A 42,009-nucleotide genomic window follows, 5' to 3' on the forward strand; every position below is an offset into this window, starting at 1 on the left:
GGCTACTTCCCCCTCGCCGCGATTAAAACGCTTTTATCTCGAACAAAATTTAACCACGAAAGGTCAACACGCCCTGATCAGTGCCAAATAAGAAGCACAAGGAAGCAAAGATGGAGACAAACACATCCCATGAGCGAGTAGTAGACGCACAAGCTTATCAGCAGCTTGAAGCGATACTGGCTCAAAAAATAGAAACGGAACGCATTGTCACGCAAGAGGCAAAGCGATTGGCCTACGGCACCGATGCGAGTTTTTATCGCTTGGTGCCGAAAATGGTTCTAAGGCTTAAAAACTTAGACGAAGTGATATTCACCATTCAAAGCTGTCGCGAACTCGGCATTCACTTTACCTTCCGCGCCGCAGGCACCAGCCTGTCAGGACAAGCGGTTTCAGACTCGGTACTCATCACACTGACCGATGACTGGCGTGGCCACGAAATTGTCGATAACGGCAATCAGATCATCCTACAACCCGGTGTGATTGGCGCGGATGCCAACAAATACCTTGCCCCTTTCCAACGTAAAATCGGCCCAGACCCTGCTTCCATCAACACCTGTAAAATTGGCGGTATTGCCGCGAACAACGCCAGCGGCATGTGTTGTGGTACCGCGCAAAACTCCTACCGCACTGTCGAAAGCATGAAAGTCGTGTTGAGCGATGGCACCCTGCTCGATACCGCAGACAGTGCTAGCGTTGAGGCATTCAAGCAATCACACAAAGCTCTGTTTGAAGGCATTGTTGATTTACACAAACAGACTAGCTCGAACCAAGAACTCGCAGACAGAATCCGCCACAAGTACCGCCTTAAAAACACCACTGGCTACGCGCTCAATGCACTGGTCGATTACCACGATCCAATCGAAATCATCAAACACTTGATGATCGGCTCCGAAGGCACACTAGGCTTCATCGCCGAAATCACCTACAACACTGTGATTGAACACCCAAACAAAGCTTCGGCTCTGCTGGTATTTGCCGACATCGAACAAGCAAGTAAAGCCGTTACCACCCTATCAAAAACGCCAGTTGCTGCTGTTGAGTTAATGGACGGCAGAGCGCTACGTTCTGTCGCGGATAAACCGGGTATGCCTGCGTTTATGCCGACCTTAGATTTAGAAGCAGCGGCTATTTTGGTTGAATCACACGCCAGCTCCCAGCAGGACTTAGATTTACAATGTAAATCAATTTTGGGCGCATTGACTGAATACACGATTGTAGAATCGGTTCCTTTCACTTCTGATCCAAAGACAGTCGCAACACTATGGGGCATTCGAAAAGGCATGTTCCCTGCGGTTGGCGCAGTACGTGAAGTGGGTACGACGGTCATCATTGAAGATGTTGCTTTCCCAGTAGAGAACCTTGCGAACGGTATTCGAGAGCTGCAAGAGCTGTTCGATAAATACGACTACAGCGAGGCGATCATTTTCGGCCACGCCCTAGAAGGAAACCTACACTTTGTGTTTACCCAAGGCTTTGATAGCCAAGAAGAGATCGACCGTTACGGTGGGTTCATGGATGACGTAGCCGAGCTTGTCGCCGTGAAATATCAAGGTTCTCTGAAAGCGGAACACGGCACGGGCCGTAACATGGCACCTTACGTGGAGTTGGAATGGGGCAAAGACGGTTATGCCTTAATGCAACAAATCAAAGCGCTGTTCGACCCAAAAAGGCTGCTCAACCCCGGCGTTATTATCAACGACAATCCAAATTCCCACATCACCGACCTAAAACCAATGCCCGCTGCCGACGACCTTGTTGACCGCTGTATTGAGTGTGGATTCTGTGAGCCTGTTTGCCCGTCTCGTACCTTAACCCTTTCGCCACGCCAGCGTATTGTGCTGTACCGCGAGCTACAACGCCGCCGCGCTGCGGGTGAAGAGATCGAAGCCAGTGAACTAGAGAAAACCTTCGAATACCAAGGCATTGATACCTGTGCAGCGACGGGCTTGTGTGCTGAGCGTTGCCCGGTTGGTATTAATACTGGCGACTTGGTGAAGAAGCTTCGTATCGCCAAGTATCAGAAATTCACGCCAATCGCTAAGTGGACAGCGGATCATTTCTCGACCACCACTAAGCTGACCAAAGCAGGCCTCAAAACCAACCAAATCGCGAGCAAAGTACTAGGCGCAAACACGGTCGGTAAGCTTACCAATGGCCTGCGCTCAATGACCAAAGGCGCGACACCCGTTTGGATGCCAGAGATGCCGCAATCCAACAGCCATACACTGACCTCCTCCCCAATGACGGTAGAAAACTCAAGCAATCATAAAAAGGTGGTTTACCTGCCTTCGTGTGCCAGTCGCACCATGGGACAACAGAGTGATGCGGGCGACCAACGTCCTCTTACTGAAGTGACCATGTCTCTGCTCAACAAAGCTGGTTTTGAAGTAATCCTGCCGAAGAAACTAGACGACCAATGTTGCGGCATGCCTTACGACAGCAAAGGAATGACCGACCTAGCTCAATCGAAAGCACAACAACTCGAAGAAGTCTTATGGCAAGCCAGTCGTCAGGGCGAATACCCGGTACTGATGGACACCAGTCCGTGCGCCAAACGCAGTATTGAGCAGTTCACCAAGCCACTAGAGGTGCTAGAGCCAACAGGGTTTGTGAACCAGTACTTGCTTGAACACCTGACGCTTGAGCCACTGAAAGAAACCGTAATGCTGCATGTCACTTGTAGCTCTCGCCGAATGGGCTTAGAAAGTGCGATGCTAAACCTCGCTAAAGCCTGTACCGAAGAAGTGATTGTTCCAGAGCATATTCAATGTTGTGGCTGGGCGGGTGACAAAGGCTTCACTACGCCAGAACTAAATGAAGCGGCAGTCCACCCACTTAAAGAACAAGTACCGAGCAACTGTACTCGTGGTTTCAGTAACAGCCGAACCTGTGAGATCGGTTTGTCGCACCACAGTGGCATTCCGTATCAATCAATCTTGTACTTGGTGGACGAAGTGGCGCAGTAGCTTCACTCATACTGCGAGCAATGTGCTCTAGTTTAAAACGAAAAATGGCAGCCCAATCAGGCTGCCATTTCTTTATTCGGCTGAAATATATTATTGAAATAAATGCTATTAAGCGAGAGCTACAGAGCCTTATGTTATTGAGCTAAGCGCATCAACTCTTCTGGCGAGTAGTGTTCTGCCTCTGCACCTTTGGCGATCAGGTCAATCACTTGGAACTCGCTCATATCCCCAAACTCTTTGGTCAAGTAATCACGAAACGCTTTCTCATTCGGCCATTTGCCTCGCACGATATAGCCCTCTTCTTTGTCAAAATCTTCCGTTTCAAAGAATGAAAAGTCAGTCATACCAATATTGTGGCAATACAAAACGAGATACATAATTTTTCCTCAAAAATGGGGTTACTAATAAAAACTCACAGGGAGGTAGAAATCAAGCTCAAACACTTCATCACTATTGAGAAAATGGTTCCGATGATAATGCACATAGGCAGGAGTCGAGCGCTGTTTGAAACCAGAGGCCGGTAACCATTTTTCTAATACCATACTGATCTGTGGTAGCAGCTCACCATAACGACCATTAAGTCGAAACACGGCGTGTAACCCGCCCGGAATCACCATCTGATTGACGACACTTCGATACTTAATCGGTTCATCAATCGCGATGCACGCTACATAGCGACACTGATCCATTTCAACCCAAGCGGGATTGGAGTGATGCAAGCCAAATTGACTCGAAAAATCACGCTGTTCAGAGTTCGCCCACGCTTTCAATATCAACCACGCATTACGAATAGATCGGTTATAGCCAGTATGTCGAACATAGGCTGCCATTCGGTCTGACACTTCAACAATTTTAGGTTCCGGCAATTCCCGCTGCGCGACATTTTGATAGCCCGCCGCCACTTCGGGATCTTTCAGGTAAGGTTTTTCTGCAACTTGTAAATCATGCTTACGCCACTCTCCGGGTGACATGTTAAAGGTCGCTTTAAATGCTCGGCTAAACGAAGACACCGAACCGAAGCCGCATTTATGAGCGATTTCAACCACAGACGAGCTGGTATCGAACATCAATTGATTGGCCGCATACTCCATTCGGGTTCGTCGAATATATTGATGCAGAGACTCTCCCACCACGCTTTTAAAGGTGCGATGAAAGTGTTGTTCTGAATAGGCCGCTATCTCAGATAACTCTTTGGCAGACAATGTCTGACTGATGTCTTGGTGAATATGGAACAGAACATCATTGATTCGGGATATATGTTGACGTGACATCGTTTAAATAGCATAAATGGACATGTTTAAGAGCATAAACGGACACACCAGTTTTTACAATTGCCGTGTAATATCAAGCGATAGAATAAAAACGATAAACGACGAGACACAACACATGGAAATCGCACAGTCATTACAACAGATTCAATCTTCATACATTCGAGAGATCCTCGCGGCCGCAAGCGATCCAAATGTTATTTCATTGGCCGGTGGTTTACCCGATGCGAAAACATTCCCTATCGATTTAATGAAACCTACGCTAGAAAACCTAGCGAACATGCCTGAAGTTTTCCAATACGGTTCGACCGCAGGTTATGGCCCGTTGCTTGATCACCTAACACAAAGCTACCAATTGCCAGAATCTCATACAGCGATGATCTGTACCGGTTCTCAGCAAGGTTTGGATTTGATTGCTCGTGCCTATGTTGATCCAGGTGATGTAGTTGTGATGGAAGCGCCAAGCTATCTAGGTGCGATGCAGGTGTTTGGCCTCGTTCAAGCAAACATTGCGACCGTGTCTCAAACTGAATTTGGCCCGAACCTAGATGAGCTGGAAACGTGCTTTGCAGAGCAAGCGCCAAAAATGTTCTATGCTGTGCCTGATTTCCACAACCCAACAGGTGTGTGCTGGACAACAGAAACTCGTCAAAAAGTAGCTGAGCTGTGTATCAAATACAACGTGGCCTTCATTGAAGATGCGCCTTACCGTGAGCTACGTTTCACTGGTACAGAACTGCCGCTGGTTTCTTCATTCTGCCCTGATAACTCTATCGTTCTTCGTTCATTCTCTAAGATTGCATCACCAGGTCTACGTATTGGTGCGGTAACAGGCAAACGCAGCTACCTTGAGCCACTGATCAAAGTGAAACAAGGCGCGGACTTACACTCAAGTGTACCAATGCAAGCGCTGCTTGTCGGTCTTCTAAAACATGAAGATTTCAACCTGCATATGGAAAACATTCGCACACTGTACAAATCTCGTTATGAAGTGCTGTTTTCAGAACTAGAAAAACAACTGCCTGCAGATTGCGTGTTAAAAGCCGTAGATGGCGGGATGTTCATTTGGGTTGAAATTCCAGAGTGCGACACCTTCGAACTGGCTAAAACTCTACTTTCGAATGGTGTAGCGGTTGTACCAAGCCCAGTTTTCTATCCAAAGGCCGACGAAGCCAAAGCCGCCCTGCGCTTAAACTTCACCAACGCCAATCCAGAAGAACTAACCGAAGCGGTGAAACGCTTAGCGGAAGTACTTAACCAAGCGTAATCGCTGCTTAAGTAACACAGACTAGATACCAAAGCCCTGCTGTATTATTACAGCAGGGCTTTTTTGTGTAATGTCGCCTCCAAGAAAGATGGTGAAATAACTCGGTTTCTTAAATAGTAAATCCACATAACATTTGTTGATAAATAGCCCTACTTTTGGTTGGTTTTTGTCCATCCTTGGCTTGGTTATACTGCGGCGGATTTTAATAAGCCAATATGAGCAAACCTGAGTGAATTAAACTCAGTCTGCATCATAAAAGGCAACCGCTCTGGATTTACGTTCCAGCTCGCAGAAAGGAAAAACCATGTCTCAATATGTTGTATGTGCTCTGTATAAATTCGTAGCACTTGATGATTACCAAGAAATTCGCCAGCCACTCACTGACGTGTTAGAAGCCAACCAAATCCGCGGTACTTTGCTACTTGCGAGTGAAGGTATCAACGGTACCGTTGCAGGTAAGCGCGAATCTATCGACGCTCTTCTTAAATGGTTCAAACAAGATTCTCGTTTGGCTGATGTTGTTTACAAAGAGTCGTTCAACGAAGAACAACCATTCAACCGCACCAAGGTTAAGCTTAAGAAAGAGATCGTAACCATGGGCGTTGAGGGTATCGACCCACGCCACGTTGTTGGCACTTACGTGAAACCAACCGAGTGGAACGCTCTGATTTCTGATCCAGATGTGATCTTGGTGGATACTCGTAACGACTACGAAGTAGATATCGGCACATTCAAAAATGCTGTAAACCCAAACACAGAAACCTTCCGTGAGTTCCCTCAGTACGTTGAAGAAAACCTCGACCCTAAGAAACACAAGAAGGTCGCGATGTTCTGTACTGGCGGTATTCGTTGTGAAAAATCAACAGCCTACATGAAAGAGCAAGGCTTTGATGAGGTTTATCACCTTGAAGGCGGCATTCTTAAGTACCTAGAAGAAGTACCAGAAGAAGAGAGCATGTGGGAAGGCGACTGCTACGTATTTGATGGTCGTGTTGCAGTAAACCACCAGTTAGAAAAGAGCGGTTACGATGTGTGTAACGCCTGTCGCCTGCCAATCACAGACGAAGACAAAGCGTCTGAACACTTTGAGAAAGGCGTAAGCTGCCCTAAGTGTATTGATAAGCACAGTGACGAGCAGAAAGCGCGTTTCCGTGAACGTGAAAAGCAAGTTCAACTGTCAAATGCTCGTGGCGAAACCCACGTAGGCGGTGATGCTGCTCACCTTATCGAGCAACGAAAGAAAGAAAAGCTAGCATATAAAGAAGAGCAACGCTCGGGTAAAAAAGCGAAGTAAGCTTTCTGCTTTCAATACGCATGTTTCCAAACATATAACTATAAATAGTTAGCTATATACATACAAAAGGGCACAAGTTCGAAGATGATTCCTCGACTTTGAGCCCTTTTTTGATCGCTTTACGGCTTTGTGTTTTGAACCACATTTCTTTCGATAAATTGCTTCTATACTGTTAAAAATTCGACTAGAGAGGAAGTGCCAATGCTCAATGAAAACCATGCCTTTATCTTAGATTTCCCAGATCTTAAATTAGACATTGTTCAGCTCAACCACGACGACGAAAAATTCAAAGCAGACATGCAGAAATACCATCAACTCGACTACGACATCCGTCAGCTAGAAATCTCTGGCAGCCCTATCGATGACGACAGCATGCACAACCTCAAAGTAGAACGCATGGAGCTAAAAGACTCACTACACAAACAGCTCACACGACATCACGCGCTTAAGATCGTATAACAACTCATATGCTAGTGTGGCTAACTTAGCCACACTACTCTCCTTCTCAATGGGTTCATTTTTTGTAATCGAAACTACCTGCTACCCAACCTAATTATCTACTGAGAAATCTAAGTAAGTACTGAATTGAAGCCCATCATCTTGAGTTTCAAAACTCCAACCCATTCGCTCACAAATTCGTTGCACAATCACTAGGCCACAACCATAGCCAGCATTGTAAGTCTCGTTGCCATCATGACGGTTAGTGATCACTAATTGAGAACCTGTCACCACAATTCCAACATCGCCAATACTGTAGCTAAACGCATTTTTAATTAAGTTATTCAATACAATAGTAATAAAGCTCTCTGGCGCATACACAGTGACAGTCTCTTTGACGTCCAGATCATAACTCACATCCTGCTTGGCAAACAAAGGCGCCATTTCAAGCAACTGATTCTGAACTTCGACTGCCAAGTCATAGTGACCGAAATAATGCTCATCGATACTCTCTTTACCAAGCAGCAAAAACATCTCAGTCAGCACTCGCATCTGTTCACTCGCTTCTTGCAAGCGATTAATCGCTTTTAACACAACAGGAGGTTGATTGGGTACTTTAGTTAGCAGCTCTGCCGACCCTTTTATCACCATTATCGGGGTTCTAAGTTCATGAGAAGCAAATTGATTGAACTCTTCTTCCCGCTGAAAAAAACCTGAAATATGATTCTTCGAATCTAAAAGTGTTTGCTCAATATGTCGTGTTTCAGCGTAAGATGTCTCAACTTCAAAACTTGGCTGCTCAGGGTGCATTTGCCCTATTTTCTTTTCTATTTGATTAAGTGGCCTCGACAGCGAGCGTACAACATAGATCCCATACAGAACCATGAAGATGGAGGTTAAGCCACCTAGTATGAGGGTGTAGTTGTGGAGGCTCCTTTCATACTCGTCGAGGTAGTCGTCGGCGTCATCTTGAAACAAGATATACATCAGCCCTTTGCCTGACGGGTGTTCGAATACGTAAAAATGTTTATCTTCTGTACCTAACAGATGTTCATAGAAGCCGGGCTCTTTGTATCGAGCTAACCAATTGGGCAGTTCACTTTCGCTCCAATAGGTTGAAAACTCATTTTCATTCGGCAACAACGCATCTTCGCCAAGCGACTGATATTCAGACGTATAACGGTTAGCTTCAGTGTCTAGCCAGTGATGGAGGCTGATCACTTCCATCTGGTTTTCAGCGATATAAATAACTGTCCAGAAAAGACTGAACATGACCAAGGTCATCAAGCCAAAGCTACGACGGATTTTTCGGTAGATGCTTGGGTAATCGGCGTGGCTTAAGCCGCTATGCTTTGAGTCGGTAACCTTGTCCATGAATAGTCTCTAATCGTGAATGTTCAAACCCTTTATCGAGCGCGTTGCGCAGGCCATAAATATGGCTTCGAAGCGCATCACTGCTTGGCGATTCATCACCCCAAACGGAATCAATCACTTCAATTCTTGAAACAATTGCTGGCGCATGGCGCATAAGGACTTTTAGTATTTTTAACTGGATTCGACTCAACTTAATAAGCCTACCTTCTCGGTATACCTCGTCGGTCTGCGAGTTGAGAGTAATATCGGCAAAACTCTGCTTTCCAATACCTTGACGTGGTCCTCGGCTTGCCAATGCGTTCAGCCTTAAACTGAGCTCTTGCATAGCGAAAGGCTTAACCAAGTAATCATCTCCGCCCGCTTGAAAGGCAGCGATTTTGTCATCCAACCTATCTTTAGCGGTTAAAAATAGAATTGGCGTAGGGCACTGCACCTCTTCTCTTAACTTTCTAACAGCAGAAATGCCGTCCAATTTAGGCATCATGATGTCCATAATAATCACGTCATAATAATTCTCAGACGCTAACTTCAATGCCGCTTCACCATGATAAGCACAATCAATCACCATCCCTTCCAACTCTAAGTAATCGGCAATGGTTTCTGCAACATTGTGGCTGTCATCAACGATCAAAACTTTCATCGATTTATTTCACCTTTCTTCACGAGTGCTTCACGTTTGAGTTTATAAGATACACCCTCAATAAACTAAATAAAGAGTATATAGATGAAAAAGTTAGCGCTGATTTCGGTTGTCGGTTTAATTCTAACTGGCTGTGGCGGTAGTGACAGCAATAGCAATGGAAGCAACGATAACAACACGCAAGCTCCATCAGCAATTCAAGGTACCATTGACTCTGTTTCTGGCAACACCATCGTTGTGAATGGTTATAGCTATCAAGTAGACAGTGCGAACTATGCAGGCGAAGATGTGGCAATTGCAGACCTAGAAAAGAACATGATGGTTTCCATTTCATCTAATGCTCGTAGCGCTTCAGCTCACACTAACGGAGCTCAAGTTGGTCTTGAACCGACCATCGTTGGTCTTATTTCAGACGCCAACCATAATAATGGCACATTTAAAGTCAATGGCATCGCATTGACCTTTACAGATCTGTCACGTGAAATTGAAAATGGCGATTGGGTTATGGTCTCTTCTTTACCAACCGCAAATGCTGGCTACAAAGTACTTTCTGTTGTTAAGTTTGAACACTCGAACTTAACAGAGTCGGTTGAAGTTGAGGGTTTGATCAGCGATTTAGATAGCAATGCGAAAACATTCAAACTAGGTGCAAGTCTAAATGTCGACTATTCAAATGCCCAAATCGATAACGACGACAGCACCTATGACTTATCTAATGGTCTTTGGGTTGAAGTGACTGGCTCAATTGCTGACTCTGTATTAAAAGCAGATGAAGTGGAAGTCGAAGATTTTGATGAGATCGATAATGATACAGAAATCGAAGGCATTATTACTTGGGTAGCTAACGACAAATCATCATTTGATTTAAGCTACAAAGGTCGCTTTCTTGTCAATGACAATACTCGTTACGAAGACGGCAACAAGTCAAACTTGACCGTAGGTACAGAAGTCGAAGTAACAACGAAACAAACTAATGGCGAAAATATTGCTACCGAAATCGAATTTGAACACGACGATGATTCACAAGATTGGAATGACAATGACATCGATTTTGAAGGTGTGGTTCAGAGTATCGACGAGCAAGCATTAAACTTTGTGATTAAGACAGCCTCAGGCAGTCAAACCGTATACGTTAACCAAAACACTCGCTATGAAGATGGTCTAAGTTTCCATACTTTACATGGTCAACGTATTGAGGCTGAAGCTTACAAGGTCAACAGCCAGTACATCGCAAGCGAAATCGAAGCAGAAGACAACGACTAACGCATAAAACATCCTTGTTATTGAGTTCAGAAGCCATGCACTACGCATGGCTTTTTTGCATCAAAATAATCCAAACGACAGATAAAAACTACCTTTTTAATTATGTTACTGTTTGCTTATTCAAAGGTGTTTGATAAGGATGTAAACAGAGTGGTAATAGAAGAAGAGAAGATACAATTCCAGCTCGTTTCAAATTCTGAATTCGAAGAACTGTTTGCGTTTGTTAAGCAGGGGCTTTTCATACACGTAGATAACGTTTTCGGCTGGGAGGACGACTTCCAACGTAAGCGACTTTTAAACGATTACCATCCCTCTTGGTTTCATTGGATATACCATAAAAACGAAAGAGTCGGACTCGTCTGCTTTAAGCCTTACGGAAACACCTATCATATTCATCTGCTGATCATTTCCCCTCAATACCAAGGTCAGTCTCTTGGTAAAAAAGCCATGTTACTCATCCACAACAAAGCCCATCAAGAACAACGAAACCAAGTCACTCTGTCGAGCTTTAGAAGTAACACTCGCGCCATCAGTTTTTATCAGGCACTTGGCTATCAAATTGTTGATGACAGTGATGCTCACTTTATCACCTTAGCTGCAAAAGTTTATAAAATACAACTAGATATATAATAATTACAATTGATAAGTATGTAAATTACAAGTACCAAACATTCACCATAGATATCACTCGCATATATAACTCCACTAGTTAGATATGTCTCTAGAATAAATACTCCGGCTATTTCCACCACATTCCGCTTTGATACATTTCTCATCAATGGCATTCAATTTATAAATAGTCATATTTATCAATGACATTCTGCCAATTGATTCCAGAGTAGTAAATTTTTATCAATAACTTAATAGGAGAACTAACATGAATGGTCAACGTTCACTGTTAGCAGTGGCAATAGCCCTAGGGATAGCAGGATGTGGTAGCGACAGTTCAAATAGCTCCACAACTGATACTGGCGGTTCAACAGCAACTTCAGCGTCTTTAACAGCAAAGGCCGCTGATGGCTATTTGGTAGGAGCCAATGCGTGTTTGGATCTAAACAGTAATAAAGTTTGTGATAAGGATGAGCCAAGTGCCGTAACGGGTGACGATGGTTCGTTTACAATTGATAATCTAACTCAAGAACAACTTGAACAAGGTACTCTGTTGATCGAAGTGGTTGCTGGACAAACCATCGATACCGATAACCCAGGTGTCGTTCTAAGCAAGAGCTATCGCTTAACTGCACCACCAAAATCCGCATTTATTAGCCCATTAACGACTCTGATTCAAAATGAAATAGAGAGTGGTTCTTCGTTAGAAGAAGCTAAAACAGCTATTCAAGAGAAGTTGGGGACAACTCTCGATTTAACGCAAGATTATATCGAAGCCAAAAACAATAACGACTTAGCCGATGCACAAAAAGCGGCTTTTGAAAACCTACACCGCGTTGCTCAAGTTACCGCTTCAGTCATGGCAGAGAACACGGATGCGCTATCAGAAACAGCAGCGGGCGCCGGTATTTCTGTCGAAGCACTCACCGCATTAATTAATGAAGAAGTCACTCGAGTCCTCGAGGAAGTCGTAAAAAATATTGAAGCAGCTGGAGATAACTTCAACCCAAGCGATATTGCTGGCAGTATTAATCGCGATCACATCGCCGTTGATGACTCTAATCTCGAAGATAAAATTAAAGAAAATGAGGCAAATAAAGGCTCTAAGCAAGCCGACCTCGCGAAGCTTATCAAAACAGACGGTATCAATTGGTTTGGCGGCGATAATGACACTGGCAAAGATTTAGTAGTTGCCTATGGAACATTGAAGTCTGATGCAGATAACTCAGTTACCGATACCAGTTATATTTATGATTACTTTGCTGAGCAATTTGTTGAGTTTGAATATACCCCTGACACAAATAGCATGGTGTTAGGACAAAACGGTTGGGAAGCGAGCGATGATACCTTAACCAGCATTAAGCCGAACGAAGACGGCAGCTTAACTCTAGAATCTAGAAGCTCGATTTTTAGTGAAGTTGCTAGCGCCAAGCAATTAGATATCAGTGGGCTCAATGTTCGTTCAATCATGGATCAAACGGATGATGAGAACGTTTGGTCTAACATTATGCCAGTAGGTTTAAAATTCCCTGACAACACAACCGCATATAAATTGTCTGTAGAAGACATCAGCGACAACATTTATACCTTTTACAAAGGTGATTGGTGTGCCGAGCACACTCCGGATCGCTATGAAGCGCTCAATAACATGTGTAACGGCATTAGCGCCTTTAAGAATGGCAGCGATACATGGCTTGCCACTTTGGCATCGACCATTGCTGAAGATGAATCAGACCGTCATGACACAGCGTCTAACAATCATGCAGATTTAATTCCAATGGCAGGCATGGAAAATGCTGAAATATTTGCACAGCTGCTCTCTAACGGCACCGTAGTTTATTATACAAGAGCATGGAATTTAGATTCTACATTCTCCAAATTGTCAGAACTCGGTTCGTGGAAAGATGAATCCGTAAATGGCGAGGTATTACGTCAAGTTACGATCCCTGAATCTATCCACTCGCAAGCTACATGGTCTAACTACCAAAAAGAAGATAACTCCGCTTACTTGTCTGTAGTCGAAGGCTTTGTACGTATTACCTTCAAAGAGATCGAAGAAGCTAGTAGTGAGGCTTATATCTTTGACGAAGCAACTAAACAGTTCATTTTGGATAACGCATTAACGCCACAGCCTCTGCATCCTCTGAACCTACAAGCTTGTCTCGACTCACTGCCGGATGCTCAGTTCATCGCTACAGCTAATGACGTTACGGTTTACGATGTGCAACGCACACCTATGTGGGAGCCGGAAGCAGTAACACAGAACCTAACTTATGAGTTTACCTACTTGGGTGACACTTTCTCTTGGCTGAATGATGTTACGTTAGTCACCGGACTTCCAAGTTGGATTTCTAACTTAGCAGGTAGCCTAGAAAAGACGCGTATCGATATAAAAGATTCGCAAGGTGTTTTAATGGGGTATGAGTATTCATATAGCTCTGAAGATCACTATCTAGGTCAAGAGGGCTTTAACTCTGATGACTCACTAGGCTGGGGTTCGGCTAAGGCTGTGTTGCCACTGGCAATTGCTGATAATCAAAAGATTATCAATCAAGTGGTAGATTTCGATACCTCAACCAATGCACCGCTAACATCACAATATGACTATGAGTATGACGAAGTCAGTGGTGAATTCATTGGGATTGAGTCTCCTGGATTAAGGACTGTATCTGTAGAAACGTCATTAGATGAAATTATCAACGGACGACCTTACTTTCTACCCACCTTCAACTACCAAGAAACATACTTAGGTAAAGAAGAAGTCACTGTACCTGCTGGTACCTTTGATGCATGTAAAGTAGAAAGTGAAACACAATTTGAAAATGACGGACCTCGTGACACTCAAACTGCTTGGCTTACAAACCGAGGATCTATTAAGTCCATTCGAGAGGAACAATCTTGGAGTATGTCGATTAATATGGAAGCAACAAGCTTGCCGACTATTAAGTAATCGATAGGCAACATGAACAAGCCAATATGAATTTGGCTTGTTCTTTTTCGTATTAGCTCTTTAAGCCAACACCCCCATTCACAAAACTTGATAGCATTTCCAGCTGACCACTCCCTTAATTAAACGCCCTAGCAACTCGTCCTTCACTACTCAATTCGTAATGACCAATATAGGCTGGAACAAACACTGATTGCCCTTTGGTGAGTGTTAAGCACTCGCCTTTCTGACTCATTAGCGTTAAATCATCATCGATTGCCATTAAAATTTCAGCGCCGCTTGTGATGATTTCTTCTTGCTTGGGGCTATGAAAGATATTGAAATCAAAGTCACTAACTGGGATATCATAGCGATCACATTGACCCAGTTTTGAGGGCGCTAACAACAAGCGTTCGAACGGGATTGGGGTGAACTCTGTGCAGGCAACCAACTCAGCGACATCAATGTGTTTTGGCGTTAAACCGGCACGTAACACGTTGTCTGAATTGGCCATAATCTCGAGTCCAGTTCCCTTAATGTAAGCATGCGGAGTGTTTGCATTCAAATACATCGCTTCACCTGGCTTCAGAGTGATCAAGTTAAGCAGCAAAACACAAAACAGACCGATATCGTTCGGGTATTGCTGGCTAAGATCAGTAATCAAAGCAAACTCAGCTTGGTCTTGGTGTGCGACTACGTAAGTCAGAAGTTGCTCTAATGCTCGGTGTTTACGTTGGTCATCTAGAGTTAGCAGATCACGGAAAAACACTTCTAAGCCAAGAGAATCAATATTGTTACCAAACTCTTCAACCAAGCCAGCCAGCTCGCTCGAATCCAATTTTCTGAACAGACCTAATATTTCATCGAACTCTCGAAAGCCATTCATCGCTTGATATTCAGTGATCGCGTAAACCAATTCAGGTTTGTGGTTCGAGTCTTTGTAATTGCGATGCCCTGCGTTTAGGGGAATTCTTGCTTGCTCTTCTCTCGCAAAGCCAATTTCAGCTTGGCGCTTGTTTGGGTGCACCTGAACCGACAGCGCTTTTTCTGCTGCCAAGATCTTAAACAAGAACGGTAGCTCACCGAACTCCTGCGCAATATCAGTAGATAGATAAGCGGGTTTATTCTTGTTAATCAGCTCAGATAGAGGTACCAAATGTTGGTCAAGCTTGACCATTGAGCAGCCCTTCGGATGCGCTCCCATCCAGACTTCCGCTTGCGGCTCTTGTGACTCATTCTTAAAGCCAAACAGCTCACGTATCGAAGAAATACTCCCCCATGCATAATTTTGGATGGTGTTTTCCATTGGGAAAAATGAGTGTTCTGAGAAGTGGCTGAGTGACATGGCGTTTTCCATAGTGAGCCCTTTGAACATAATTCAGAGAGCTGATTTCTAATAACGTAAATAATTAGAAAGACTACAGAGAGCAGCTAGGACCCACATGAGATGAGGTCTTAGACGCAATAGGAAAAATTCTTAGAAACAGGTGAGATCGATGAAAAGCGTGAAAAGAGTCACATTTGAATATCACGAGTAGAAAGCGCTGGATCAGATAGCTGCTTGTATCGCACTGGTTACAGCAGCGATACAAGCAACAATACAAACACCAGCGACTATCTTGTTATCGAGAAGGCTCCTTAAAAGCCAGAGCGAACCTCTGCACTTTTCTGAGGTGATTGAGCTTGTAGAAAAGGGAGTAGCAGTAAACCGATGACCGCAGCACAAGTAGAGATGGTAATGAAGAATCCACTCCAGCCATAAGTTTCTAGAACGAGCGCTAATGGATAACCCGAGAGTGCTGCACCCATGTAAGCAAACAAGCCAACAAAGCCTGTCGCCGCCCCAGCAGAGTCTTTGTGCGAGCATTCTGCCGCCGCCATGCCAATAAGCATTTGAGGACCAAAAACAAAAAAGCCAACGCAAAATAGCCCAGCTGCTTGAAACACAAAGTTGGTTAAAGGCATAAGCCATAAAGCGGATACCGAGAGGAAGATACCAATCGCAAACAGGATGTTCATTGGACCGCGGTTGCCACCAAACAGCCTATCCGATCCCCACCCAGCAACAAGTGACCCAACAAAGCCACCAATCTCAAACAGAGACAAAGCTGCGTTCGCATTGATCAAACTGTAATCGTGCTCTTCGGTTAAGTATAAATTACCCCAGTCGTTAACCGCCGTTCTTACGATGTAAACCAACACATAACTAAAGGCGAGCAACCAAATATACTTGTTGCTGAACACGTAGGTTTTCAGGATTTCTCGATAGCTTAACCCTTGCCCGTGGCTCTCTTGTGCCAACTCTAGATGGTCATTGCGCCACTTTCCTACCGTCGGAAGTCCCATGGTGGTGGGCTTATCACGCAAACGCCAACAAACAATCAGACCAATAAAAACGCCAATCACACCCGGCCAAATAAACCCCGCTCGCCAACTGAATTGCAGCGTCAGATAACCCACAAGAATAGGAATTAGCGCCCCACCCACGTTGTGTGCTGTATTCCAGATTGCCCAGCGAAAGCCTCTTTCGGAGCGAGAATACCAAGTCGTCAATAACTTAGAACACGATGGCCAGCCCCAACCTTGGAACCATGCATTGAGCACCCAAAGCAAGATAAAAGCCGCCAAAGAACTAGAAAAGCCAAACGCTATATTGATCAAGCCTGTCGCGATTAAGCCAAGCCCCATGAAGTAGCGCGGGTTTGAGCGATCCGATATCGTGCCTGAAATAAATTTCGATAAACCATAAGAAAGATAAAAGAGCGTGCCAATTAAGCCAATATCTCCTTTGTCCAAACCAAGATCGGTGATCATTGCGGGCGCGGCATAATTAAAGGTTTTACGAGTGAAGTAAAAACCCGCATAGCCGACATACATTCCTATCATGATGTGGAGACGCCAGTAGCGATAACTCTGGTTGACTTCATCATCTGTTAGAGCATGAGTATTTGACGTAGCTGAGCGCAGAAATCCAAACATATTCGTTCTCACACTTTAGGTAATGTAACGCTGATATTGGTACCCGAAGATGAGCCATTAGCGTTGATTGTCATCTTGCCGCCGAGCGCCTGAACACGCTCTTGCATACCGCGAACCCCCATTCCTTTAAGAAGATCTTGCGCTGTAAAACCAACGCCATTGTCTGTGATTTGAAGGTAAGCCTGCTCATCTAAAATCAGTTCAATTCTAATTTCGCTCGCTTGAGCATATTTATGGGCGTTATTTAATGACTCTTGACAGAGTCGGAAGAGAGTGACCTTGAGCGTGTCACTCAAACATGAATAATCACCTTGCCAATTTAACTGGATATCAACGCCATGGTCCGAAAACTCCATCTCCCGAATAAGCTGTTCCACGGAATCTTTTAGATCAAGATCGTCCAACATTTTAGGTCTTAGTTTTGTAAGTAGACGTTTGGTGGTGTCATAAACATTCAAAGACAATGACTCAATCGTACCTGCACAGCGAACACTCATCTCAGCGGCATCGACGCGTTTAATAATGCTTGCCTGTGTACGGATTGCCGTAATGTTTTGGCCTATTTCATCATGCAGCTCACGAGCTATATCACGACGAACCGACTCTTCTGCCGTCACTAGCTGGCGTGAAAGATTTTGATTCCTGGAAAGTTCACTTCGCAATTTCAAGTTGAGATCTTTCTGCTTTTGAACCGCTAAACCAAGTAATATACCGGTGATGGTTTGAGCAGACAGAGACAAGAGCAAGTCGGTAATTTCGAGTTTGGATGTTCCGCTGTGGGCTGCAATCAACGCGACACTATTTAACATTGTTGCAAGCAGAGCGCCTTGCCACCCGTAACGAACCGCGAGCAAGATAATAGGGATCGCCATACAGAACGGGGCGAAGCGCCTTAGTTCATCAGGCAAACTGGTTTGTATCAAAATACTGGCGACCAACAAGACGCTATATAAAGCGATGTGACGGATTTTGAACTCAACGACATTATTGATTAAGTAAGAGCTCAGTGGCGCCCACTTGTTTTGGAATAGGTAGTTCCAGACTAGATAACACATCGGTACCAGCATCAATCCGCCAGTGATACTCACCAACCACACCATGTAAACAGCCGGAACATGAGAACCCACCACGGCAACGTTAATGAATGCTGTGACCATGATTAAGCTCGCCATCACTAACAAGTGACGATTCTGGTCACCAGAATAATAACGCTTGGCAATTAGCGTAGCAGGAATACTCAATCCACTGGCGATGAGTATCGTCAGCCATTGAGGTTCATCAAGCAGTAGAGCTAAAGCAATCGCGAGCCCCCACTCTGCAATATAGATGGCAGGCCAATAGTGGGTGTGAGTGTGCAGCGTCATTCCCAGTCGAAGTGAAAACGGGAAAAGCAGAATCGCTAACTCAGGGTCATTAATGAAATAGAAGGCAATAACCCATAAACAGAACCATGCACAGCCAGCCATAAAAAACCCACACAGGGAGGTGGCTAGGTAAGAACGCATTAGTACTGGTCTTGTGTAAACAGTTTCGCTAACTCGACGTTATTCTTAACATTGAGTTTGTCCATCGCATTGGCACGGTGTACATGCACCGTTTTATGGCTAACCCCTAGCTCTACGGCGATAGATTTTACATCGAGCCCTGTTGCCAATAACTGGCACACTTCACTTTCTCTGCGGGTGAGCTGATTTAAAGAGGCTTTATTCTTCATGGGTGTCGCAAGCTTTATGGCGATATCAGGCGTGAGATAACAGCCACCATTTGCGCTCGTGTGTACGGCTTGGATTAACTCATCAGGGCTACAGCGCTTGCTGAGATAACCTTTGGCTCCTAACTCTAATGACTTCTCAACCATCGCCGGAGAGTCATGAACGCTCAACATGATGCTGGCAATGCCAGATGGAATCTCTTCCAATAAGCTCAGGCCACTTTCGTCCTGCATTGAGATATCCAAGATCACGACATCAGGGTGACAGCTTGGCAATCCTAGGCGCGCTTCTGCCGCAGAGTTGAATTCACCCACGACCGTAATATCAGCTTCAAGACTGAGTAATTGAGCAAAGCCAGATCGAACAATGACGTGGTCATCAACAAGCGCAACATTAATCATGATATTAACCAAAATTAAGAGTAAGAAAGAAAAATAGCCCCAACAGGAGCTATCTAAAATTAAGTTTATTGATAGAGATGATACTGAATCGAACTAACGATTGGTATGATCTCACGTGCTTTAAACCAATAAATCACGTGAGACTATCTACCCGAAACTCTCTTTGCGACCACAAATGCGCGAGAGCAAATACACAAGAACAGGCTCACCAAACTCGCTACGCGTTTTGAGCCGCTAAATGCATTTTCTTAGCGTGGCGAATCTTCTTCTCTTCGGCAACCGCAACGAATAGCAGCAATACGATACAAATAGCCGCTGAAGTATCGAGTGCAGCAAACGTTCCTTTCCAACCCGTTAAGCCGAAAATAGGCGTTCCATCCGCAATCATACCTAGGCCAAGTTTGGCAAAGCTATCACCAATTAAGTAAGCAAATGTGCCTTTCACGCCATCCGCAACACTGATTGCTTTCTTCGGCACGAAACCTACCGCAGCAACACCAATCAGCAACTGAGGACCAAATACTAGGAAACCAAGCACAAACAGTGACGCTAGGTACATGAACTCACTCGTTGCATGCTGGTAGAACTCTAGCGAAACGATAATCAGGCCAAGCGATACACAAGCAACTAAAGCACGGCGTCCATTCGCAAGGTCTGATAAATAACCCCACATTAGCGTGCCGACCAGTGCGCCAACTTCAAACAGTGTGAAACCTGAAATCGCGGTTTCTTTTGATAGACCTAGCTCTTGATACGCATAAACGGTAGACCATTGATCGATACCGATACGAACAATGTACAAAAAGATATTCGCGAAGCAGAGCAACCAGATCACCTTGTTTTTAAGAACATACTCAACAAAGATCTCTTTCTTGGTCATTTGATTTTCTTCAGCGGCTGTATCTTCTTCGCTGATTTCTTCACCAAACAACTCTTCAACTTTACCTAGGCCGTAGGCTTCTGGAGAGTCATTACCAAAGCGCATACCAATAAAGCCAACCACAATCGCGATGATAGATGGGAAAACGAACATACCAATCACATTGCCATCAAATAGGTAGTTAGCGCCAAACAGAGCAACACCAGCTGCACCCGCACCACCCACGTTATGTGACATATTCCAAAGACCTAAATATGAACCACGCTTGTTACGAGGCGTCCATTTAGTGATGGTTGAGTAACTTGAAGGGCCACCTGTACTTTGGAAAAAACCACTTAATGCGTAGAAGGCCACCATCATGAATAAGCTAGCGCTGCCACCACCCATACTGAAGCTGAAGCCCAACATGGCAATACCAGACAGGACAAGCATGAATGGCAGGAACTGCTTGGTGTTTTTACCATCGGCGTAATAGGAAACGACGGTTTTACCAATACCATAAGTAATTGAGAAACCAAGACCGATAAGACCTAGATCCGTCATTGATAATCCATAAGTAGAAATCATGTCGTTTTGCGCGACATTGAAGTTCTTACGGATCAAATACATGGTTAGGTAACCAATGAACACGACAAGGTAAGATTGTAGGAATGGTTTAAACCACATTTTTCTTCTAGTTTCGACCGGAAGATCCAGCGTCGGTTTTCTAACCTGATCTAGGAACTTTAACATTGTGAACTCTCTTATTTTTTCATGAGGTCTGCACGGCATAATTGCGACCATGCATTTTGTTAGTTGACCGTGAAATAATAAGGAGTCTAAAAATCGACCGCATGAGAGAGGGTCTTAGAATAACTAGGAAAAATTCTTAGTTCAGAATTGGGAGTGAAGAAAGCGTGAACAGTATCACTTTGTTTACGTTCTGTTATGTATTGATATTACGATAACAAAAATCACTCATTTCAAGGCTGACGAACCTTGTAAACAAACAGAAACAAACTAAACACTTCGCAACAAACAAAGCGCCAGTATCGGTTCATCACCGTCAATTTCCATGATATGACCGATACTGGCTCAACATTCATTCTTATTAAAATAGATGCAATAGGCTTGTTACGCTTCGAGCAAATCGTACTACAGTCGCTTACCGCTGCCGTCTTCCCACATCACTTCGCATTCATCCTTGATGGCGGCTTTTAATAATTCAACCAGTGGGAACGCTCGGCTACCGATATTAACAGACGCTTCAACAGCCTCTTCTTCATTGTCGTCACCAACATTCTCTTGCTCTACCTGCTTGCTCTGCTCAGAGGCAATCGCAACACGTAAGTTATTTAACGCTTGAGGAACCTCTGAAGCATCAATAGCACCTGGAATGGTACCGCTGTGCCCAAGCATCTTGATAAACTGAAGGCCGACTTCACCAAACATCGTGACGCTAGCATGGGCTTTACAACTAAAGGTGATTAACATAATGAGCCTCTCTTAATTTTGGTAGTTTACAAACTATGTTGAGTAACGCACTGGAAAGCAAGTAGATAATCACCAAATCGCTTCTTCTAAATCGAACCTTAAGTTACTCGTTACTAGGCAGTTTTGCACCTCCAACGACACGCATCACCGATAATTATAGGTTAACCATGTTTAATCCAAAACATTGATAACAGTCACACTAAAAAGACGACTAGCACTCCGCAACGGCTATTATTTAATCTACTATTAACTCCATTATCAAAATCTTTGGCATAAATCACATGAAAAGGCTCGTCGGCAGACACCTAGAAGAAATGGCGGACATACGATCCACTCGCAAACAAAAAATTGTTTACTCCTTTTCACTGACTGCCGCTGTGTTATTCATTTTCTACACTTGGGCTTATTTCCAAGGTCAGCATTACACACTGTCGATTTTCGAACTGTGTTTTGCACTTATCGCTATCTCCAATGCATTTTACGTAAAAAAAGTTATTAATCCTGAATATTCAGAATTGATCCTGAGCGGAGTCCTTCTAGTTCAAGGCCTCATCCTATTTTTGTACAGTTATGCTATTCCCGACCGGATACTTTGGCTCTACCCGATTCTGGCGGCAGTCATTTTCATTAACGATTTCAGAATTGGCATTATTTTGAGCACCTCATTTTGTGTGTTTATCAGCACCTTGATTACCGCTATGCCTAACAACTTTTCTTTACCCTTTAACAGTACCCATCGATTTATTCTTAGTTTATTTACCATGAGCTTGGTGTGTCATACATCTGCCTATTACTACACAAAAGCCGTCAGTTATATTCAACGTCTGTATAAAGAAGGCATCGAAGATCTTGCCTACAGAGACCAACTTACCGGCTTGGCAAACCGCTGGAGCTTTGAGCGCTGGGCGGCTGAAAAACTTGCGACAGTCGATAGTGAGCGATCACTTACGGCACTGGTCTTTTTGGATATTGATGACTTTAAAGGCATTAATGACAGCTACGGGCACGACGTCGGAGACAGTGTCTTGCAGCATTTTGCCAATCGCTTGAGCAACAACATTCGAACCAGAGACAGAAAAAACCATGAATACGATTATTCCATCGCGCGCTTTGCTGGAGACGAGTTTGTTTTAATGCTCTACGATGTGCCAACTCGTAAAGATTTAGACGGCATTCTAGATAGGATTTGCGGGCTGTTCGAAAGCGGTTGCCAAACAAACGAGAGAATCAAGGAATTGACGCTAAGTGTTGGGGTTTCTTTATACCCACAAGACGCTCAAGAATTACATGAACTGACTAGGTGTGCTGATAAAGCGATGTATGTTGCCAAGCATTCAGGCAAGAGCCGATACGCTTATTATCACGATAATCCAGTATCGTCCTTGATTGAAGAACTACCGACGAACCTAGCCGGCTTAGAATCTGATTCATCTGAACTTAAAGATTGTCTTGAAGCGCAGGTCGAAGGGAACAATGTGACGCGATTAAAAATGCGTCAACGCTAACCAGTACTATAACTCATCGGTGCTGCTAACCTGCAAGGTACATAAGCCAAAGGCTCACTAACCCAAGCATAATAATCCATATGACTTGCCGTGTTCGGTTTGGGTTATTACCTTTAGGTCGCCTCACCACTGTTTTAAAAGCGGCTTGCTTAGCCGACTGAATAAACGGCGCCTCAATCTCACGTTTTTTCACGCGGCGTTTAACCGCGCTGTTTGCAACCTCTGTAAAACGCTGACCTTGCTCCGTTGTAAAGTCGTTATCAAAACCCATCCGACCATGCCTTTCGCCATGTTTTTGCTGAACTGCCATAGCGGCCTCCTTGGCGGTCTACTCTCTACTCAAGTATAGACATAATTTCATCTTGTTACCTGTTCAAGATTTTCGAATAAGTCACTCAACGCTATGCCATCTTCTTTTTCAATCAAATTACATAAACTACAGCTATTCAAGTTTATGAGGGTTTTAAAATGACGAATGTAAGAGTAGTAGATCATGTGATTGCAGCACATGCCACCTCCGATGGTGATGGCGTCAAAATCCAAAGACTCGCTGGCTTCAATAACACGCGTTTCTCTCCATTTTTGATGATTGATGAACTTAAGTCGGATGAAAGCAAAGACTATGTTGGAGGCTTTCCTCCGCACCCTCATCGTGGTATAGAAACGCTCACTTACATGCTCCAAGGTCACTTTCAACACAAAGACCACATGGGGAATGTTGGAGAGCTACGCAGCGGTGGCGCACAGTGGATGGCCGCGGGTCGTGGTGTTATTCACAGCGAAATGCCAATGATGGAAGAAGGCGCACTGCATGGCTTTCAGATTTGGATAAATCAGCCTGCGTCACACAAAATGCTGCCCGCGCAATATCACGACTTCCAGAGTGAAAGCATTACAGAACACCAAAGTGAACAACGTGGTTTATTGAGAGTGATAGCCGGTGGGTTTGAACTGCATAACCAAACTGACGATGATTCAGAGGCTTTACGAGCGCAGGGTCCATTACAGAAAACAGGTGTGCCATTAAGCGTTGCGGATTGGCGCTCTCATGCTGGGCAAAAAGTGACGTTAGGGACTAATGTTAATCACAATGCCATGACTTATGTGTACCGAGGCAGCATTAAGATCGGCGACAAAGTCATCAAGCAAGGTCAGCTTGCCCTGCTCACCAAAGCTGAATGGCTTTCTTTAGACAGCTTAGAAGATTCAGGTGTACTGGTTTTTTCTGGTGAACCGATTAATGAACCTGTTGTGCACTATGGTCCGTTCGTCATGAATTCAATGGAAGAGATTGAACAGACTATTCAGGATTACAACAACGGCGTATTTGAGACTTACTGATTTACAGATGTCTGTCTTTGAGCTTTTAGCTTTGAATTGAAGTTGAAGATTGAAGATTGAAGATTGAAGATTGAAGATTGAAGATATTTTGCAACGAACAACGATTTGGTCATCCATTTGATGACTGCAAAAACAAGTGACACTATCCACTGCCGGTTACTATCACTTATTTAACCACGCTCTTAGAGCGTGGTTTTTTTTCTATTAAATCAGAGATAAACGATGCCCTGATTAAACGAATTTAGAGCGAGTTACAGATATTCACACAGGTAAGCTGTCGCTTCTTTTACCTGTAAGTCGAATGAAGAATCACCCGCAACGTCAAAAGACTCACCAGATTGGTATGTCGTCCAGTCATCATCGCCAACACGCTTTACAATTAAAGCACCTTTAACAACGGTCATCTTTTCTGGAGCCGCAGTACCGAACGTGTATTCGCCAGCCTCCATCACACCAACACTCACATCAGCACCAGCTTGGTTAAACGCTAACGACTTAACGCCACCTTCAAAGTATGTGTTTTCTTTAATCATTGTACTTCCTTGTTATCTCAAAATTGCAATTATTGGACTCAACGAATGAGCCTATGCGTAAATCTAGGTGATAATTGTTTTAACCAATTCGAGACTGTCCTACAAGAAATAAATACGCATAGCTTAGGCATTTCTTGAATTCGCTTTCATTGATAACGTAAATACCAAGGAATCAGGCAAAAAATCGCCAACGCAACCAAATTTATTGGAACATTCGATCCTGCTTCTAACTCTTATAACAATTTTTGCAAACTAAGGTTTTAGTTAATAGAATCTAAAATAATATCAGTGGGAAAATGAAGAAATAATGGCAAAAAAGTCGGTCAAAAGCAGAGATTTATTTGCCAACTCGTTACTCTACAGCTTCCTATTAGCTGGCTTTATGATTGCCCTCACCGCGGGCTATTTTGCTTACCAAGCCCACCAACAATCTGTCAGCCCAAGCAATGTCTATGGCACATGGATAGAGATTGCGGCACCACCTTACAATACTGATACCCTGACACTTTCAGATAATGGTGTAATGATGAATCATCGCCTCATTGCTACCTCGTTTGATTTTGATGGCAAGATTGTCACGATTAGCACAGGCTCTGGAACCACCGTCTACACCATCAGTGGTACTTACGATTCTCCTCGCTTGAAACGACTAGAGCCAAGCGTACCATCTCAGCAATTTATTAAAGAAGGCTACGAGGATACTGCAGCTGGTGATACCCACAGTGTGATGCAACAAAGACGCGCTTCCTTAGCCGAGCAATTCAAAAGATAATCCCCTTCTCAGTCTTCTTCAGTCATCTAAATAACAGTCATCTAAATAATAGTCTTCTCCGTAAAAAGTATTCTCCGCATCACTACTTTCATATTTACCTACCGATCTGCGCCGCTCACCCAACACACTTCGCTTTGTGATACTGCTTCAACTTGCGATATTTTCTTATCGTTTGTCGCATCTTTTCATAACTTCATGTCGTGGATTTTCACTTATGAGATTTTACTTCTGAAGGGTGTTTTATTTTATAAAACATGGACTCAGCCTCTCACTCATTAAGCAACAGAATTGTAACGAAATACTATTTTTTAGTTGTCCATCGAAAACGGATTTATTTTCAGTTATAAAATTAAAACTCTCTCGAATACTGACTGGGAAGCTCCTTCAAAACTGACTGGAGCCGTTTATGGGGCCATTTGGTTCTCGTAACCTTCAAGGAATGAGAGAAAAAGTATGATTCGTATTAATACCTGTGCGGCAAGCATTGCTCTAGCGCTATCTGGTACAGCATTAGCTGCTCCAACAGCACCTAGCATCGACATGTACGGTTCCAACAACCTGCAGTTTTCTAAAATTGAACTCGCGATGGAAACCACTTCTGGCTACAACCAGATGGTTAAATATCACGACAAAGCAAAGGTCGACGTCAAGTTCAACCAATGGAGCGGAACGTCAGGAAACACGTACAACATCTACTTCGATGGCGTTAAAGTGGCCACTGGCCCTATTACTGGTAGCCAAACTACAGCTTCATTCGAATACGGCCAAGGCGGCTTATTTCAGATGGAAATCGAGGCGTGTGACGAAACAGGCTGCGCCAAAAGTGCTCCCGTTCAGATCACGATTGCAGATACCGATGGTTCACACTTAGCGCCACTTGCAATGAATGTTGATCCGAACAACAAGTCATACAATACGGACCCAAACACGGTAGTAGGCACTTACTTTGTTGAGTGGGGTATTTATGGTCGTGATTACACGGTTGATAACCTACCCGCTGACAACTTGACCCATATCCTTTATGGCTTCATCCCAATTTGTGGTCCTAATGAATCAGTAAAATCGGTAGGCGGCAACAGCTACAACGCACTCATGACAGCCTGTCAGGGTGTAAACGATTACGAAGTGGTGATTCATGACCCATGGGCCGCTTTCCAGAAAAGTTTCCCTCAAGCGGGCCACGAATACAGCTCACCGATCAAGGGTAACTACGCGATGATGATGGCACTCAAACAGCGTAATCCTGATTTGAAAATCATACCATCGATTGGTGGTTGGACACTGTCAGACCCATTCTTCGATTTCACAACCAAAGCGAACCGAGACACCTTTGTGGCATCGGTTAAAAAATTCCTAAACACATGGAAATTCTATGACGGTGTAGATATTGACTGGGAATTCCCTGGTGGTGGTGGTGCTGCGCCAGATCTTGGTGACCCAGTAAATGATGGCCCAGCATACATCGCATTGATGGCAGAGCTGCGCGCAATGCTCGATGAGCTAGAAGCAGAAAATGGCCGTACTTATGAACTAACCTCAGCGATCGGTGTTGGTCACGATAAGATTGAAGACGTGAACTACGGCGATGCTATCCAGTACATGGATTACATCTTTGCAATGACTTATGACTTCTACGGTGGTTGGAACAACGTGTTGGGTCACCAAACGGCACTAAACTGCGGTAACTTCATGCGTCCTGGCCAGTGTGATGGCTCAGGTGTTGATGAGAATGGCGAACCATACACAGGCCCAGCTTACACCACTGACAACGGTATCCAATTGCTGCTTGAGCAAGGCGTTCCAGCTAACAAGCTAGTCGTTGGTACAGCAATGTACGGTCGTGGTTGGGAAGGTGTATTACCATCAACACTTTCTGATCCTAGCGACCCTATGACAGGTGTTGGTAACGGCAAACTGAAAGGTAGCTCTGCGCAAGGTGTATGGGAAGATGGCGTTATTGATTACAAAGGCATTAAAGCGAACATGCTTGGCGCGAATAACCAAGGCATCAACGGCTTTGAATATGGTTACGACGAAATGGCAGAAGCGCCTTACGTTTGGAACCGTACTTCAGGTCAGCTAATCACATTTGATGATGACCGCTCGGTAAAAGCAAAAGGCGCGTACGTTCGTAGCCTTGGCCTTGCGGGTCTATTCTCTTGGGAAATTGATGCGGACAACGGCGATATCTTAAACGCAATGCATGAAGGTCTTGCTGGCGGTACAACAGATCCTGTCAACCGCAAACCTACGGCAGCTGCAGGTGCAGACCAAGCGGTTGAAGGCCCAGCTTCTGTATCTCTAGACGGCAGCGCTTCAAAAGACAGCGACGGCACGATTGCGAGCTACGTGTGGTCGCAAGTAAGCGGAACAGCCGTAACGCTGGCGAATGCCAATGCCGCGGTTGCAAGCTTCGATGTTGTTGAGGTTGCTCAACAAGAGACACTGACCTTTAGTCTAACCGTAACAGACAACGAAGGCGCAACGTCAACAGACACCGTTGTTGTAACGGTAAACCCTAAAGATACAGGCCCGGTTAACACAGCACCAGTTGCAGTAGTTACAGCTCCGGCAGAAGTCAATGCGGGTGATGTAGTCGTGGTTGATGCTTCGGCTTCGAGCGATGCTGACCAAGACACATTGACCTTCACATGGGATGTGCCTGCTGGTATTGATGCGACTGTTCAAGGTTCTTCAGTGAGCTTTGTCGCGGCGGAATACACGCAAGATACAACGCTGAACTTCTCTGTAACGGTCAGCGATGGCACAGAGACATCAGTAGCGGCTACTTCAGTGAACGTTCTTAAGAAAACCACAGGCGGCGGTACGTGTACTAACGCTTGGGATTCAGGTGCGGTTTACACTGGCGGCGACCAAGTGACTCAAGGCGGTAAGGTTTGGGAAGCGAAATGGTGGACAACTGGTGAAGATCCAACAACGACAGGCCAATGGGGCGTGTGGAAAGAGATCGGCCCAGCAAGCTGTGCTAACTAAGAACAAGATTAGCTAAAGCCAACTAAAAGCAAAGGCCAACCAGAGAATGTCTGGTTGGCCTTTTTCGTGTTTGTTTTCTTAACCCACGTTCTACTTATTTGATTAGTTAACCTTAACCAATCAGGTTATCAAAGCTCTCGAATACTTGCGGGCACTTCATTACTCGCCCGTGACCTTGACCTTGAGTAGCAATCAAAGTAACGCGTTCCATTTCATTCGCAGCACGCTGAGACACATCAAACTTAGTAAACTTGTCTTGCTCATCATGAACGATGATCGTCTGAGACTCTCGAAGCGCTAGCTTTCCATAGGGATCAACAGACTGAATTGGGTAGTTAAACTGCTCTTCGACTTCTCCAACTACCGCCTCGAACAGTTTCATTGAGTAGCCAGAACGCGCAACGCTGCCAAATAGGTTTTCTAGATAATCCAGTACAGGTGCAATCAGCAATAGTGGCTTATTTTCCAATTTGACGTGCTTACATTCCAACGCAGAAGCCGTCCCCATACTATGACCGACCAAACCAGCTACCTCACCCACCGAATCTAGAATCGCTTCAAGACCGTTCACAAACGCAGGAATATGACCATGTACACCATCGCTGCCACCATGAGCAGGATGATCGTAAGCCAGAGCCGTAAAACCTTTGGCTGCGATATGTTCCATAAGAGGAAAGAACTGACTCGCCGTACCAGACCAACCATGAGTCAGCACCCAAACTGGACCTGTACCCAGAGAGTACGTTTTTAGCACGCCATCACGGCCTTTGATTTCACTCTTAATCAACCCTTGTGGATCAGCGTTTTTCTGCTCAGTTCGCATTGGCGTGAGCAACATTTTTCGCGCAGTTTTCTTCGCATGGCTCGGCGCGAGAATGTAATGCAGGTTAGTTGTTGCACCAATAAAGCTGCGCTTGAAGCTGAATTTGTTCGATGTATTAAAATAGATTTTGTCACTCATGACCGTTCCTTGTATCGCCATCATCATTGGCGGATCGAGCTCGGCCCGAAAAATCGAACGACCGTGCTATTTATTAATATAAAAAATGGCGATAGCGCTTTTTATGACTGCTTGCCGCCACTTCTCTTAAAATTGTTAGACCTTACATCAGCAAAGCTCACATGCTTTTCTAACTCTATGATTTGCGAACTAAGTGTTTTACGAACTAAACGGCTTACTCGTTAAACCGCTTTCCAGCTGGCAATTAAGCGCTCTACACCACTCCAAAAATGGGTGTGACTCGCTTGTTGGCCTCGCAACGAATAGAACAAGTTCGCACTCAAGTAGAGACCGTATAACTCGAAGGTTGCCTGTTTTGGGTCTAGTTCGGCTCTAAATTGCTTGCTCTCCACCGCTTTTGCTACCTGAATCGTCAAGTAATCAATCCAAACCGAAATGGTTTTCTGCAGCGCTTTCTGAATCACAGACGTTTCACTGCCCGAATCTTTCCACGCATCAATAAACATACAGCTGCCTTGGAATGAATGATTCCAACCCAACCAGTTATCAAGCAGTTGTTTAAGCTTGGCTTCAATATCACCGTCGCCCAACTCTCTCGCAGGAATGATGACTCTTTCAGTGAATATGGCGTTGGAATATTCGAGTACAGAGAGCTGCAGGTTCTCTTTAGAGTTGAAGTGTGCAAACAAGCCACTCTTAGACATACCACACTGCTTGGCTAATTCACCAATCGTTAAACTCTCAAGCCCGTTCTCACTCGCAAGCGCGAATGCATGACTCAAAATATACTCTTTGGTTATCTTTCCTTTGCTCATTATTCACCAATGATAAATCTGATGGTTTATTTTTAGCACGTTCGTTCTTTTTTTCAAAGTTTTTTGCCTAACCACTGGGAATTAATTTCTCTTGTCTAATAATTGTGGAAAAATGCGACAGTATTCAAGGAAATTGAAATCGATTAACAAAGGAAGAAGAATGAACACACTTTGGGAACAGTTTGCGTTTTCGGCGTCAGTAACGGGCCCTATCTGTTTAATGCTGTTTCTTGGTGTGATGCTCAAGCGAATTGGCTTAATCAATGACAACTTCATTGATGTCGCATCCAAGGTGGTGTTTCAAGTCACTCTACCCGCGATGCTATTTCTCAGCATTGTTCAGTCTAACCACGATTTTGCCGCAAGTGGAAAGCTCGTCATTTTTGGCTTGTTAGCCAACCTAGCCTTCTTCGTGTTCACCACTGTCAGCACTAAAATGGCTTTTAAAAAGCCTCAAGACCAAGGTGTGATGGTGCAAGGTGGCTTTCGCGCCAACACCGCTATTATCGGGCTTGCTTACGTTGCCAATATATACGGCAACGATGGTGTCGCACTCGCTGCTCTTTATGTCGCCTCCTTGACGGTTCTCTATAATATTCAGGCCGTTATCGCGCTCACTCCAAAGGGCCAGGAGTCGGGTGACAAAGCCATTCAAGTAATCGTTAAAACACTCACCAAAAACCCTTTGATTATCTCGATCGCCTCAGGTGTCTTGTTCTACTTACTATCGATCCCAGTACCGAAAATGGTGACTGATGCAGGGCAATATTTCGCAAACATGACGTTACCGTTAGCCCTTTTGTGCACGGGAGGGTCGCTTGATATACGCTCGCTGAAAAAAGATAAGGGCCCAACTTGGTTCTCTACCGGATACAAACTGGTTTTAGCTCCGCTACTGATCACGCTTGCTGCCCTGTTCTTCGGTTTTAGAGGATTAGATCTAGGCCTTATCTTCTTGATGAGCGCCGCGCCGACCGCTGCTGCGAGCTATGTTATGGCACGTGCGATGGGCGGGAATTCAACATTGGCTGCCAATATTATCGCGCTTACTACCGTTGTTTCTCTTATCACTTGTACTCTCGGTATTTTTGCACTTACTGCAATGGATTTAATATAGCTGCGACAGGCTTCAAAGAATCAAGATAAGCCTTAAAACAAAGGTCGCAACCCTTGATTTAGCGCTAACTGGTTCAATAAAAAGGCTGTTAGATTCTACGAAAATTTTCTTAGAGATCTGATATGTCTTCCGTTCAACATACGCCTTCACAACGCATCGCCAGTATTGAGTTGGGTCGAGTGATTGCTATCTTGGCGATCATCGGCTTACATGGCCAAATGGCACTTACTTATTGGCAAATCGATGAAGTGCCTTGGATTGGCTATGTACTTAACCAAACCGCTCGCTTCGCTGTGCCTCTTTTCTTCCTTATCTCAGGGTATCTGATTCAACCTAAGCTGACCGCATCGCCTTGGACAACCGTGGTCAACTACTCCAAGCCACTACTCAAGGTTTGGTTAGTTTGGAGCATCATTTGCCTAGTCATGCCATTCAACCTCGCGAAGGTGGAAGAGTTCGGTTACTTAGGCGAACGCCAAGGCTATTGGGGCTTTTTAATGAACACCCCGCTCAACTCTTTCTTAGAGGGTGGGTTGGTGCACTTGTGGTTTATTCCTGCACTTGTGTGTGCCGTTTTGATCATCGCTTTATTGGTTGAATTGAAGCTCAATAAACTTCTATTGCCGATCGCTATTGCGCTCTATGGCTACGGTGCTTTGGCAGGAAGCTACGCAACGCTAACCGGATTAGAAGCACCCTTCTTCACGCGCAATGGTCCGTTCTTTAGCACTTTACTCGTTACCGCTGGTTTTCTGATTCGCCAACACCAATGGCACCTATCATCAGCAAAAGCGTTGGGGTTAGTCGCTGTGGGAATGATCATCCATTTTTCAGAAGCAGCATGGTTAACCCAGTTTGATATCGCCTTTAATATTCACGATTTCTTATTTGGTACGGCTTTGTGGGGGATTGGTGTGTTCATGTGGCTTTTAGCAAATCCAAACATCGGCAATTACGCTTGGGTTCGTGCCATTTCAAATCGCATGCTGGGTATCTACGTAAGCCATTTACTGATCATTATCGTATTGTTCAATGTCTGTGGAATCTTAGGCATTACGGAATTGGCAAAAGACGTTACAGTATTTTTTGGCACCGTATTGTTGAGCTTTGGGTTGGTTGCTGGAATCGAGAAAACGCCACTGCGACGCGTGCTACTTCGCTAGGGCGTGTTGACCTTTCGCGGTTAAATTTTGTTCGGATGGGGACGCCTAGTCAAAAGCGTTTTAATCGCGGCGAGGGAGAAATAGCCTAGTCATTCTAAGCAAATCTCCCTCAACAAAGAGTAAAACGCTTTTAGCCGAACCCTTCGGGCAGCGTTTGCTGGTCATTTCTACTGCGTTATCGGCTTCTCATGTAGGCTAGCTACACATCAAAGCCTCTGCGTTGTATAAATACCCAGCAAGTCGCTGCAAAAATCAGCTCGAAAGAGCAACACGCCCTAGACTGATTCGCCCAGCCTAAAGAAGCTGAGCGATAAAATGCTTTAGAGTATGTATAGCGGGTTAACCGCCGATTGACGCCAAGTTTGGAGTCATGCCGCTGTTGCCATCATGTAAGAAGTGGCTAACAGACTTGGTTTGAAGCTGAGCCTGAATTCGATCAATGAGCTCTTGCTCTTGTTGATCTTCTTGAATCAAATCTCGCAGTTCAACACCGTGGTCGCCAAACAGACATAGGTGAAGTTTACCAGTCGCAGAAACACGCAGTCGGTTACAACTCTCACAGAAGTCTTTCTCGTAAGGCATGATCAAACCAATTTCACCCTTGTAGTCTGGGTGGACAAACACTTGTGCTGGACCATCGTTAACCGCTTTGACTTTTAACAGCCAACCGTTAGCAATAAGCTGATTGCGAATCGCAACGCCAGAGACATGGTGTTTATCGAACAACTCGTCCATCTCGCCGGTTTTCATCAGCTCGATAAAACGTAATTGAATAGGTTTGTCTTTGATCCAATTAAGGAAGGCTGGTAATTCCTGACTGTTGAGGTCTTTCATCAATACAACGTTGACTTTGACTTGTTCATAGCCAACCTCAAACGCTTTATCAATGCCTCGCATAACCTCAGTAAACTTATTCTCACCAGTGATCTGATGGAACATACGTGAATCTAAACTATCCACGCTAACGTTTATATGGGTTAAACCAGCATCACGCCATTGCCCTACTTGTTTCTCCATGCGGTAGCCATTCGTTGTGGTGGCTACTTTTTCGATGCCTGGAGTAGAAGCAACGGTATGTATGATTTCAGGAAAGTCTTTACGCAGACTCGGCTCTCCGCCTGTAATGCGGATCTTTGAGGTACCACAATCTGCAAACGCTTTAACAACGCGTTTGATCTCGGGAACACTTAAAAAAGACGAGTTTTTTTGCCCTGACGGTTTGTAACCATCTGGTAAGCAGTAAGTACATTTAAAGTTACAGACGTCTGTAACCGACAAGCGCATGTAATAAAACTTGCGATGGAATCTATCTTCGAATTGTTGCGCCACGGAACACCTTTCCAAACACGGGAGGCATAATCATTTCCAATTAAGCCCTTGTGACAACATGTCACTGGCTCTTGATGCGTATCGGTACAGCAAATACCACTGTGCGACTTAGCATGCGAGAGCTCGGAGTTATGGCAACCGCACGTCATATTCATACGTGCAGTAGCTGAGTAATAAAATACTTAATATTTGTACGTGAATCTAGCTCTGATGGTAAAAAACGGGTCACATCGGCAAAAAAAACGTATCAAACGCTCAAAATAACTCTTGTTGAGTATATAGCGAGAAGCATTTAACCTAAATTATAGTTGGTAATAACCTAACAAGAACAAAAAATGAATATTTACGCTTCAAAGAAGGTCGTAGCAATCGGTGGAGGCCATGGCTTAGGTCGTATGCTTGCTGCACTAAAAGACTTTGGTAACAACGCAACTGGCATTGTTGCAACAACGGATAATGGCGGCTCAACCGGACGAATTAGAGACTGCCAAGGTGGTATCGCTTGGGGAGATACTCGTAACTGTATCAACCAATTGATCACTGAACCTTCAATCAGCTCGATGATGTTTGAATACCGCTTTCGCGGCCAAGGTGAACTCGACGGTCATAACTTGGGTAACCTGATGCTCACGGCATTAGACAACCTCTCGGTTCGCCCACTAGAAGCGATTAACCTAATTCGAAATATGCTCAAGGTCGACGTCAATATCGTGCCGATGACCGAGCACCCTTCTGACCTCACAGCCCTATCAATGGACGGACGTTGGGTAACCGGCGAAACCAACGTTGATGACATGACAGAAAAACTGCGCATGATGGACTTGTCGCCAGAAGTGCCAGCGACCAAAGAGGCCGTTGCCGCGGTGGAAGAAGCAGACTGTATTGTACTTGGCCCAGGCAGCTTTCTAACCAGTGTGATGCCTCCGCTGCTACTACCAGAAATTGGTAAAGCAATCGCTGGAAACACCAAGGCAAAAGTTATCTTCATTGAAAACCTATCTCCAGAACACGGTCCTGCAGGAAAAATGACGCTTCAAGAACAGCTTGAATGGTGTGAACGTACCTGCAAAGCGAGAAAAATTGATGTTGTGCTGGGCAATGCGCCGCACCCTGAACTTGAAGGGCTTTGGAACTGCGTGACCACCGATCTTGCCTCTCCTAATCGAGATTGGCGACATGACCGTTTAAAACTTCAACAAGCGATTCGGGCTCAACTGGCTTAGTGGCTTAGTGGCTTAGTGGCTTAGTGGCTTAGTGGCTTAAGCTAAACACCAGAAGCCGGTAAAAACGAAAAAGGAGCATCATGCTCCTTTTTTAGTCTCTGTATCTCTACCTGTAGATTTAGCGATTAACCGCTTTAGAGATCAGTCATCAACTGCTGATATTCAGTATAAGTCGATAGTAGAAGTTCCTGCATATCTTGAAAATCAATATCTGTCACAGGCAATGCTTGCTTCACTTTTGCGTCTAAGCTAATAGCAAAACTACACAAAGAATCGGCACCAAAACTCGCAGCACTGCTCTTCAACGCATGGCTGATATCGGCCAAATACTTAGACGTATCGGTATCTTTGTTTAGCTCTAGGTGCTCGTGGTATCCCTTCAATTCACCTAAAAATATTTCCAGTAATACTGGGACATTCTCTTGCCCTATTTCGCCGGCAAGTTCATCAACTTTTTGCTGATTTAATACTTTCGTCATTATTATTTTCTTATTGTTTGGTGATTACTGCTTCGCATTCCACGTTTGCAACTTACGGTATATGGTCGAAGGACTCACATCTAAGAAGCCTGCTGCTCGGGGGATATTGCCATCACACGCTTTAATGGCCTGTTCGATGGCCGTTTTCTCAGTGATCCACAATGGGAAAATATCTTTTACCGTAATGTCTTCATTCTGCTTTTCTTTCAATCGCAGGCTGTTTTCAATCGGTTGGTTCAATGGGGGCGGAAGCATGTTTAGAGTAATCTCTTTACCGTTATTCAAAACCACCACGTTTCGCAACACGTTTTGTAGCTGACGAACGTTACCCGGCCACTCATATTGATTAAAGCGATCAAGTACTTCTTGAGCAAAACGCACAAACGCCTTCCCCTCCTCGACCGACATATAGCCTAGTAACGAGTACGCAATCTCGATGACATCTTCACCACGCTCGCGCAGTGGCGGCAAGTGCAGCGGAATCACGTATAAACGATAGTATAAATCTTCTCTAAAGCGACCTTCTTGTACTTCTTTCCAAGGGTCACGGTTGGTCGCACACACAAAACGAACGTCCACACTCTTCATCTTCGAAGAGCCGACTTTTTGAAAAGTACCGGTTTGAATAAAACGCAGAAGCTTGGTTTGCAGTTCAAGGTCCATCTCACACAACTCATCGAGGAACAGTGTTCCACCGTCAGCCAATTCAGCAGCACCTTGGCGATCCGTTGCCGCGCCAGTAAAGGCACCTTTTACGTGGCCAAACAGCTCACTTTCAATCAAGTCTTTAGGAATTGCCGCACAGTTGATGGCGATGAAAGGCTTATCACCACGCTTACTCGCCGCGTGAATCGCTTCTGCACATACCTCTTTACCCGTACCACTTTCACCGGTAATGAAAATACTCGCTTTACTCGATGCGGCGGAATCGATAGTTCGGTAAACCTGCTGCATAGTTTGGCTACTGCCAATAAAACCTTGATAGTTCTGGTTTCCCGGATGTTCCGAACTGTTCTTAAGCTTGGTAGCCTTACGGATTGCGTTGTTCACCGTAATACGAAGTCGGTCGGCTTCACATGGCTTGATAAGGAAATCTTGAGAACCATGACGCATTGCTTCTACGGCGGTATCGATAGAGCCGTGCGCTGTCATGAAGATAACGGGCACTTCAGGGTACTTTTGTTTTACAGCAAAGAGCACATCCATACCCGTCATATCAGGCAGACGTAGATCTAATAAAATAAGGTCAGGGATTCGATGATTCAAACTCTCAATTGCATCGCGGCCAGTGCCGACAATGTTGATATCAATTTCGAGCGGTGTAAGATACGAGCGATATAACGCTGCGACTGAAGCCGTATCCTCGACCATCAACAAATACTTTGATTTGTTATCTAACGTTTTTGATTGCATATCCTAGCCATTTATAATTTGCATTTCTTATTATAGTCGCATTCCGCTTTGCATTATGCAAATTAGCCACAATATTTGTGATGTATTTTTTTACTTACTTCAAACAATCAATGTTTTATCTATCTGGCACGAACGATGCAGTAATATAAATGACCTTCGGGTCACCTAGCCAACTGACGTTGTTAGTGAACCGAGTGTTCACAAACGTAAGCCAGTAGAACAATTACTACTGGCTGTTTTTTTGTCTGAACCACTCTCAATTCTTATCTTGAGGGTATGAACTTCTTGAGTAAGAAGTGAGACTAGCTGTTGGTAATGAATTGCTTTCTCATCTGTTCAATCTCATCACGCTTCTGCGCCGCCAGCTCAAACTCCAGATTCTGAGCATGCTGATACATCGCAGCTTCTAGCTTACTGATCTCTTTATCAAGCTGCTGTGGCGTAAGCACTGCATAACTTTCAGATGGCTCAGCCACCTTAGATAGTGGAACTTGCTTAGATTGACGCTGCTGTTTCGACTTGGTGATGTCACCCAGCTCCATAATATCTTTGATATTACGTTTCAGCGCTTGTGGTGTAATACCTTGCTCTTCGTTGTAGGCCTGCTGTTTCTCACGACGACGATCGGTTTCATCAATCGCTTTTCTCATCGACTTAGTAATCGAGTCACCATATAAGATCGCCTTACCTTCGAGGTTACGCGCGGCACGACCAATGGTTTGGATCAGAGAACGCTCAGAACGCAAGAAGCCCTCTTTGTCTGCATCAAGAATCGCCACCAACGATACTTCCGGCATATCCAAACCTTCACGAAGTAAGTTAATACCCACTAACACGTCAAACTCGCCCAAACGTAAGTCTCGGATGATCTCGACACGCTCAACGGTATCGATATCAGAGTGCAAGTAACGCACTTTAACGCCATGCTCACTTAAGTATTCGGTTAAGTCTTCCGCCATTCTCTTAGTTAATGTTGTGACCAACACGCGCTCTTCTTTCACTGAACGGATTCTGATTTCAGACAACAAGTCATCCACCTGAGTCGCGACCGGTCTTACTTCAATGATCGGGTCTAACAAGCCAGTAGGACGCACCACTTGATCAGCAATCTCGCCATCGGATTTTTCAATCTCGTAATTACCCGGCGTTGCCGACACAAAAATCGTTTGTGGAGCTATAGACTCAAATTCTTCAAACTTCATTGGACGGTTATCCAATGCAGAAGGCAATCTAAAGCCAAACTCGACCAAGGTTTCTTTACGAGAACGGTCACCTTTATACATCGCACCAATTTGCGGCACAGTCACGTGTGACTCATCGATGATCAGCAAACCATCATCAGGCAGGTAATCAAATAACGTTGGAGGCGCTTCCCCTTCCGCACGGCCGCTCAAGTATCGTGAATAGTTTTCGATACCGGAACAGAAGCCAAGCTCAGTCATCATTTCAATATCAAATTGAGTTCTTTGAGAGATACGCTGCTCTTCGAGAAGCTTATTGTTGTCTTTTAAGTATTGAGCACGATCTCGCAATTCATCCTTGATGTTCTCAATCGCCTCGAGAATTTTTTCTCTTGGGGTTACATAGTGAGTTTTTGGATAAACGGTAAAGCGCGGTAAGTCTCTTTGCTTAATCGCACCAGTCAGTGGATCAAAGATACTAATGCAATCGACTTCGTCATCGAACATCTCAATTCGAACCGCATCTAGGTCAGATTCAGCCGGGAAGATATCGATCACTTCACCACGGACTCGAAACTGACCACGTTCAAAAGCGACGTCGTTTCTTGAATATTGCAGTTCAGCCAAACGGCGCAAAATATCACGCTGATCCATCACCTCACCACGACTCAAGTGAAGCATCATCTTCAAATACGACTTAGGGTCACCAAGACCGTATATCGCCGACACAGAAGCCACAATGATGGCGTCTTTTCGTTCTAGTAAGGCTTTGGTTGCCGAGAGCCTCATCTGTTCAATATGAGCGTTCACAGACGCATCTTTCTCGATGAACGTGTCCGTGGTTGGAACGTAGGCTTCAGGTTGGTAGTAATCATAGTAAGAAACGAAATACTCAACGGCATTGTTTGGAAAGAAAGATTTCATCTCACCGTAAAGTTGAGCCGCCAATGTCTTGTTAGGCGCTAATAGGATCGCAGGTCTTTGAGATTGGGAAATGACGTTGGCAAGGGTAAAGGTTTTACCAGAGCCCGTTACCCCTAATAGAGTTTGATGTGCCAAACCAGAATCTAGTCCATCTAATAATTTGGTTATCGCCGTCGGCTGGTCACCGGACGGGCTGTAGTCCGATACCAAGTCAAAGAGTTTGCTCATAGGTCGCCATTTCCATACTGTTTTTTTAATCAGGTCATTGTCACTCTAGGTGGAGTGTCGTTGCAACTATTATCTAGAGAAATGCATCTTAAGATCAGATATCAGTTATAGCTTTTATTTTTAGAACTTGGTATTATCCGTGCCCCTGCAAGATCTCTTCAGCTAAATTACTCGATTTTTAATCCACTACTTTTCCCCAAAAAATCTAAAAATACCGCTTGTTTTACTGTTCGGTTTATAATCTACAAAAGTTATACAATCGCGATATTTTGATATAAATCTTTTAAATACATTGAGTTAGATAAGATTTTTACATTTTTCGATTTATCCCAATGATTGTTGTTAAAGTTTCACACACACACTTATCCACAATTTTGGTGGATAACTAAAGCAAAGCTAAATCCAATAAGGTGTTCAAGAAAGTAAAGTTTTTTATCTTACTTTTTTCTGATATTTTTTATTGACAGAAATTCGGACAATTATTAGAATTCGCGTCGCTAACAAGCAATTCCCCTTTAGTTCAGTTGGTAGAACGGCGGACTGTTAATCCGTATGTCGCAAGTTCAAGTCTTGCAAGGGGAGCCAAATTCAGAAAAAAGCCCAATCTTTCGATTGGGCTTTTTTCGTATGTAACTGCGACTAACTTGTTCCAAGTTAATGTCACAAACCTAGCCGCTCACGTTCATCGTTGATCAAAAAAGCCACGAACTAATCCGTGGCTCACTTAACTTTTGAGACTACAAACTACCCGAGAAGTAATGGGTATCTCGTAGAATCCATTTATATTGCATTATAGGTGACGAGCGATCGTGTCCGTCAAAACCGCAGCTACCTTATCATCGCCAGCTTGATCGCCTTTACTGTAGGTATTGATCTGACGCTTCGATGAATCGTGGATATTAGTGATGGCTACCACTTCTCTCTCAATACCAAATCCAACCAACTTAATCATCAATTCTTTATTTTTGAATGAGTCGCCAACGATCACGATAGAGTTAAAATCTTTCAGTAGCTCTTTAGTCAGATCTTCAACTTGAACATCATTACTATTAATAAAAAAGATATCCGCAGACTTCGCAGAGCTTCGCTCTCCAGCAGACTTCAGTTGGATTTGCTGCATCTCATTGAACACACCATTATCTTGCGTTCCAATGGTAGATAGGCTCGCAGCATTAGAAGCCAAAGACAATAGCAGTGTACTAGCAAAAACAGTACTTTTAACAAAATTCATTCTCTTTACCCTCTAATAACTAAAGAATTGTTTCTTTCATGATGCGGAACGTTTGACCTTTATCGTCAATATCGCAATCGGTATCGATCGTAATGCCGTAGTTAGAATCTCTTTGGTATAAAGTTGACTCATTCTCATTAATTGACCAACTACTGCCATACATATTGAGATAGGCGCGCGAAACCGTCACCGCATTGCCGAATACCAGTTTTTGGTCAACACAAGTATTCCAATCAGCAGTGTAGTTTTCTTGCCACGTCTCATAGCTCTTTAGGTCGTAAACTCGGTACAGGTCTTCACCCCAAATTTCAGCAGCGTTCTTTACATGCCAAAATTCTGCAGATGGAGCATCTCTGTAATACCCAGCTTCTCCCACAGCTTTTGTATTAATAGTCTGGACAACCGAGTGGCCGATATCATTGCCTTCATCAACCGAGGTGTAATTCAACATATTGTGTGTCTGACTCGATTCTTTAGTTTGGCTAAAACCAAAGCCAACACCCAGACCAGCAGACGGACCATCTGATTTGCTCGCTTCAAAAGAGCCAGTAATATCGAAACTAAAAGACGTACTCTCAGCTAACGAAATCTCTTTGTTCAAATTACTCGAACTTGGAAAGCTTTGCTGGTTCACAAACAGATTTCCATGTCGTCTTTGAGGGAGACAGTAATCGTTGTTTTTATCGTTTTCACACTCTTCAGACAAGTACTTCCAAGTCAGCCTTGATTGCTCTTTCGCATTATTAGGAGCCTCATCAACGGCTTTCTTGTGAGCCCAATTGTAGGCATTGTCACCTGACATGAAATTAAATTGAGAATTACCATGGAAGATCTGACCTAAGTATCCTTCTGGGTAATAAAAGTGTGGCGCAACTTTCTCATCTTCCCACTCGAAAAAATAGCCTCCGTCGGCAAGGGTTTGACGCGTGACATTCATGCTACCGTCAACCGCCATAATATAGTTAGTCTTATTTGACTGAGAAAACATCAACAAATCGATGGTACGTGCGACATCAACCTGTTCATGAATTTTGTACTTCTCCTTACCATAGCTATAAGCACCATTCTGAGAAGTGATAATAAATTGCTCTTCAATTTGACCATCTTCTATTCTGGCATGCTGACAGAGGTTCGCAATTTTTCCAGGTAAACCCTGCTGCTCTAGGTGATTGTTAATGTATTCTACTTTGGCATTAAAGATATCACAGGCTGTCGCAGGATCATCGTACGCAACATACTCATCAGCCCCTTTGAAGCAGGGCGCGAGCATACTTTGATGAATTTATAATCCAAAGAACACTCGGGCTCGA

34 protein-coding genes, 1 tRNA gene and 1 riboswitch are annotated in these 42,009 nt (G+C 44.3%); of the genes, 15 read left to right on the forward strand and 20 right to left on the reverse strand.

Annotated features, from left to right (window positions below; genetic code table 11):
* Positions 1-110 precede the first annotated feature (110 nt).
* Positions 111-2,966 carry an FAD-binding and (Fe-S)-binding domain-containing protein gene (locus ACED45_RS16870; RefSeq protein ID WP_371714529.1) on the forward strand — a complete coding sequence of 952 codons (2,856 nt, stop codon included), beginning with the start codon at positions 111-113 and terminating at the stop codon, positions 2,964-2,966.
* 134 nt (positions 2,967-3,100) lie between these two features.
* Here the strand turns inward: ACED45_RS16870 and ACED45_RS16875 are convergent, their stop codons facing one another.
* Positions 3,101-3,343, reverse strand: coding sequence for a hypothetical protein (locus ACED45_RS16875; protein ID WP_102299817.1), 243 nt, complete (start codon positions 3,341-3,343; stop codon positions 3,101-3,103).
* A 24-nt stretch (positions 3,344-3,367) separates the two neighbouring features.
* Positions 3,368-4,237, reverse strand: a complete 870-nt coding sequence (locus ACED45_RS16880; RefSeq protein WP_371714530.1) for an AraC family transcriptional regulator — start codon at positions 4,235-4,237, stop codon at positions 3,368-3,370.
* Positions 4,238-4,352: 115 nt separating this feature from the next.
* Here ACED45_RS16880 and ACED45_RS16885 point away from each other — a divergent pair, with 115 nt between their 5' ends.
* From ACED45_RS16885 to ACED45_RS16895, 3 genes are all read left to right on the forward strand, one after another.
* Positions 4,353-5,501: an aminotransferase-like domain-containing protein gene (locus ACED45_RS16885; RefSeq protein ID WP_371714531.1), complete on the forward strand. Its 1,149-nt coding sequence runs from the start codon at positions 4,353-4,355 to the stop codon at positions 5,499-5,501.
* A 304-nt stretch (positions 5,502-5,805) separates the two neighbouring features.
* Positions 5,806-6,795: an oxygen-dependent tRNA uridine(34) hydroxylase TrhO gene (gene trhO / locus ACED45_RS16890; RefSeq protein ID WP_371714532.1), complete on the forward strand. Its 990-nt coding sequence runs from the start codon at positions 5,806-5,808 to the stop codon at positions 6,793-6,795.
* 201 nt (positions 6,796-6,996) lie between these two features.
* Positions 6,997-7,254 (forward strand): YdcH family protein, encoded by a 258-nt coding sequence (locus ACED45_RS16895; RefSeq protein WP_009846137.1) that lies wholly within the window; start codon positions 6,997-6,999, stop codon positions 7,252-7,254.
* Between the two features lie 90 nt (positions 7,255-7,344).
* Here the strand turns inward: ACED45_RS16895 and ACED45_RS16900 are convergent, their stop codons facing one another.
* Both ACED45_RS16900 and ACED45_RS16905 read right to left on the reverse strand, forming a co-directional pair.
* On the reverse strand, positions 7,345-8,607 hold the full coding sequence (locus ACED45_RS16900; RefSeq protein ID WP_371714533.1) for a sensor histidine kinase: 1,263 nt from the start codon (positions 8,605-8,607) through the stop codon (positions 7,345-7,347).
* Positions 8,579-9,247, reverse strand: a complete 669-nt coding sequence (locus tag ACED45_RS16905; RefSeq protein ID WP_017068552.1) for a response regulator transcription factor — start codon at positions 9,245-9,247, stop codon at positions 8,579-8,581. The genes ACED45_RS16900 and ACED45_RS16905 overlap by 29 nt, the downstream gene beginning before the upstream one ends.
* A gap of 84 nt (positions 9,248-9,331) precedes the next feature.
* Between ACED45_RS16905 and ACED45_RS16910 the strand changes: the two genes are divergently transcribed.
* From ACED45_RS16910 to ACED45_RS16920, 3 genes are all read left to right on the forward strand, one after another.
* Positions 9,332-10,510, forward strand: a complete 1,179-nt coding sequence (locus tag ACED45_RS16910; RefSeq protein WP_017107697.1) for a DUF5666 domain-containing protein — start codon at positions 9,332-9,334, stop codon at positions 10,508-10,510.
* A gap of 102 nt (positions 10,511-10,612) precedes the next feature.
* Positions 10,613-11,140 (forward strand): GNAT family N-acetyltransferase, encoded by a 528-nt coding sequence (locus ACED45_RS16915; protein ID WP_170962798.1) that lies wholly within the window; start codon positions 10,613-10,615, stop codon positions 11,138-11,140.
* A gap of 247 nt (positions 11,141-11,387) precedes the next feature.
* Positions 11,388-14,069: a hypothetical protein gene (locus tag ACED45_RS16920; protein ID WP_371714534.1), complete on the forward strand. Its 2,682-nt coding sequence runs from the start codon at positions 11,388-11,390 to the stop codon at positions 14,067-14,069.
* A gap of 115 nt (positions 14,070-14,184) precedes the next feature.
* On the opposite strand, the gene manA is transcribed toward ACED45_RS16920, so the two are convergent.
* The 6 genes from manA to ACED45_RS16950 form a co-directional block, all read right to left on the reverse strand.
* A complete protein-coding gene (gene manA, locus ACED45_RS16925) occupies positions 14,185-15,390 on the reverse strand; it encodes a mannose-6-phosphate isomerase, class I (RefSeq protein ID WP_371714547.1) in 1,206 nt (401 codons plus the stop codon).
* A gap of 293 nt (positions 15,391-15,683) precedes the next feature.
* Complete coding sequence (locus ACED45_RS16930) at positions 15,684-17,024, reverse strand: MFS transporter (protein ID WP_146492568.1); 1,341 nt, start codon at positions 17,022-17,024, stop codon at positions 15,684-15,686.
* Positions 17,025-17,032: 8 nt separating this feature from the next.
* Positions 17,033-18,529, reverse strand: a complete 1,497-nt coding sequence (uhpB, locus tag ACED45_RS16935; protein WP_371714535.1) for a signal transduction histidine-protein kinase/phosphatase UhpB — start codon at positions 18,527-18,529, stop codon at positions 17,033-17,035.
* A complete protein-coding gene (uhpA, locus tag ACED45_RS16940) occupies positions 18,529-19,137 on the reverse strand; it encodes a transcriptional regulator UhpA (protein ID WP_017061545.1) in 609 nt (202 codons plus the stop codon). The genes uhpB and uhpA overlap by 1 nt, the downstream gene beginning before the upstream one ends.
* A gap of 217 nt (positions 19,138-19,354) precedes the next feature.
* Positions 19,355-20,749 (reverse strand): hexose-6-phosphate:phosphate antiporter, encoded by a 1,395-nt coding sequence (gene uhpT, locus ACED45_RS16945; RefSeq protein ID WP_146492571.1) that lies wholly within the window; start codon positions 20,747-20,749, stop codon positions 19,355-19,357.
* 402 nt (positions 20,750-21,151) lie between these two features.
* Complete coding sequence (locus ACED45_RS16950; RefSeq protein WP_146492573.1) at positions 21,152-21,490, reverse strand: DUF1840 domain-containing protein; 339 nt, start codon at positions 21,488-21,490, stop codon at positions 21,152-21,154.
* A gap of 314 nt (positions 21,491-21,804) precedes the next feature.
* On the opposite strand from ACED45_RS16950, the gene ACED45_RS16955 reads away from it, so the two are divergent.
* Complete coding sequence (locus ACED45_RS16955; protein WP_371714548.1) at positions 21,805-22,995, forward strand: GGDEF domain-containing protein; 1,191 nt, start codon at positions 21,805-21,807, stop codon at positions 22,993-22,995.
* A gap of 25 nt (positions 22,996-23,020) precedes the next feature.
* Here the strand turns inward: ACED45_RS16955 and ACED45_RS16960 are convergent, their stop codons facing one another.
* Positions 23,021-23,305: a hypothetical protein gene (locus ACED45_RS16960; protein ID WP_146492574.1), complete on the reverse strand. Its 285-nt coding sequence runs from the start codon at positions 23,303-23,305 to the stop codon at positions 23,021-23,023.
* Between the two features lie 158 nt (positions 23,306-23,463).
* Here ACED45_RS16960 and ACED45_RS16965 point away from each other — a divergent pair, with 158 nt between their 5' ends.
* Positions 23,464-24,336, forward strand: a complete 873-nt coding sequence (locus tag ACED45_RS16965; RefSeq protein WP_371714536.1) for a pirin family protein — start codon at positions 23,464-23,466, stop codon at positions 24,334-24,336.
* Positions 24,337-24,587: 251 nt separating this feature from the next.
* Here ACED45_RS16965 and ppnP read toward each other — a convergent pair whose 3' ends face one another.
* A complete protein-coding gene (gene ppnP / locus ACED45_RS16970) occupies positions 24,588-24,869 on the reverse strand; it encodes a pyrimidine/purine nucleoside phosphorylase (RefSeq protein WP_017082986.1) in 282 nt (93 codons plus the stop codon).
* A gap of 307 nt (positions 24,870-25,176) precedes the next feature.
* On the opposite strand from ppnP, the gene ACED45_RS16975 reads away from it, so the two are divergent.
* Positions 25,177-25,641, forward strand: coding sequence for a DUF2850 domain-containing protein (locus ACED45_RS16975; protein WP_017092427.1), 465 nt, complete (start codon positions 25,177-25,179; stop codon positions 25,639-25,641).
* Positions 25,642-26,094: 453 nt separating this feature from the next.
* Positions 26,095-28,635, forward strand: a complete 2,541-nt coding sequence (locus ACED45_RS16980) for a glycosyl hydrolase family 18 protein (RefSeq protein ID WP_371714538.1) — start codon at positions 26,095-26,097, stop codon at positions 28,633-28,635.
* A 112-nt stretch (positions 28,636-28,747) separates the two neighbouring features.
* Here the strand turns inward: ACED45_RS16980 and ACED45_RS16985 are convergent, their stop codons facing one another.
* Both ACED45_RS16985 and ACED45_RS16990 read right to left on the reverse strand, forming a co-directional pair.
* The gene (locus ACED45_RS16985) at positions 28,748-29,596 is read right to left on the reverse strand and encodes an alpha/beta hydrolase (RefSeq protein WP_371714539.1); all 849 of its coding nucleotides are present in this window, start codon (positions 29,594-29,596) and stop codon (positions 28,748-28,750) included.
* Positions 29,597-29,817: 221 nt separating this feature from the next.
* Positions 29,818-30,411, reverse strand: coding sequence for a TetR/AcrR family transcriptional regulator (locus ACED45_RS16990; RefSeq protein ID WP_132974699.1), 594 nt, complete (start codon positions 30,409-30,411; stop codon positions 29,818-29,820).
* A 160-nt stretch (positions 30,412-30,571) separates the two neighbouring features.
* On the opposite strand from ACED45_RS16990, the gene ACED45_RS16995 reads away from it, so the two are divergent.
* Positions 30,572-31,528: an AEC family transporter gene (locus ACED45_RS16995; protein ID WP_371714540.1), complete on the forward strand. Its 957-nt coding sequence runs from the start codon at positions 30,572-30,574 to the stop codon at positions 31,526-31,528.
* 122 nt (positions 31,529-31,650) lie between these two features.
* The gene (locus tag ACED45_RS17000) at positions 31,651-32,691 is read left to right on the forward strand and encodes an acyltransferase (RefSeq protein ID WP_371714541.1); all 1,041 of its coding nucleotides are present in this window, start codon (positions 31,651-31,653) and stop codon (positions 32,689-32,691) included.
* 339 nt (positions 32,692-33,030) lie between these two features.
* Here ACED45_RS17000 and moaA read toward each other — a convergent pair whose 3' ends face one another.
* The gene (moaA, locus tag ACED45_RS17005; protein WP_371714542.1) at positions 33,031-34,020 is read right to left on the reverse strand and encodes a GTP 3',8-cyclase MoaA; all 990 of its coding nucleotides are present in this window, start codon (positions 34,018-34,020) and stop codon (positions 33,031-33,033) included.
* Positions 34,009-34,161, reverse strand: a riboswitch (molybdenum cofactor riboswitch). Its footprint overlaps the gene before it by 12 nt.
* A 194-nt stretch (positions 34,162-34,355) precedes the next feature.
* Between moaA and ACED45_RS17010 the strand changes: the two genes are divergently transcribed.
* Positions 34,356-35,243: a YvcK family protein gene (locus tag ACED45_RS17010; protein ID WP_371714543.1), complete on the forward strand. Its 888-nt coding sequence runs from the start codon at positions 34,356-34,358 to the stop codon at positions 35,241-35,243.
* A 134-nt stretch (positions 35,244-35,377) separates the two neighbouring features.
* Here ACED45_RS17010 and luxU read toward each other — a convergent pair whose 3' ends face one another.
* The 3 genes from luxU to uvrB form a co-directional block, all read right to left on the reverse strand.
* Entirely contained in the window at positions 35,378-35,722 is a 345-nt protein-coding gene (gene luxU / locus ACED45_RS17015; RefSeq protein ID WP_102433499.1) for a quorum-sensing phosphorelay protein LuxU, read from the reverse strand.
* A 24-nt stretch (positions 35,723-35,746) separates the two neighbouring features.
* The gene (luxO, locus tag ACED45_RS17020) at positions 35,747-37,135 is read right to left on the reverse strand and encodes a quorum-sensing sigma-54 dependent transcriptional regulator LuxO (protein ID WP_004734031.1); all 1,389 of its coding nucleotides are present in this window, start codon (positions 37,133-37,135) and stop codon (positions 35,747-35,749) included.
* Between the two features lie 302 nt (positions 37,136-37,437).
* On the reverse strand, positions 37,438-39,468 hold the full coding sequence (gene uvrB / locus ACED45_RS17025) for an excinuclease ABC subunit UvrB (protein ID WP_371714544.1): 2,031 nt from the start codon (positions 39,466-39,468) through the stop codon (positions 37,438-37,440).
* 509 nt (positions 39,469-39,977) lie between these two features.
* Between uvrB and ACED45_RS17030 the strand changes: the two genes are divergently transcribed.
* A tRNA-Asn gene (locus tag ACED45_RS17030) sits at positions 39,978-40,053 on the forward strand.
* Between the two features lie 205 nt (positions 40,054-40,258).
* On the opposite strand, the gene ACED45_RS17035 is transcribed toward ACED45_RS17030, so the two are convergent.
* Together ACED45_RS17035 and ACED45_RS17040 are read right to left on the reverse strand one after the other, a co-directional pair.
* Positions 40,259-40,699: a hypothetical protein gene (locus ACED45_RS17035; protein WP_102286074.1), complete on the reverse strand. Its 441-nt coding sequence runs from the start codon at positions 40,697-40,699 to the stop codon at positions 40,259-40,261.
* 19 nt (positions 40,700-40,718) lie between these two features.
* Positions 40,719-41,969: an excinuclease ABC subunit B gene (locus ACED45_RS17040; protein WP_371714545.1), complete on the reverse strand. Its 1,251-nt coding sequence runs from the start codon at positions 41,967-41,969 to the stop codon at positions 40,719-40,721.
* Between the last annotated feature and the right edge of the window lie 40 nt (positions 41,970-42,009).

Origin of the sequence: Vibrio crassostreae (assembly GCF_041439375.1) — a bacterium.
In the GTDB taxonomy this organism is placed as follows: Bacteria; Pseudomonadota; Gammaproteobacteria; order Enterobacterales; family Vibrionaceae; genus Vibrio; species Vibrio crassostreae_D.

Coding starts and splice junctions, on each gene's coding strand:
- ACED45_RS16870 (WP_371714529.1), top strand. CDS start 111: ATGGAGACAAACACATCCCATGAGCGAGTAGTAGACGCACAAGCTTAT.
- ACED45_RS16875 (WP_102299817.1), bottom strand. CDS start 3,343: ATGTATCTCGTTTTGTATTGCCACAATATTGGTATGACTGACTTTTCA.
- ACED45_RS16880 (WP_371714530.1), bottom strand. CDS start 4,237: ATGTCACGTCAACATATATCCCGAATCAATGATGTTCTGTTCCATATT.
- ACED45_RS16885 (WP_371714531.1), top strand. CDS start 4,353: ATGGAAATCGCACAGTCATTACAACAGATTCAATCTTCATACATTCGA.
- trhO (WP_371714532.1), top strand. CDS start 5,806: ATGTCTCAATATGTTGTATGTGCTCTGTATAAATTCGTAGCACTTGAT.
- ACED45_RS16895 (WP_009846137.1), top strand. CDS start 6,997: ATGCTCAATGAAAACCATGCCTTTATCTTAGATTTCCCAGATCTTAAA.
- ACED45_RS16900 (WP_371714533.1), bottom strand. CDS start 8,607: ATGGACAAGGTTACCGACTCAAAGCATAGCGGCTTAAGCCACGCCGAT.
- ACED45_RS16905 (WP_017068552.1), bottom strand. CDS start 9,247: ATGAAAGTTTTGATCGTTGATGACAGCCACAATGTTGCAGAAACCATT.
- ACED45_RS16910 (WP_017107697.1), top strand. CDS start 9,332: ATGAAAAAGTTAGCGCTGATTTCGGTTGTCGGTTTAATTCTAACTGGC.
- ACED45_RS16915 (WP_170962798.1), top strand. CDS start 10,613: ATGTTACTGTTTGCTTATTCAAAGGTGTTTGATAAGGATGTAAACAGA.
- ACED45_RS16920 (WP_371714534.1), top strand. CDS start 11,388: ATGAATGGTCAACGTTCACTGTTAGCAGTGGCAATAGCCCTAGGGATA.
- manA (WP_371714547.1), bottom strand. CDS start 15,390: ATGTCACTCAGCCACTTCTCAGAACACTCATTTTTCCCAATGGAAAAC.
- ACED45_RS16930 (WP_146492568.1), bottom strand. CDS start 17,024: ATGTTTGGATTTCTGCGCTCAGCTACGTCAAATACTCATGCTCTAACA.
- uhpB (WP_371714535.1), bottom strand. CDS start 18,529: ATGCGTTCTTACCTAGCCACCTCCCTGTGTGGGTTTTTTATGGCTGGC.
- uhpA (WP_017061545.1), bottom strand. CDS start 19,137: ATGATTAATGTTGCGCTTGTTGATGACCACGTCATTGTTCGATCTGGC.
- uhpT (WP_146492571.1), bottom strand. CDS start 20,749: ATGTTAAAGTTCCTAGATCAGGTTAGAAAACCGACGCTGGATCTTCCG.
- ACED45_RS16950 (WP_146492573.1), bottom strand. CDS start 21,490: ATGTTAATCACCTTTAGTTGTAAAGCCCATGCTAGCGTCACGATGTTT.
- ACED45_RS16955 (WP_371714548.1), top strand. CDS start 21,805: ATGGCGGACATACGATCCACTCGCAAACAAAAAATTGTTTACTCCTTT.
- ACED45_RS16960 (WP_146492574.1), bottom strand. CDS start 23,305: ATGGCAGTTCAGCAAAAACATGGCGAAAGGCATGGTCGGATGGGTTTT.
- ACED45_RS16965 (WP_371714536.1), top strand. CDS start 23,464: ATGACGAATGTAAGAGTAGTAGATCATGTGATTGCAGCACATGCCACC.
- ppnP (WP_017082986.1), bottom strand. CDS start 24,869: ATGATTAAAGAAAACACATACTTTGAAGGTGGCGTTAAGTCGTTAGCG.
- ACED45_RS16975 (WP_017092427.1), top strand. CDS start 25,177: ATGGCAAAAAAGTCGGTCAAAAGCAGAGATTTATTTGCCAACTCGTTA.
- ACED45_RS16980 (WP_371714538.1), top strand. CDS start 26,095: ATGATTCGTATTAATACCTGTGCGGCAAGCATTGCTCTAGCGCTATCT.
- ACED45_RS16985 (WP_371714539.1), bottom strand. CDS start 29,596: ATGAGTGACAAAATCTATTTTAATACATCGAACAAATTCAGCTTCAAG.
- ACED45_RS16990 (WP_132974699.1), bottom strand. CDS start 30,411: ATGAGCAAAGGAAAGATAACCAAAGAGTATATTTTGAGTCATGCATTC.
- ACED45_RS16995 (WP_371714540.1), top strand. CDS start 30,572: ATGAACACACTTTGGGAACAGTTTGCGTTTTCGGCGTCAGTAACGGGC.
- ACED45_RS17000 (WP_371714541.1), top strand. CDS start 31,651: ATGTCTTCCGTTCAACATACGCCTTCACAACGCATCGCCAGTATTGAG.
- ACED45_RS17010 (WP_371714543.1), top strand. CDS start 34,356: ATGAATATTTACGCTTCAAAGAAGGTCGTAGCAATCGGTGGAGGCCAT.
- luxU (WP_102433499.1), bottom strand. CDS start 35,722: ATGACGAAAGTATTAAATCAGCAAAAAGTTGATGAACTTGCCGGCGAA.
- luxO (WP_004734031.1), bottom strand. CDS start 37,135: ATGCAATCAAAAACGTTAGATAACAAATCAAAGTATTTGTTGATGGTC.
- uvrB (WP_371714544.1), bottom strand. CDS start 39,468: ATGAGCAAACTCTTTGACTTGGTATCGGACTACAGCCCGTCCGGTGAC.
- ACED45_RS17035 (WP_102286074.1), bottom strand. CDS start 40,699: ATGAATTTTGTTAAAAGTACTGTTTTTGCTAGTACACTGCTATTGTCT.
- ACED45_RS17040 (WP_371714545.1), bottom strand. CDS start 41,969: ATGCTCGCGCCCTGCTTCAAAGGGGCTGATGAGTATGTTGCGTACGAT.